Raw genomic sequence first — 55990 nt, forward strand, 5'->3', positions numbered from 1 at the left:
CCTGGATGGTGCCCGCCTATGCGGCCGCGTCGGCGCCGGTGGCGGCGCTGTTCGCCATCCTGACCAAGGTGGGGCTCTATGCCATGCTGCGGCTGCTCAGTTTGGTGCCGGACACCGGTTCGGGATCGGGCTTCGCGGGGTCCACGACCTGGCTGCTGACGGGGGCTGCGGTCCTGACCATCACCGCCGGCAGTCTGGGCGCCCTGGCCAGCACGCGACTCGGGACCATGATCGGCTATCTGGTCATGCTCTCGATGGGCACCCTGTTGGCCGGCATCGCGCCGGGCACGGCCCAAGGGCTGGCGGCGGCCCTCTATTACCTCGTCCATACCACGCTCATCACCGCCGGGCTGTTCATGCTCGCGGACCTGGTCGCCAATGGACGCGCTCAAGGCGATCGGTTGATCATCGGCGACCCGCCGCGCGACGCTCGGATCCTGGCGCCGCTCTTTCTGCTCGGGGCGATCGCCATCGCCGGGCTGCCGCCGCTGAGCGGTTTTCTCGGCAAGGCGTGGATCCTGATCGCGGTCCAGGACTTGGCTGCGACCGGTCCGGCAGTCTGGCCTTGGATCTGGGCGGCGGTGCTTGGCTCCAGCTTCGTGGTGCTGCTGGGGGTCTCCCGTGCCGGCGTGCTCTTGCTCTGGCGCCGCCGGGGTTCGGCCTCGCGGCAGGGCTCCGCGGCGAACGCGGTGGCGTGCCGATCCGGATTGGCGCGCCCCGCGCTCGTCGGCACATCGGCACTGCTCGCGGCTAGCCCGCTCCTGATGATGTTCGCCGGACCGCTGACCAGTTTCACGCTGGCGACCGCGCGCCAGACCCTGGACAACGGCGAGTATGTCGCTGCCGTCGCGGGGCTCGTACCCCGCACATCCGCCGTGAACGAGGAGGGCGCCCACCGATGATGACCTGGCTGCGTTTCCCACTGACCACGCTGGCGCTGCTTGCGCTGTGGCTGCTGCTGGTCGGTAGCGTTGCGCCGGGGCAGGTGCTGTTGGGTGCCCTGCTGGCGGCGCTCATCACCGGCGTCACGGCAGGGTTCTGGCCGAGGCACCGACGCCCCGGCCGACCATGGCTGATCGTCCGCTATCTGTGGCGGCTCGGCCTGGACATCCTGACGGCCAACGTTCGCGTTGCCGCGCTGGTGCTCGATCCGCGACGGCGTGCGCAGCCCTTCTTCGTCGAGTTGCCGCTCGCGCTCGAGGATCCCTTCGCGATCTATCTGTTCGCGAGCACTATCTCGCTGACACCGGGCACCGTCTCGGCGGATCTGCGCCGCCCGGCGGATGACGGCCGCACCCTCCTGCTGGTCCATTCACTCGACGGTGGCGATGCCGAGGGGGCCTCGGAGCGGCTGTGCCGGGACCTGAAGCAGCGTTATGAACAACCGCTGATGGAGATCTTCCGATGATTCTAGCGCTCGTGATGCCGGTCGCTCTGGCCATGATCACTCTGGCTCTATTGCTCAATCTCTGGGGGCTGTTGCGAGGACCGGACATGCCCGACCGCGTGCTGGCACTCGATACCCTCTACATCGACAGCATCGCGCTCCTGGTGCTGCTCGGTATCCAGTTCGACAGCCAGCTCTATTTCGAATCGGCCCTGGTGCTGGCGCTGCTTGGATTTCTCGCCACCGCCGCGTTCTGCCGCTATCTGGTGCGCGGCAGCATCATCGACTAGAGGAGGGGACAGCCATGCTCATCGATCTTCTGGTCTCGGCGCTGGTGCTGCTCGGGACCGCCTTCGCGCTCATCGGCTCCATCGGTCTTGCCCGGCTGCCGGACTTCTTCACCCGGCTGCACGGGCCGACCAAGGCGACCACCCTGGGCATCGGCGCCATGCTCGTCGCATCGAGCCTGCACTTCAGCTCCCAGAGCGAGAGGCTGGCGCTGCATGAGCTGCTGGTCACGGTCTTTCTTTTCATGACCGCCCCGGTCAGTGCCAACTTGCTCGCCAAGGCGGCGCTGCATCTGCGGGTTCGCTCGATCGCGGCGATCCCTCGGGCGTTTCGCGACAGCGCAAATTTATAAATCAATACGTTACGGGCAAGTTTTGTGTGGCTCTGTGGAAGGAACATGTGGTCATGGAACATGTCCTCAAAACCCGATAGGAGCGAGCCTGGTCTTCTTGCTTGATGACCCTCAGGCCATCTGTACCCTGGTGGAATCGAGCTGAAGTCAGACCGACGTCGAGCCAGCCGCGTTGGCTGAGCAACACGACTGGCACCGGGTTTGCGTAAGCCAGGTTACATTATCCACCCATGACCTGACCCAAGGAGCTGTGTCGATGCCTGATCCTTCCGTGCTGTTCCACCTAAGCGACATCCATTTCGGGTTCGAGGATCCTCGCGCGCTCGCCTGGGCGAGGCAGGAAATCGCCGATCAGCGTCCTGATGCAGTGGCGATCACCGGCGATCTGACCATGCGCGCCAGGCAGCACGAATTCGACGCGGCCTGTGCCTGGATCCGCGCGCTCGAGGCGCCGGTCACAGTCGAGGTGGGCAATCACGATCTGCCGTATTTCAACCCAATCCAGCGTTTTTTCGATCCCTACCAGCGGATACAGGCCATCGCAGACAAGGTGGAGGTGGAAATCAACTTGCCCGGGCTGATCCTGGTGCCGCTCAAGACAGTGGCTCGCTGGCAGCCACGTCTGAACTGGTCAAAAGGCTGGGTGACCGAAGCGGCGCTCGAGCGCTGTCTCGCTACGCTCGACGCCCTGCCCCAAGGGACACGCGCGCTGGTGATGGCCCACCATCCCCTGCGCGAAGTCGGCACCAAGGGTACCGCCCTGACCCGCCACGGTCAGAAGGCGCTGACGGAACTAGCCAAGCGCCCGGTGCTGGCGGTGCTTTCAGGCCATGTCCATGACGCTTTCGACCTCACCGAGAAGACCCCGGAGGGGCCGGTGCGCATGATTGGTGCCGGCACCCTGTCGCGGCGGCTACGTTCCACCCCGCCGAGTTTCAATGAACTGCGTTGGGATGGCGAAGAACTGCGCGTCACCGTGCGCAATCTTGAGGATCACGCCACGCCAGAGATGATGATCGGTGACGTGCCCGAGGATGCGACCCCGCCGCGCGGTCCGGGCGAGCCGGTCGCGCCTGTCGAGCAGGTTCCGCAGACCGATCCGCCTGTGCACTAATCAAGCGCATTGATCATGCTTGAACAAACCCTGGTGCAATGTCCCTATTGTGGCGAAACCATCACGACCGAAGTCGATGGCTGGGACAGCCATCATTTTATCGAGGATTGCCCGATCTGTTGCCGACCGATAGAATTCCATGCCGAGATGAATGGCTGGGGCAAGCTGGTGCAATTGAATGCCTACCGCGAGGATGACTAACCCATACCATTACCCATAACTATCCCCGACGCTGCGGTAAGCCTCCAGCGCCATGACAAAATCGGGGATGCGCTGCAACCCAATCCAGAGCGTCTTCGGTCCCGGGAACCCATCGGATTTGCGGTTGAGAAAGCCACCGAGGGTCGCGACCATACGCACCATGGTATCGAGCGAGGGTGGCTGCTCGGGTGGGGCTTGGCGCTGGGTGACCAGATAGACCGCCTTCCATTCCTCCTCGGCAAAGACCGCACCGCACGGCAGCTCCGGGCACTCGCGCCCGAGCATGGTCAGGTACAGCACCCGCCAGGCGATGATCATGTACAGAGCGAGCGCCGGCTCCAGGCGCTCGCGCGTCTCGAGTTGCAGCTCCTCGATGCGGCAGCCGCTTTTTAAGATCCGGAAAAAAATCTCCACTTGCCACCTGCAAAGATACCAGGAGAGCGTCTCGATGGCCTCCTCGGCGCTCTGCACCGCCAGATTGGTCAGCAACAGCCAGTTGAGTGGCTCCTCGCCGGCGGGTGGATTGACCTCGGTGGCGAGCAAGGCCGTGACCGTGACATCGGGCAAGGTGCGATCCGGGCGCCAGGGTGCCTTCAGGGTCACGCGCACCACCTTGATCTCCTGCTTGACCTGGCGTGCTTTGGCCCCCTTGGTGGCGGGACGCTCGAAGGTGATCTCGGTGAGCACCGCAGCGGCGTCCAGGGCCTCATTGAGCTTTCTGCCATCGGCCAAGCAGCGGTCGCGATGCTGCACCCGTACCAGCCAGTCAGCGCTATGTTCGGGAATAGGGGCTTCAACAAACAGGTCGTAGATGTCGCCCTCGCGATCGGCAACATAGGTCAAGCGCGTGTCGCTCAGTTGCTCGGCCAGCGCATTGACGCGCCCGTAGCCATCGACCCAGCGCACGCTTTCTTTCTCCTCCAGCGGGCGCCATGGGTCTTTGTCCTGGCCTAAGCTCCCGGGCTCGCGCGTGAAGGTGTGCAAGTCGAGCAGCCCCAGCGCGACGCGCTCGGGCGTGACCGCCAAGGTGGGATGGATGAACATCCCATAGCGGCTCTCAAAGTTCAGCGGCCCAAGACCGGCGATGCCTTTTTTGCTCGAGAAGTCCAGCTCGCTGGTATCTTGAATGCACAGCACCCGGGGATGTTCGCGCAGACGTGCTTCAGTGCAGGCGAAATGAGGGGCGAGCACCTGCTCGGCGGTGACCCTGGGATGATCGAAAAAGCGATAGGCGGCCCGGGTCTCATACCAGCCATTGCAGGCCCCGGGGATGCTCTGTGTCGGCTTGGCACCGAGGGTTTCAAGCACCTGTTGGGCGCGGTGATTCAGGCGCTGATCACCCAGGGAGATATTCTTCAGTTCCGCGGCCAGCTTGGATTCAGGCGCGCTCATGCCACCACCACCCCCAGGGCGGCGCGGAAATCGCCCGAGAGCGGATAGACATAGACGGCTTTGCGCGCCAGCGCGGCCTGATGGGTGCGGTCGGTCTTGCCCCGTCCGGTGGTCTCGCCCAGATACTGCCAGTTGGCGGCGCGGTAACAGGTACCGGCAAAGCGCGGGGTCTCGACGAAGGTCTCCAGCAGCACGACGCGCTCGCCGTAGCGGGCAGGAAAGTCGACAGCGACTTGTCGCGCGGCCAAGGACAGCACCTTGGAGGCGAGGTGTTTGACCTGCACCCAGGGCAGGATCAGGAAGCGGGCGTTGTTGAGCACGCGCCCCAAGTGCGCTTGGCGCTGCGCGGGCATCCAGCCAATCCAGCGGTCGCGGGCGGCGACTGTCCAGGCCGCCGCACCAAAGCCGATGGCGCCGAGCAGGCCGCCATCCCATTGGATCAGGTAGCGCAGCTGCGCTCCGGGCAGTGGGCTGTAGCCGAGGTAGTGGTAGCGCTCGATCAAGCTGTTCCATACGTGCGAGGCACGTCGGTCACCCACAGACGCCAAGTGCAAGCCGCTGAGCGCGCGCAGCGGGCCGGACACTGGGACCGGTTCGGGGCAGGTCTCGGGGCAGGTCTCGGGGCGCGGTACGAAGCGCCGCCCATTGCCATTGCCCCAGCTCGGTGGCGGCAGCGCGATGAGTCCGGCGCGATGCAGACGCAGCAGCCCCACGCGGGCACTCATGAGCTTCGGGCGGCCTTGGATATCGGTCCAGTCCAGCGCGCGACACACCCGCCGCGCAATCTCCGCGCGCAGCGGCGGCTGCGCCAGCGTGATCTCGTGGCGGATCCGCGCTAAGTCGGTCTCGTCGAAGGGGCGCCCACATAGGCGGCTTGGAATGGCTTGGTCCATGGTCTCCCGTCCCGTCGGTGATGAGGATGGGACGGCATCTCAGCAGATCTCGGTAGCTGTGTCCAGCCCCCGGCGACGCTGGGAGCGGGGAGATATGGGTAATGGTATGTGACTAACCCACTGCGTTCAGGCCCTTGTATTTTAACGGCATGAATACAAAGCAAACCGGCCAGGGTGCGCGCGGCCTTTGGGCAAATCCCCCGCGCCGCGGTGCATTTGCCCCGCCACCAGCACCAACATCTGGGCCGGCTCCCTGCCACATTCACCAAGCCGCCAAGGATAAATCCCGCCACGCAGAGCCGCGCGACGGTTTTTCATTCCTTTGGCCATCAACTTGGCACGTGGTCTGCAACCCCTGAGGGCGAGTGCCCCGGCAGATTGTTCAGCTGAACCCAAAGCCGGGGAGAACCGCGAAACCAACACAGGAGATGCCTGATGCCCAAGACAACCCTGAAATCACTCATCGCCGCCACATTGACCACTGGCACACTGACCTTTGGCCTGCTCGGCGCCGCAGGGACAGCCCAAGCGATGAATCCCTACGCCCAACCGGATGAGGCCTGGATCAGCCTAAGCGGCACGGTAGATTCGGTCTCGCCCGACACCTTCAAGCTGGATTACGGTGACGGCAGTATTTTCGTCGAAATGGACGATGGCGACCGCGATGGCGACGCCTACAAGCTGATCCCGGGCGATAAGGTCACAGTCACCGGGCGCATCGACGATGACCTGTTCGAGTCCACCTCCATTGAGGCGAGCAGTGTCTATCTCGAAAAGCTCGGCACGACCTTTTATTCCAGTGCGGCGGATGAGGAAGACCCGTACATCACGGTCATCACACCCATCGTGATTGCCCGAACGACGGTGGTCGGCACCGTCGAGAACGTCGGGGACAACATGTTCCGCGTCAATACCGGCCAGCAGGATGTCAATGTGATGACCGCTGGCATGAGCTATGACCCGCTTGATGATGAAGGCTATCAGAAGGTCGAGACCGGCGATCGCGTGCATGTCACTGGCAAGCTCGATAAGGATTTCTTCACCGCACCGGAACTGATGGCTGAGAGCATCGTGGTCCTCAAGGATTCCAGTCAGGACCAAGGCCAGCAGAACGCCAAAACTGCGGACACCGGCAGCGGCCAAAGCTGATCGGCTGCGGCTCGGGTCGGGGCGGCGCTCGCACGCTGCTGCCGCGACCACCGCAGCAATGGAAAACGGGGGCGGCGCCAGCCACGAGCGCCGCCCTCTGATGCTGACCGATGAATCCCTCCACCTTCTCCTTAACCGCCGCCCTGCTGTGGTTTGGCCTCGGCACCCTGACCATCGCGCTGCTCGGGGCCACGCTGACCCGGCTAGCGGATCGTCTGGCCGATCATACCGGCCTCGGCGAGGCAGTGTTCGGCAGCGGTGCTGCTGGGCGCGACGACCTCTCTGCCGGGCAGTGTCGCCTCGCTCACGGCGGCCCTGGCCGGACATCCGGAACTGGCCGTCAGTAATGCCGTCGGCGGCATTGCCGCCCAGACCGCTTTTCTGGTGGTGGCGGATGCTGTCTACCGCCGGGCCAATCTCGAGCAGGCCGCTGCCTCGGTGCCGAATCTGTTCAACGGTGCGCTCTGCTTGCCTTGCCGCTGCTGGCCGCCCTAGCCCCGGAGATGGCGGTTTGGGGCATGCACCCGGCCTCGGGTGTGATGCTCGCCATGTACCTGGTTGGTCTGCGCCTGGCGACCCAAGCCCGGGACGCACCGGCCTGGCAACCGGTGCGCACCAGCGACACGCGCGAGGATGCGCCGGATCCCGACGTCGCGGGCGCGAACATCGGGTGGATTTTCCGGTCGTCCTTCTCGTGTGGAGGTGCGTGGTCTCAAGCCCCCCGATGCGCAATGGCATCGGGCTCATCATCGTTGTCCTACATGGACATAAGCGCGTGTTTGGCGCCAGCAGGATTTCTGAGTGCTTTACGCAAGATCAAACCGATCCGCGTTCATTACCTTCGTCCAGGCGGCGACGAAGTCGCGCACGAACTTCTCCTGATTGTCATCCTGGGCATAGACCTCGGCATAGGCGCGCAGGATGGCATTGGAGCCAAACACCAGATCGACCCGCGTCGCCGTCCATTGGACCGCATCGGTCTGGCGATCACGGATCTCGTAGCGGTGATCGCCCGCAAGTTCCCAGCGGTAGGCCATGTCGGTCAGGTTGACGAAGAAGTCGTTGGTTAAGGCGCCCTCCCGCTCGGTGAAGACGCCATCCTTGGTACCGCCATGATTGGTCCCCAACACCCGCAGCCCGCCGACCAGCACGGTCATCTCCGGGGCTGTCAGTCCCATCAACTGGGTGCGGTCGAGCATGAGTTCTTCGGCGCTGACGGCATAGTCCTGTTTCAGCCAGTTGCGATAGCCGTCGTGGATGGGTTCGAGCGGCTCAAAGGACTCGGCATCGGTCATCTCCTCGGTGGCATCGCCGCGTCCGGGTGCAAAGGGGACCTTGATCGGGCAGCCCGCCGCTTGGGCGGCCTGCTCGATGCCAAGATTGCCGGCCAGCACAATGACATCGGCCAGGCTGGCGCCCGCCTCGGCGGCGATGGGTTCCAGCACGCCCAGCACCTTGACGAGACGGGCGGGTTCGTTGCCTTCCCAGTCCTTCTGCGGCGCCAGACGAATGCGCGCGCCATTGGCTCCGCCGCGCATGTCGGAGCCGCGGAACGTTCGGGCACTATCCCAAGCGGTGGCGACCCGCTCGCCAATGCTCAGTCCACTGGCGGCAATTCGGGCCTTGACGGCCTCGACATCATAGTCGCTGCGCCCCGCCGGGATGGGATCCTGCCAGATCAGGTCTTCCTTGGGCACCCAGGGGCCGAGATAGCGCGTCTTGGGGCCCATGTCGCGATGGGTCAGCTTGAACCAGGCGCGTGCGAAAACTTCCGAAAGGTACTCGGGGTCTTGGTGGAAGCGCTCGGCGATTTCCCGATAGACCGGGTCCATCTTCATGGCCATGTCGGCATCGGTCATGATCGGGTTGTATGAGCGTAATCACGATAATTGCGGGACCCATTTCCAAGCCATTTGAAGGACATGGAATGCGTGTGGGATCACGGGGGCCGTTACTGGCCGACAGCGGGAAGCCGGAATCGTGAACCACGCTTCCCCCCTGAGGGGGGAGAGACGCAGCGGGTTCAGTTGCCTCTAGCGCTCTGGCGAATGGCGCGAGCGAGGGTGTAGCGGGCATAGCGCTCGGCATCGGCTCCGCGACGCGGGGACGCGCGCTCGAGCAAGCGCTGGTAGACCGTGGTCGGTGCAAGGCCCGCCTCAAGAGCGCCGCAGACCCAGCCCCATTCGCGGGCGGATTCGGACGGATCCCCGGTGGATAAGCGCGCCCGTGGAGCGCAGTTGACGACTGGCGGCGGAGCCGGAGCCATCGTTGGCAAGGCCGGAGTTGGATCCCAGACGCGCTCCTGCGGGCTTGGTCGCCGAAGGACATTGACCCACTCCCCGCCACGCTTGGCATTCTTCATCCCGGCGAGCCGACCGAGGTGCTCACCGGAGACCGAGCCCGGATCGGCGCCAACGCGCGGGATCAGCCAACGCTGCACATCACAGCGCTGCGCCTCATCGAGCGCGCGGGTCAGCCGTAGCCACAGGTGGCAGCCCCCGAGCGTCGAAGTCTGCACCACCAGGGCCGCATAGTGCCGAGCGATGCGCTGCGCCATCGGCCGTGCGACATCATCGAGAAACACCATTGGCCAGGGATAGCCGCGGGCTGGACGGATATAAATATCGGCCTGTTGGACATTGCGCGCTCTGGCCAGCCCCAACGGAAGCTGATCCAAAGAGCGATCATGGAACCACAGCATCGTCGCCTTGGCGGTGCGCACCGCCAAATCGGCACGCACGATGCCAGCGTCGTGCCATGCCTCAAGCATCACGGCGGTGTGTCTTGCCGCTGTCATGGCCTGGTGCGGGCGCTCAGCGCTCAAGCGGCTCATCAGGCGCCCGCCCTGGCACTCGGGCGTTGGCGGGCGTTGCCCGCCGCTGAACCAAACACCTCAAGGTAGAGTTGTTCATCGAGCTGCGCGCGTTCGAGCCGAGCAGCCTGCGCCAGCAATTCTGCCGCCATGGTCGTGAGCACGCGATAATTGCCCAACGCATGCTCAGCGAGCGTCTTCATCAGCCCTGCGCTCATCAGACTCGCATTGCCGGCACTGTGTTGTAAATGCTCCAGGCAGGCGACCAGCGCCTCGCGACTGGCATACTCCATACTCAGGCGCGTACGGATACGACTGCCCAGCGGCAGCAACTCCTCACGGCGCAGCTTGGTCGCCAGGCGGCCATCGCCGGCCAGGATCACGCTCAACAACGTGCGCGAATCGAACTGCATGGAGGTCAGCAGACGCAGCTCATTGAGCACCGTCGGATGCATCTCCTGCGCCTCGTCGATGAGCAACACCGGGCGCAACAGCGTCGTCTCCAGATGCGCCAGCCAGCGCTCGCGCAGGATCTTGAAGCCACCCCAGCGGTTATGGGGCTTGAGGTCAACGGCGAACAGATCGCCCATCTCGCGGTAGAAGTCCGCCACCTTCGAGCTGGGATGCGTGAGCGCCCCAACGCTGATATCGGGCAGCTGGCGCAGACGCTCATCGAGCAGGCGCAGTACCGCACTCTTGCCGGTACCCGGATCACCTTGAATGAGCGCAAAACCGCCTTCGCGGATCAGGCTCTGCTCGATGCGCCAGCAAAACTGCTCCACCGGCGCGCTGCGATGCAGTGCCGCCGTCGGCAGCTCCGGGGAGAACGGATTGAACTTCAGTCCATAGAGGGCCAGCAGGGTCTTGTTCATCGACTGGATTCCAGGTCATCGTGTTTTGGCAGATAGGCCGGCGGCAGACCGGTGGCGGCATACTCGGCGAGCAAGTCGCGCAGCAACGGTGGCAGCGTCGTGGCGCGTTGTGATGGCGGTGGCGGTGCGCCGGCGGGCTCAAGGCGCCGACGCTGCCCGGAGGCATTGGCGGCTTTATCGAGGGGATAGAGGCGGCAGAGGATGGCGCCCGAGTGGGGATCAACCACGTCCACAGCACTCAGATCCCAGCGGGCATAAGCGATATGCAGTTGCTCAAGGTGACGCAAGCGCGCCGGCACCTCGAAGCGCTTGCCCGCCAGGCTGAGCGTCCCATCGCTGCGGCGCTGACGGCGTTGGACGCGACAACGAAAAGCGGCGCGGACCTGCTCGCTGTCCGGACAGGGGCGCCCCACGTTGGGCGCATCGAGAAGACGCGCAAGCGGCGTGGCGGCGGTCTCACTGTGGACCTTGCGGTGGTACTCCTGCTCCACCCACGCCTGAGTGAGGGTGTTGAGCCGCTGCAGGCTCAGCTCCTCCAGCCCCTTAAGCATCGCCATCAGGCGGCCTTCCAGCGTGGCCCAGAAGCGCTCCTGCTTGGCGTTCTGATACGGGCTGTACGGCAGGGTCGGCTCGTGGAGGATGCCCAGCGCATGCAATCCGGCGGTGAATTCCTCGGCCTGCATTGCCGCGCCGTTATCGCTCATCAGGGCGCGCGGCAGCCCGCGCTTGTGCAACGCCTGTCCCAGACCATGCACCAAGGTCTCGGTGGTCTCATCGAGGTACCACTGCAGATGGCAGATCAGGCGCGAGTGATCGTCGATGACCGCCAGCAGCAGGGGCTTGACCCAGACGCCACCCCGGGTGAGGACGTTGCGCGAGCCATGATGAAAGTCCAGATGCCACAAGGCATGGACATACTGGGCTTCATAGCTGCGCACCTCGCAGGCCTCCAGGCGCCGCGCGGCCTGCTCGGCCCCGGGTGTCTTGCGCGCCGGGACACGCCGGCGGTGCAGGCCCGCGCGCTTCATGAAGCGGCGCACGGTGGCATAGGAGGGCAGCGGCCCCAGGGTTTCATCGCCCGCGCACAAGGCGGCGAGGTTGTCGTAATGCAGCTGCACCGTCCAACCGGGGTAGTCGCGGTATTGCGCCTGTACGGCCTCCATCAGGCGCGGGCTCAGCGCGCGCTGCTCCCCGGCATCGCTGCGCCGGCGCGGGCGCAGTGCGGTCACCGGGTCTTGGGCATCGCGTGCGAGGTAATACCAACGCTCCAAGGTGCCAAAGCTAAAACTGACCGCCCGCCCAGTCACCGGATGGCGCCATGACTTGGCCGCTAGCGCCTTCAGCCGCGCGCCCAGCGCGTTCGCCGGCGCAGGATCAGCCAATAAAGGACCAATAATGGCAAAGCGCAACCGCGCCCAACCATCGGGATCACCGAGGCCGTTGTCATCGGACATTCGTCTTCACCTCCCAGTTGTTTCACACATCACCGGGAGTCTAGAAGGCGCCGCCCAGCGGCGCGATGAGGTCTTCTGCGGGTTGGCGTTGCCCTACAGCGAGCCTGTCGCTGTCGTGCTCGGGGCGATCAATATCAGCAGTTGCACGACGCGCTCGGACAACGCTTTTGCGCTCAATTTTTCCAGCAGGGATCCTGGCAGGTGCTCGGTGGCGATCGGCGGCATCAACAGACCAGCCAAGGATCGAAAGCAGCGGGTTTGCACAAACTGCTCACGCCACCAGTGCTGCCACCGCCGCAGGGTTTGGACGGTGACACCGAGCGTCTTGATCAAGCGCTGGCGACGCGATGCGCTCAGCCCGCAATGCAGGGCGGAAATCAGCACGACGATGACCCCGAGATAGACCTTGCGGCCCAGAAACCGAACGGAAGGCGGGGTGCTGCGCCGCCGGCACCCGTCCGCGGCACAGCAGAAACTCAGACGGCTCTGGTAGCTCTCATCCAAGACGCCACGCACACCTCGGGGCTTACGCGGATAACGGGCGCTGTGCAACGCACCACCGCAGTCACAGCCGCCCGCGCGGACTTCCTCGGCAATCGACTCGTCGATCCGGGTGAGCAGTTGGTAAAAGTTCGTGTCGGCAAGAAAGGCGTGACACACTGGGACTGTCTCCTGGTTTTTGGCGAAATTCGGAGACAGCCCTCTCGGACAACTTGCGTCAAGTTGTTTGAGGGGGTTTTTTGTTTTCCCTCACTGAATTTGCTCAGAATCGCGGCCGATTCCCGCAAATAGTCTGCTCAGGCTCAGTTGTAGCGGATTGAGGGGTCCTCGACATCCACCGGCTTGTCTTCTTCCTTGATGTCGACCGGCTCCCACTGCCAGGCGCCGGCCGGACTCTTTTTCAGCGCCCACTCGTGATTGAGTAGCATGGCGAAGTAGCCGTTATCCCACTGCGTGGGCCGGGTGGTCCAGGCGCCTTCGATGCCGCTGCCCATGGTATCGCGGCCGATGCCGCGCTGGGTCTTGTTGAGCCAGCCGAGGCCCTGATCCTCGACATCCGCCGCCTCCGGGTCCGGCCCGAGCAGTGCCTCCTGGCCGTTGCCATGGCACTTGCCGACGGTATGGCCACCGGCGGTCAGGGCGACGGTCTCCTCGTCATCCATCGCCATGCGCGCGAAGGTCTCGCGCACATCGATGGCGGTCTTGAGCGGATCGGGCTGGCCGTCGACACCCTCCGGGTTGACGTAGATGAGGCCCATCATCACCGCAGCCAGCGGATTCTCCAGCTCACGCTCACCGGAGTAGCGGCTGTTGGGATCATCGCTCGTCGCCAGCCATTCCTTCTCCGCCCCCCAGTAGGTATCCTTCTCCGGATGCCAGATGTCCTCGCGGCCAAAGCCGAAGCCGAAGGTCTTCAGCCCCATGGACTCATAGGCGACAGTGCCGGCAAGGATGATCAGGTCGGCCCAGCTAAGCCTGTTGCCGTATTTCTTCTTGATCGGCCACAGCAGCCGGCGCGCCTTGTCTAGGTTGACGTTATCCGGCCAGCTGTTGATGGGCGCGAAGCGCTGATTGCCGGTGCCACCGCCACCGCGCCCATCGGCGATCCGGTAGCTGCCAGCGGCGTGCCAGGCCATGCGGATCATCAGGCCGCCGTAGTGGCCCCAGTCCGCCGGCCACCAGTTCTGACTAGCGGTCATGAACGCGTGCAGGTCTTGTTTGAGTGCCTCGACATCGAGCTGCTTGACGGCGGCACGATAGTCGAAGTCCTCGCCCAGTGGGTCGGTTTTGCGATCATGCTGATGCAAAATATCGAGATTCAGCGCCTTAGGCCACCAGGCCATGTTGGTGTCACCGACGGACGTATGAGCCCCGTGGATGACCGGGCACTGACCTGCGCTGGTCTTTGCGGTGTTCTCCATTGATTTCTCCTCGCGTGGTTGGTGTTGTTTCACATCATCATCAAGCGCACGAGCAGGGTACGAGGCGCTGAACCAAGCAGCCAATCGTTTGGGCGAATCGCGCGTATCGCCGGGGCCGATGATGACCGACAACGCTCAGGTGGACGTGATGAGCCCGTACTTGCGCACCCGATAGCGCAGCGTCTCGCGGGTGGTGCCGAGCATGCGCGCGGCGGCGGTGACATTGCGGTTGCTGCGCTCCAGCGCGGTTTGAATGATGGTGCGGTCCATGTCCTCGAGCGCCAAGGAGCCGTCGAGCGGGATGATCAGCCGGTCGCCCTCGACGCCGGGGCCGGTGGTGTCCTGCGGGCTCGGTTGCGCCACGCCCTGGCCGAGTTGCATCCATTCCAGCGGGAAGACTTCGCCGGTCGCGAGCAGCACCGCGCGCTCGACCACATTGCCGAGTTCGCGCACATTGCCCGGCCATGAATAGGCGCGCATGCGGGCGTAGACTTCTTCGGGAATCTCGCGCACCTGACGCCCGGAGCGGGCGTTGTTCTCGGCCACCAGGGCGGGAACCAGATCAGGAAGGTCATCAAGGCGCTCGCGCAGTGGTGGCAGGTCGAGGCGAAAGACGCTCAGGCGATGGTAGAGGTCGCTGCGGAACGCCCCGTCCTGGACTTGCTGGGCCAAGTCGCGATTGCTGGCAGCGATCAATTGCAGATCGACCGGGAGACTCTTCTCGCTGCCGAGACGGCGCACTTGGCGGTCTTCGAGTACCGCGAGTAATTTGGCTTGCAAGTCGAGGTCCATCTCGCCAATTTCATCGAGAAACAGCGTCCCTTCGTGGGCTTGTTCCAGATAGCCGCGATGGCGCCCTTTGGCGCCGGTGAAGGCACCGGCCTCGTGGCCGAAGAGTTCGGATTCGAGCAGCTCGCGCGGCAGCGCGGCGCAGTTGACTTCGACCATGGGACCGGCGGCGCGCGGGCCGCCGTGATGCAGGATGCGCGCGACCAGGCCCTTGCCGGTGCCGGTCTCCCCACCCAGGATCAGGGCGCTGAAGGGCACCTCGGCCAGGCGTTCGATCAGCGCCCGGGTCTGGGCGGTGACGGTGCTGGAACCCAGGTAGCTGGCAGGACTGTACTTGCGCCGCTGGTTGCGCGCGTCCTGGTGCAAGCGCCGCTGGGCCAGGGCGGCGCGCTTGGCGCCGCCGAGCACCACCGCCAGGCGATCAAGCGGACAGGGTTTTTCCAGAAAATCGTAGGCGCCAAGGCGCAGGGCGCGCACCGAGTCGGTGACCCCGCCATCGCCGGTGAGAAAAATCCACTCACCCGGCACGCCCTGCCCGCGAACGGCTTCGAGCAGATCCAGCGCGTTGCCGTCGGGCAGGTTCATGTCAGCGAGGATGACCAGCGGCTCGAAGGTCTCACCGCTCAGAATGTCACGCGCCTCGGCCAGGGTCGCGGCGGTGCGCGTGTCCCAGTCCTGGCGGCCAAAATGGCGCGCCAGTTCATTCGCCAGCAGGGTCTCGTCTTCGAGGATCAGCAGTGGGTTGGACATAGACAGGGCCAGATCATGGCGCTTGAGGGGTTCGCGTGAGGCGTTCGCCTTTGTGAAGCGATCAGTTGGTAATGCGCGGCCCCTCGTCTTTCGTGGGGGCTGTGCGACAGCGCTGGGGTGCGTCGATGGAGACGGCATTGGGAAACATGTCGAGCCAGGTCAGGCGGAAGCCATAGCCGTTGATATTGACTTTCTCCTGCGGGCATTCACGGGTGACGCGACTGGCAACGGATTGTAGATCGGCAGAATCGAACTTGAAATACGGCGGGGTGAAGCCGGCGTCGGTGTTCTTAAAGATCAGGGTATTGGCAGTGCCGGCGCGCACCGTCTCGATGCGATACTGCACGTCGCGCCCGTCGCCGGTCACGCCGGTGATTTGCACCTCCCAGGAATCCGGCCCCCAGCGCAGCCACAGGAAGCCGAGGATCAGCACCGCGATGATCACCGCCGTGATGGTGAGTTTGCGTTTGATGGTCATGGTGTTGGTCTCAGTCATGGTTTTCTCCTTGATCGCGTGATTGCGGGGTTGAATGGCCGGGGACGGCGGGCGCCCGCCGACTGGGGTCGCGCCGATTCAGTTCAGCTTGAGCTTGGCGCGGGTGTTGCGGCCGGTTCAACGGCTGACTCCAAGGTTTTCACGCGCAGCAACAAGCGGCTTGGTTCAATCTGCACCACCCCGCCCTGTTCGGCGGCAAAGCGTCGCAGCCGCTTCAGCCGCAGATGGGCGAGTCCCTGGCCCAGGATTTTGCGCTCCAGACAGTGATCAAACGGCTCGCGCGGGGCCACGGGCGTGAAGGACACGTCTGCCATGGGCGCATTGCCAGTCGGGGTCGGGGCCGGGGTCGGGGTCGGGGTCTGGGCCAGCGTCAGACCAACCTGCCCATCGCGGCTGCACAGGCGCGCCAAGGCCAGGCCCTGCCACAAGGCCAATTCGCCGTCGTTGGGCGCGGCCGCGATCCAGATCGGCTCCGGGTCGAACGGGTCGCAAACCAGGCTCTCGGTCTGCGCCAAGCGCGCACAGGCGGCGTTCAGATCCATCCCCCGCGACCCCGGCCAGCGCGGCACCACATTGTTGAGGGTTTCCTCCAGTGCCTGTTTGAGCTTGGAACTGGCGCGCAAGGCGACCTGCAAGCGCTCGGCAACCTCTGAGCCGGACTGCTCCATCGCCAGGCTCTCGCATACCAACTCGATGGCGCCGAGCGGACTGCGCAGGCGGTGGGCTAAGTCCCGTGCCTGCTCGGCCACCAGGAACTGGCATTCGAGATCGACCCGGCAGCCGTCGGGCTGGCGGAGGTCGTCGCCCCGCGTGGCTTCCGCGCCCTGATGCGTTGGCGCTGACTTGGCCTCTTGGCCGTGGTGGCTGTGACTGTTCTTCATGGGTTTTGACTCTGGCTCAAACGCCATCGGCGGCGTTGCCGGTCTTTCCTGCTGGTGCAAGTGGCTTGTTGCAAGGATCTATGCAAAGCCGATGCCAGAACTGAGAGCGGCGCATCCCTGGTGGCAAAGAGTCCGCATTGTCAGGACTTCCAGCCAGCCGCCTGTCGCGAATGACTAGGCGAAAACGGTCAATGAACCCATCATATCGGTTTAAATGAACCAGATGCGGTTCAATTGCACCAGCGCCGGCGAAATCGCCAGTCGGCTCGGTTCAATCTGCACCGAGGAATTTCAGAACAATGAAACTGCCGTGGCGCGGCGTACTCGGACTGCTTGGCCTGGCCGGGCTCTAAACCAGGCCAATCCGCCATCGGTCTTCCTCCGCTGGATGGCCTGAATACCCAGCCTCATCGGCGTGTTCCTGCGATCTGGCCGCCGGGGGTTGTCCCCGCCGGACAACCAGATGCATGTGGCTGCGGTACAGCTACGTTCTACCACACCGCCGGTTCAAAGCCAGGCGGGGTGCGCAGGTCCATCTGTTCGCCATTCTGGCAGAGCACATACAACCCGCAGGCGACGGCGTATTGGGTGACTTTTTCTTCCACCACCATCCCCGCCACGGCGCCCATGACCTGATGGTCTTTGTAAATGGGCAGGACGCGCTTGAGTTTACCCAGGCGCTCCAGATGGGCATCAATGTGTGCTTCCACCAGCTTGCTTTTGCATTCAACGCCGACGAGCGCTCCATCGTTGACGACTAACAGGTCAATCTCCAGCGCCACGCCGTTGCGTTTGGCGCTGATGTTTGGATAGACGGCATGGACATCGATGCCTTGGTCACGAAGCAAGCGCACCACAGCAGGCGTGACCAGGTGTTCGACAAACTCGCCGAGGCGATTGCCAATGTCGCCCAGATTCTTTGAGAGTTGTTTGACCAGGCGGTCGGTCTCCTGAAACTTGCGATCAGTGTCCTGAAACTTACGGTCGGTCTCCTGAAACTTGCGATCGGTGTCCTGAAACTTGCGGTCGGTCTCCTGAAACTTGCGATCGGTGTCCTGAAACAGCCGCCAGACATCATCGAAGGTGGGGTTAGCGTGGGTCATCGGCTTGGCTCCTTGTTTGCTTCCAGCGGCTGGCTGGAATGCGCTGATAATAATCCAAAATCCGTGCGCTTTGCGGGTTTGAGCAGCAGATGATCGAAGAGCGCGGCGGCGTCGGGCGTCTCGTGTGCCAAGCACTCCAGGTTGCTGTGCACCGGCACCAGGATAACTCAGGGTCTGTCACGGAATTCCCCCTGCTGAGTTCACCCAGGGATTTGCAGGCAGGCTGAGCGCCGGTGCGTGATTATGGGCCGCCGAACAGCAGTCCCAGATCGATTTCAAGCGCCTCGAACGGCGGGATGCGGACCTTGGCCGCCGTTTCTTCCAGGCCCTCGGCGGTGAAGATGGCGCGGTAGCATCCCGCGTCCAGGGCATAGGCGATCAGCGCCCGATCCTCAGGTGACACAATCCAATAGAAGGGCACGCCGGCGCGCTGCAAGCGCAGGAAATGCATGACGGTGTCCTTGCGTTCATGGCCCGGCGAGAGAATTTCGCACACCCAATCCGGCGCCAGGGACATGACGCCGGACGGGCGCTGCGGCAGCCGTTCCTTGCGCCACCCGGCCAGGTCGTGGCTGGGGCAATGGTGCTCGCTGTAACGGACGCTGATTTCGGGAACGATCCACCAGCCGCCCGGACCACCAAGCCGCTTCAAGGGGATTGTCTCTTCCACCAATCCCGACTGCGCCAGCCCATGCTCGAAACGACTCATCGCGCGCTCGACGATCTCGCCGTCGATCAGCTCGACGCGCGCGTCGCTGGGCCAGGCCATGAGGTCGTCGATGGTGTGAAGGCGTTGTGCTTCCATCAGCTGTTACTCGCAAGGTTAGCGGGTGGATCAGATCGCCGCTTCCAGCCGGGCAATGTCATCCTCGTGCAGCTCAAACAGCTGATCGAGACGGAGTGGCTCCGACTTCCAACAACCACCGCCGACGTTCTCCTCGCCATCATCAAGGGTGGAATTAGCGTGGGTCATCGGCTTGGCTCCTTGTTTGCTTCCAACGCGTCGCCTGGAACGCCCTGATGATAAACCAAACCCCCGCGCCAAATCACTGCGAGGCGGGTTTTAGCAGCAGATGATCAAAGAGCGCGGCAGCGGCTAAAGAATCCTCCCCGCAATCCGCTTGCTTCGTCATGGCGCTTTTTCCTTCTTGCGTCCACTCACGCATGGTGCGCCCGCTGGCAGCCCATGTGAAAACGCGAACCAGAAGTGGTGCTTTTCCACCGGCTACGGGGCCTTTGCACCAGGCCAATGGACATGATCGGGGCGCCTGTGCTGCCGCGCAGGCGACGCTGCGCCATCGCGTGCTTGTTGGCGCGACTTTTGCGTGACCTTAGCGCAAAACCGCAAAGCTCCAGGCAACATTGAGTTATGTCCACCTGCGCCTCTCGCGCATTGCTACTCCGCAAAAGGTGTTATACGATCAAGCCACAAGTCACGCCACGTAATCTGGCGCAGCATCACGGGAAACCTTCAGGTCACTGTTTTTTCACCATAACCTACGTCAATTGCCGGAAATAACCTCTGTTGATCATGTGGCTTTATTGTCGCGATGCCTCGGGCTTTGAACGCGATGCCTCGGGCTTTGAAATGGAGTAGTACAATGGAGATGTACACATGACAAACCAGAATCCAAAACAGACCAAAGCGCGCATCCTGGCGGTTGATGATGACCCCGTCACCAGGCTGCTCATCAGCAATGTGCTCGAAAAACACTTTGACGTGAGCACCGCCAGCAGCGGCAAGGAAGCCCTGTCGTTGTTTGAGCAGTCCACTCCGGATATGGTTCTGCTCGATGTCATCATGGAGGGCATGGACGGCTTCGCAGTCTGCACCGCATTGCGTGCGCACCCCAAGGGGCAACGCCTGCCTGTGGTCATGCTTACCTCCCAGGACGATCTCGCCTCCATCGCCCGCGCCTATGAGGTCGGCGCCACTGACTTCATCGCCAAGCCCATCAACACCGCGCTCATCGCCTATCGCGTGAGCTATTTGCTGCGCGCTTACGACACTCTGAAAGCGCTTGGCCTGCGCGAACGCCAACTGGCTGCGGCACAACGCATCGCCCAGCTCGGACACTGGGAGTTCCGTCGCACGCAGGGCTGCTTCTTGTTCTCCGAGTCCGCGCGGGAGTTACTGAAGCTGCCCGCCCAGCCTCAAGGTCATCGTCTTCCGCGCTTGCTTGATGCGGTGCATCCGGAGGACCGCGGCCAGGTGGCCCAATGCCTGCTTGGCCTGCCCAGTCTGCGCAACACCGCCGGGCTGCCGATCCAGTTCGAGCATCGCCTCAGCGCTGACGCGCGGGTGGTGCGACAAACGGCTGAATACTCCAGCGATGCCGAAGGCTGGCTGGGGACTGTGCAAGATGTCACCGCCGAGCACCACGCGGCGCAGCGCATCATCAAGCTAGCCTATTACGACGACACCACCGGCCTGCCTAACCGGGACTTCTTTGTCGAATGTCTTCAACACCGGCTCGACCACAGCAGCGACCTTGACCGGCTGCATATCCTGGTCATCGAGATGGATGCCATGAAACGGGTCGGCGTGGGCTGGGGCCAGGCCGTGACGGCCCCCTTGGTGCGCCACCTCACCCAGCGGCTGCTGGGCGAACTCGACCTGCAGCCACCCCGGGCGCCGCTGAAAGCCCCCCGAGGCCAGAGCGATCACCAACCGTTAATGCTGGCACGCATCAGCGATTCGGCCTTCGGGCTTTTGGTCGGCGGCAGCGCTGAGGAAACCCCCGCGCTCGCACGGCGGCTGCTCGATGAGCTAAGCCAACCGCTGGAGGTCGCCGGCATTGGCCTGTCGATCAAGGCCAAAGCCGGGATGGCCGATGCGCGCACATCGGACCTGGATGCCGACACCCTGCTCAACCATGCGCTGGCCGCAGCCGCCACCTACCAGGAATCCGCCGGCACGCGGCTGTACCAGCCCGACATCGGCAGCAATGAACGCAGCCGGCTCACCCTGGAGGCGCGCCTGCGCCGTGGCATTGATCACCAGGAACTCGAACTCTGGTATCAGCCGAAAGTCGATGGTCGCAGCGGCGCTCTGGTGGGCGCCGAGGCACTGGTGCGCTGGCGCGATCCCAGCGAGGGACTGATTCAACCAGGGCGCTTCATCCCGCTGGCCGAGGACAGCGGCCTGATCGTGCCTCTGACCAACCGGGTGCTGGACATTGCCTGCGCCGACCTGGCGCTGATGCACGCTCCGGGCCTGAACCCGGTCACAATCTCCGTCAACATCAGCGCCGCCCAGCTCGATGACGTGCGCCTACCGCAAGAAATCGCCGCGCGCCTGGCCCGCGCCGGTTTGACGCCTGGGGATCTGGAACTCGAGATCACCGAGCGCGCCCTGATGTCTCGCGTCGACAGCGTGCTCGGCACCCTGTCCGCATTGCATGAACAGGGCATCGGTTTGTCGCTCGATGATTTCGGTACCGGCTACTCCTCCCTGGGCTACCTCGGGCGCTTTCCGCTCGACATCCTGAAAATTGATCGCTCCTTTGTGATGGAGCTTGGCACCGGTGGCGCGAGCGAGACAGTCGCGCGCGCCATTGTCTCCCTGGCCGAGGGGTTGGGGCTGAAGGTCATCGCCGAGGGCATCGAAACGCAGGAACAGGCCCTTTGGCTGTGCGGAAACGGCTGCGACTGGCACCAGGGCTATTTCTACGCGCGACCGCTGGAACGCGAGGTCTTTTTGCGTCTGCTCGACACCACTTCACCGCCAAATTGGAGCGCGCTGCCATGTCCCCCGAAATCCCCATCGCCTACCGCTTGCTGATTGTTGAAGATGACCCGGTGGATACCGCGATCATCCGCGAATTTCTCCACGACACCCCCTACCAACTCGAATTTGCCGGCAACGGCGAGGCCGCCTGGGTGCTGCTCGACGCTGAACCCGAGCGCTTCGACGCCATCATCCTTGATCGCGTCATGCCTGGACTCGGCGGCATCGATCTGCTGGCGCGCTTGGTCAAGGATGGGCGCTTTTTTACCCTGCCGGCGATCATGCAAACCGCCGCCACCACCCCGGAACAGGTCGCCGAAGGACTGGCTGCGGGCGCCTGGTATTACCTGGCCAAGCCCTACAGCGCCAACGCCCTGTGCCAAGTCATTCATGGCGCATTGAATGATCGGCAGCACCGGCTCGAATTGCACCGACTGGAACAAGAGCTGGACGACACCTGGCAGCTGTTGCGCGAAGGCCAATTTGAGTTTCGCACCCCACAACAGGCGCGGGTTCTCTCCGCCCGTCTGGGCGCCTTTTGCCCCGAGAACCCGCAATTGGCCATGGGTCTGTCGGAGCTGATGCTCAACGCCGTCGAACACGGCAACCTCGGCATTGGTTATGCCACCAAGGGCGCGCTGATTGCCGAGGACCGGCTCGGCGAGGAAATCGACCGCCGACTCGGCACGGCGGAGCAACAGGAGCGCTGGGCGCGTTTGGATTTTCGTCGCGACCGCGAGGCCATCCATGTGCGCATCCAGGACTGTGGCGCGGGCTTTGACTGGCAGCGCTATCTGGAGTTCGAGCCCGAGCGCATGTTCGACGCCCATGGTCGCGGCATCGCCATGGCGCGTCAGATGACCTTCAGCCGCCTGGAGTATCAAGGCAAGGGCAACTGTGTTGAAGCCAGCGCGCCCATTGTCCGCAGTTAGGACGCGCCCTTTGTAACGCCTAGTTCACCTGGAGGCACCCCCATGGATATCAGCGTCGATGGCTCGCAACTCACCAACGCCTTGCTGGCCGAAAAAGACCAATTGTTTCTGGCACTGGTCGAGCAGGCGCCCGATGGCATGGCCTTGATTGACCCCGATACCCGAGAATTCGTCCAATTCAATCGGGCCGCGCACGAGAAACTCGGCTACACCAAAGAGGAATTCTCCGGGTTTTGCCTTGGCGATGTTGAAGCGGGGCAAAGCTCGGATGAGCAAATCGCCAAAATCCAGACCATCCAGCAACAGGGTTCGATTGCCTTCGACACCCAGCACCGTCACAAGGACGGCAGCCTGCGCGATATGCGCGTTAGCGCGCGCTGTGTCATCCAACAGGACCGCCCCTTCATTGCCACCGTCTTCAAGGATGTGACCGACTTGCGCCTGGCCGAGCGCGCGCGCCTGCTCAGCCAACAGGACTTTGAGGCCACCTTTGATCAAGCCGCCGTCGGCATGGCCCACATCGCCCCCGATGGGCGCTATCTGCGCGTCAACACCAAGCTGACCAAGATGCTTGGCTACACCGCAGAGGAACTGCGGCAACAGCGCTTTCAATCCATCACTCATCCGCAGGATCTGCCCAACAACCAGGATCTTTTCGCCCGCCTGCGCAACGATGACATCCCCAGCTACCAGATTGAAAAACGTTACCTGTGCAAGGATGCCCAGGTGCTCTGGGTGCTAGTGACCATGGCGCCGGTACACATCAACAATGACACCCCGGTCTATTTCATCGCGGTGATTGAGGACATCAGCGAGCGCAAGCAAGCCGAGGAACAACTGCATGTTGCCGCGCAGATGCTTGATCGGGCGGCCTTCGCCATTATCGCCACTGACATGGACGGGGTGATTTGCCAGTTCAATCCAGCCGCCGAGCGCCTGCTCGGTTACAGCGCTGAGGACATGGTTAGTCAGCGCACGCCGCTGTGCTTTCATCGCGCCAGCGAGATCCAGACGCGGGCCGCCGAGTTATCCGCCGAACTTGGCAAGGACGTCGAACCGGGTTTTCGCGTTTTCACGCTGTCACTTCTTCAGCATGGCGAGGAAACGCGCGAATGGACACTGATCACGCGCACTGGCCAATGGCTTTCCGCCCTAGTCTCGCTGACGCTGCTGCGCGACAGCACCGGACAGCCCCAGGGCGTGCTTGGCAGCCTCGCCGACGTTTCCCCGCTGCGCCAGGCCACCGAGGCCCTGCGCCTGGAGCGCGACCGCGCCCAGCGCTATCTCGACACAGTCCAATCCATCATCATTTCGCTTGATGCCGACGGGCGAGTCCGGCTCGCCAATCGCTATGCCTGCGAGTTGCTCGGACGCAGCGAAGACGACTTACTGGGTCAGGACTGGTTCGAGGCCTGCGTGCCCGCCGAGGAACGCTCCCAGTTGCGCCAATCTTTTACTAATCTGCTGCACTGCACGACCCCGCCGAGCGAAGAGGACGTCGAGACGCTGATCGTCTGCGCCAAAGATTCACAACGTCTGATCGCCTGGCGTAACAGCCCGCTGTTCGATGAAACGGGGCGCGTCACCGGCGTGCTCGCCGCTGGCAATGACATCACTGAGCGCAAAGCCATGGAAAGCGCGCGGATGCGGGCACTCGCCGCTGCCGAGCACCTTGCGGAACTCAAAAACGCCTTCCTTGCCAACATGAGTCATGAGATTCGCACACCCCTCAACGGCATTCTTGGCTTGGCGGAAATCGGGCGGCGCGATCACGACACGCAAGCGGCGGGGCGGGTGTTTCGGCACATTCAGCGCGCCGGTCAGCATTTGCAGAGCTTGCTCAACGACATTCTGGATTTCGCGAAAATCCAGGCCGGCAAACTCAGAATCCGTCCCGCAGCTTTTTGCCTGGCTGAGTGTCTCGCGGAGATCGAGTCGCTGTTGACGCCCCAGGCCAATGACAAAGGCTTGGGCTTGCACATCGCCGCGACGGCTGACCTGCCCGCCTGGCTGCTCGGTGACCACATGCGGCTGCGCCAGATTCTGCTCAATCTGCTCGGCAACGCGATTAAATTTACTCACACCGGTGAGGTACACCTCGAGGTGTCGCGCGCCGATGACCAACTCCTGTTCCAAGTCACCGACACCGGCATCGGCATGAACGTCGAGCAACTCGCGCGCATCTTCGAACCCTTCGAGCAGGCCGATTCCGGCCCCACGCGCATGCCAGGCGGCACCGGCCTGGGTCTGCCGATCAGCCAGCTCTTGGCGACCGCCATGGGCGGCTCGCTGAGAGCGCACAGCGAACCGGACGCTGGGAGTCGTTTTGAATTGCGCCTGCCCATGCAAGCGACCGAGGCGCCGCCCGATTCCATATCAACGGATCTAACGCCCGCGGATACCTCGCTCTTGGCCGGACTGCACATTCTGGCGGTCGATGATGTGGAACTGAACCTGCTGGTGCTCGAAGACCTGCTCGCCCACCAAGGCGCGCAGGTCACCACGGCCAGCAATGGCGTGGACGCCCTGGCGCGGCTCAATGACCCCGGCACGGAGGCCGTCGACCTGGTACTGATGGATGTGCAAATGCCTGTGATGGATGGCTACGAGGCCACCCGCCGCATCCTCGCGCAACGCCCGGACCTCCCTGTGATTGGTCTCACAGCCCATGCGATGCATGCCGAACGTGAACGCTGCCTGAACGCCGGCATGGTGACGCGCCTGACCAAACCCATCGACACCAAAGTCCTGATCGCGGCCATTCAGCGTTGGCGGCGGGACACCGCGCCGGCCCTGGCGCCCGAACCCAGCCGCGCGAGCGAAAGCCCGGCCCCGAACGGACCCCAGTCAACCCTGATCGACTGGGCGGCACTGCATCAGCGCTTTGAGCGCACCCCGGGCTTTGTGCAGCGCCTGATCCAAACCGCGCTCAATAGCCAGCGTGACACGCCGGATCAACTGCGCGCGCTGACCAAGGGTGATGATCTCGATGCATGCTTCCGCCTCGCACACTCCCTGAAGGGTTTCGCCGGGAACCTCTTCTGCGAGTCCCTGCACCAGCAAGCCGACCAACTGTGCGAACAAGCCCGCACCGGCGACAGCGCTGCCCTCGCAGGCGCGGAACCACTCGCGCGAACGCTTGAAAGCCTGCTGCAAGAGCTGGCCGCGCATGCGCAAGAGTGACGCCCTTGCTCTGCCAAGCGCGCAGCGCCAGCGGGTGCTTCCTGCTGCAGCTAATGGAACAGCGACGCTTGGGGCTGTTTGACATGGTGATGTTCTTTCGCATCCCAAGCGGCCTTGATGTCGAGGATCTGCGGCAAAATCGCCTCGAACCGCTCAACGATTCGTGGCTCAAAGTGACCGCCACTTTTTGCGTACACCTTCTCGAGCGCCTGCTCGACCGGCCAGGCTTCCTTGTAGGGGCGGCGCATGGTCAGCGCATCAAAAACATCCGCCACCGCCACGATGCGAGCGGATTCGGGAATCGCCGTACCCACGAGGCCATCGGGGTAGCCGCTGCCATCCCAGCGTTCGTGGTGACGCAGCGCGACCTCGGCCGCGAGACGAAACACCGGCGCCCGGCTTTGGGCTAGGATTTTATGGCCGATGCGGGTATGGGACTGCATAATCGTCCACTCTTCGGCCGTCAGCTTCACCGGCTTGCGCAGAATATTGCCGGGAATGCCGATTTTGCCCGTGTCGTGCATGGAAGCCGCATGTTCCAGGCGCTCGCAGTCCACCGGCGCCCAACCACAGGCCGCTGCGAGCGCATTGGCGTATTGAGACATGCGCCAGACGTGCACGCCGGTCTCGACGTCATTGTAGTGACCGGCGATGCCGAGCATGGAGACCCCATCGCGATAGCTCTGGTTCAACATCGAGGATTTCACCAGCGACAAATGGTTTTTCACCCGTGCCCGCACGATGGCCGGTGAGAGCGGCTTGACGATGTAATCCACGGCGCCTGCGGCAAAGCCCTCCTCTTCGTTACCCACTTCGGACTTTCCGGTGACGAAAATCACTGGAATTGATTCGGTTGCCGGATCACGCGCCAAGCGTTGGCACACGCTATAACCATCAAGATCGGGCATCTGGATATCCAGCAGGATCAGTGCGGGATGGCAACGCTCGGTCGCTGCCAGCGCCTCGTGGCCGCTGCGCGCGAACAGCAGCCGATGCTGATCACCGAGGATCTGACGCATGGCGGCGAGATTGTGGGGTTCGTCGTCGACAACCAGAATGGGTGCTCTGTGGGTCATGTCGCATCCTCCAAGTCGATGTGAAGATGATTGGCCAGTGTCCGCACGGCGGCATCGCCGGCAGCGGCATCGAGCGCTTCAATGGCATCCTGGATGGCGGCGAGCCGTTGGGCCGGCAGATGGTGTGCGAGCTCACTCAGTGGCTCCTCGGCGCCAATCGGGTCAAAATCGCGAAAAGCACTGTAGGCAGCGCGGATCAAGGGGGCGAGATCGGGCTGATCGTGAGCACGGGTGGTCGCTTCCGGCGCAACGGCAACCGGCTCGGCGGTGTAAGCCGCGATCGAGGCCAAGGCGGTGTCGAGTGCGTTCTGCAAGTCCGTTATCGCTGTGGTCTGTTGCTCGGTTGCATCAGCCGTGGCGCCAAGCTGTTCGAGCCTGGCGGCACAGCGGGCGACCTCATCCAGGCCGAGATTGCCCGCCGCGCCCTTGAGCTTATGCGCGACTCGCCGGGCTTGCTCGGGGGTGGCGGCTCGAATCCGCGTCACGGCATCCCGGTACTCCTGACTGAACTTGCGCAGATAGCGACGATAGACGGCGGCGTCTTTCCAGATCCCCAGGGCTCGCTCAAGCGTCAGTCCGGGAAAATTCGCATCGCTCGCGCCCACGTCAGCGGGGGCTGGAACCGAAGCGGGGGTTTTGGCAACAGGGTGTTGGGTTCGCCCGTGCGTCAGATGCAAAATCATCGTGATCGCTTCTTCAACATCGAACGGCTTGGACAAGTAAGCGTTCATCCCCGCCTGCTCGGCGGCAACCTCTTGGGTGCGCATGGCGCCAGCGGTGAGCGCAATCACCGGCAGGTGCGCAAGTTGCGCATTCTGGCGCATCCGGCGGGTTGCCTCGTGTCCATCCATGACCGGCATTTGGACATCCATCAACACCAAATCAATCCCCTGCGGATGGGCTAACAGCCAGTCAAGCGCCTGCTGGCCATCGTTCGCCAGGTTCACCCGCGCCCCTTCGTCGGCCAGGATGCGGTAAGCGACCTCGCGATTGATCTCGCTGTCATCGACCACCAGGAGACGCAATCCGACCAGCCGCCGCGTCTGCCGCACCAGGGATTCTTCGGCGACCGGCTTGCCGAGGCGGCGGCTACGCGCGCGGACGACCGCGTTGTAGAGAGGGGATGGCGTCAAGGGCTTGCTGAGCACCGCCTCGATCCGACTGGTGTTCAAATCGTCCTCAATTTGGTCGACCGGCGCGGCGGTCATGGCCATCAGCAGCGGCCATCGCGTGGCGGGCAGGGCCGCGTGAATGGCCTGTGCGGTGGCATGCGCATCGGCTTGCAACAACTGCCAGTCGAGCAGCACGACCGCTTCCGGCCCTTGCAAGGTCTCGTCCTGTAACAGTTGCGCAAGCATCGCCTCGCCCGAATCCGTTGCACGTCCTGACCAGCCCAGGGCCGCGACGGTCGCCAGCAGCCCTTCGCGCACGCTCGGCTCAGCCTCGACCACCAGAACGTGAATTGGCACCGATGGGCGCACCGTCAGCGCATCCTGGCTCAGCCGCTCGAACGGCAGATCGAACCAAAAGGTGCTGCCCTCGCCCACGCGGCTGATCAGGTCGATGCTCCCGCCCATCAACTCAATCAGTCGCCGTGAGATGGTCAACCCCAACCCGGAACCACCAAAGTGGCGCGTGGTCGAGGCATCCGCTTGGGTAAATGGCTCAAACAGCCGCGCCTTGGTCGCCTCGGCAATGCCAATGCCCGTGTCCTTGACCGCAAACCGCAACCAGACCTCGGTGGCGCTGGTCTGCCTCGGTTCAATGCGCACTTCGACCAGACCGGACTCGGTAAACTTGATCGCATTGCTGGTCAGGTTGATCAAAATCTGGCCGAGCCGCAGCGGATCACCCAGCAGCGGCCAGTCGCTGCACGGCGGCGGAACGATGACCAGTTCCAGCGCCTTGCTTGCGGCGGTGGCGGACATGATGGTCGCCAGATTGTCCAGCACGGTTGTGATTTGGAAGGGCACCTGCTCAAGGTCAATTTTGCCCGACTCGATCTTGGACAGATCCAGGATGTCGTTGATAATCGCCAGCAGACTCTGACCGGAGCGATGGATCTTGCGCGCCAGATCCTGCGCCTCCTTGGGCAGGTGTTGGCGCTCCAGCAGATACGCCAGCCCCATGATCGCGTTCATCGGGGTGCGAATCTCGTGGCTCATGTTGGCGAGAAAGCGGCTTTTATCAAGCACCGCTTGCTCCGCCTGTTCCTTGGCCTGAATCAGCGCCTGCTCCACATCTTTTAACGGCGTGATGTCGATGTGGGTGCCGGCGATCCACAGGGGTTGATTGTTGGCATCGCGGCAGACCAGCTTGCCGCGCACCAGCACCCAAACCCAGTGGCCATCACGGTGGCGCATCCGCGCCTCGCACTCGTAGTAGTCGAGTGTGCGTTCTAGGTGGCGCTCCAACAGTGTCTTGGCCTGTCGCCAGTCGTCAGGATGCACATGGCGCAGCCAGGTGTTGAAATCCACCGGCGCGAGTTCCTCCAGGCGGTAACCGATGATTTCTGCCCAGCGCTCGTTGATGCGGACTTGTCCACTCTGAATATTCCATTCCCAGGTGCCAGCACGGGTGCCTTCGAGAATATTGGCAAGGCGCTGACGTTCAGTGGTCAGTGCATGGGTGCGTGCCTCGACCAGATCCTGTAAATGATTGCGGTGTTGTTCAAGCTCCCGCCCGGCCTGCTTGGACGCGGTGATGTCGCGGTTAATGCCGACGAAGCGAACCGGAGCGCCGGAGGCGTCCCGTTCAATGATGGCGGCGGCCTGAAGATGCCGAATGGAGCCATCGGGTCGCAAAATGCGGAAATGGCTCGAGTAATCGTGTTCACCACGCGTGGCGGCAGCGAGTTCTTGTTCGGCACGCGCCCGATCTTCCGGATGGCACCGCGAGCGCCACAGGGCGTAAGAGAGGCTGGCGCCGCTGTCATCGACAGGCGCCTGATATAGTTCACGCATCCGTTGATCCCACTGGAGCGCGTTGTTGCTGAGATCCCACACCCAGATGCCGATTTCCGCGGCCTCAGTCGCCAGTTCCAGTCGCCGTAGAAGCGAGTTTTTTGCTTCTTCGGCCTGCTTCAACTCGGTAATGTCGCGCGCGATTCCGAGCACACCGATCATCTGCCCCTGGGCGTCATACACGGGCGTTTTAATGGTCTGTAACAGCGCCCGATGGCCATCCTTGGCGAACACGACCGAATCCTCATTCGTACTTGCCTGCCCGCTGGTGATGACCGCCCGGTCATGCGCACGATAAACGTCCGCCACCTGATGCTCGACAAAATCGTAGTCGGTCTTGCCGATGATCTCAGCCGCTGGCGCCCCGTAAGCCTCCTCGACCCGGCGATTACAGAGCAGAAAACGACCGCCAGGATCCTTCAGCCAGACCGGATCGGGGAGCGCTTGCAACAGAATGCGCAAGCGGCTTTCGCTCTCGCGCCGAGCCACATTGGCGTGCTCAAGCGCCTGAGTGCAGGTGGCAAGCTGGCGGCGCAGGCGAACCGCACCGAGCACCCCGAACGCGACTGCCAGCAGCGCGGCGCTGACCATGGCAACAAACCAGGCATCAAACGCAACACTGAACTGGGCGGACTCGTCTGCAGCGAGCACGACGGCAGACGGGGCCAAGCAGAGCAACCCGAGAAGTGCTGAACGGAGCTGGGGGGGGCATCGGAGCCGACCCATGGCGCTTTACCTTGTTACTTTAACCACGTAACGCAGTAGACTACAGTTCGTCGCACAGGTCAACAATCCTGCAAAGGGGTGCATCTGTTCACCCCTTAGGGTGAAGCGCTCATCTAACCCCCTCAATTTTGTGTTCGATTGCAAGGCGGATGAGTTCAACCTTGTTACGCAATCCGAGCCTGCGCATCAGGTTACGGCGATGGCTTGGAACCCTTTCTAGGGAGATAAACAAAGGGTTTGCGATCTCGAGCGCCGTAAGTCCCTCGGCAAGCAATCCCGAGAACCTAACATTAGTCCCGCAATCAGTGGCATCGCCGCCGGGATAGACTGGCGCCAAGCACTGGACAACAACAGGTCAGGCTCTTGGCGGAGCGCAAATTCGGCGCTGCGCCTTGCCCTGCATTCTGCCGTGTCACACTTGTCGCCTTTAGTCCCGGTCTTTAAGGAGCATTACCAGATCATTAAATTGGGCCTCAAAATCGAGCCCGCGATCGAAGAGCTCCAGCATTTTGTCGATTTCCGAATCGAACAACTCTTCGATTTGTTGTTCTTGAAGTTCCGACAATCCCATCAAAAAGATTTGATGCACCATGCGCTGGTTTAAGCCCTGCGTAATTGATAGGGTTTGCTGTTTTTGTTGATGGTATTGTTCGCGCAAGGAATGAATCGCCCGTTCGACGGCAAGCGCCGTTGCCTGAAGCTTGCGCGTGCGTTGTTCGATTTGTGCTGTGCGAATCAGTGCTTGCGCGCCTTCTTCACACCCTTCGCCGATCATCGCCAAATAATCCCGCAAGCGCCCGCAGCGATCACTGTCTTCGATGGGCATGTTCCGCACCAGAATGGAAACATGGGGGAAATTAATGATCAACTGACGGCGAAACTGAAAAATCCGTTCGAGATTTTTCACATGCGCGAACACCGACTCCTCTAGCGGTGTGACGCGGCCCTCATTGACAAAGGTTAAACATTCGCCCGGCGGGCGCAATTGCACGTGTGCCGTTAAACCGTAATTACCTAAAACCTCGATGATGAGCGCGGCAAGTTCCGGCATGGATTGACAGGCTAAACTGCTGCGCAACGCATGGATCACCAGGCCATGCTCGCCAAGATCGGTGAGCACGTCCATTAGTGCGTTATAGGTCGATTGCTTTTCCGCCTGCAAACGTTTTTGATGGCTCAACACCTTCACAATGGCTTGCACTTTGCGCAGCACTTCATCGGGCATGGCGGGTTTGTTAATAAAATCGTCGCCGCCCGAATCATAGGCTTGCAGGCGCTCTTCCAGGGTGTCGTGCGAGGAGATAAAAATCACCGCCGGCTGCTCATCTGCGCCGATACTCTCATTCGCACGCAGACGGCGACAGGTTTCGTAGCCATTCAAGCCCGGCATGTCGATATCGAGCAACATGACATCGGGGCGAAAGGCGTCAAACTGCGCCAAAGCTTCTTCACCCGACTCAACACAGAGCGTCGCGAAAGTTTGCTCTAGCAACTGATTGACGGGCGCCGTTGAGAACTCGTCGTCGTCCACCAGCATGACGCGGATTTCTGCTTTATCTTCCACAGTGTTCTCCAACAATTGGTTTCAGGTTTGAAGAAGCAAAAATCTTACCAGATCAGGTCGAGCCACCCGACTTAGATTGCCAGCCGCGACGGTTCCAAGCGACCAATACAACGACCAATCGCCAAATTAGCGATACGGCGCATAACCGCTTGTCACCAGAATCATCTCCAGATGGCGTGGATCATGGACAATGTGCTCTGCTGGCACCTCACAAGTGCATCGAAATGGGAGTTAGTCCTCCAACAATCCCTGATTCACTCGGCGCACGTCCTCAAGCTGCCGCTGGATCAGCCGGATGCTGTCGTCGCGAACGCCGAGCCCTTTGGCGATCTCGCCAAAGCCGCTGATGCTCTCAACCACCTCGGCAATCACCGCGCGCGCCTGTCGCCACTGAGCGAAATTGGCCTGAGCCGCGAGCCGCTGCATCGCTTTGCGCGGCGGCGCCTTGCCAAAACCAGCAAAGGCGGAGGCGTGCTCGCCATAGGGACCGGGGCTGAAGGTGGCATCGTAGAAGGGGCTCAAACGCCAATGTCCTTGATCGTCTTGAAGAAACGCCCAGTTCTTGCTGTGATCATCCTGATTCAGCGCAAAAAGGTTGAACACCGCCCGGCGGAACTGCGCCTGCCCGACGGCTGGGCTTTGACAGAGCAGACTGCTGGCCTTGATCAGATCCGCGTAATCGAGACTGGGCAGGCGAAAGTCCGCGTCGAGCAAGCCGCAAGCGCTGTGCAGATGCAAGCGTCCGTCAGGCCCGTTGGTGTCGAAACGCTCCACGGCCAGCCATTGCTTTGCCCCCGACTCAGCCGGCGCATCCAGCAGTCGCCAATTGGCCACCTCAATACCGGCCTGCCCGGCCATCGTCAGGTAGGCGGCTTCGCACAGGCCTTCTTCATGGCCAAGCGGCAGACTGGCGGACGTAAACTTGACCAGATAGGCCGCACGATCAGGGCCAGGTGTGGTCGCGCAGTTGTGATTATCTGTGTCTGATAAATACAACTGCGCCTTGGGTCTGGCGCCGCCCGAACTGCCGACCCGGACCAGTTCCGCCAGCACCTCGGTGGTCTGTCCGTCGTAAAGGGCCTGCGCCTGTAATCCGAGCTGCCCGAGGTCGATGCGCCCATCCGTGGCCGCAAGTTGCAGCGACGAGGGCGGCTCGTAGGATAAGGCTCCCAGTGCGCGATTGGCCACGAACGCCAGGCGATCCAATGCGGTGACCTGGGCCGGTGCAATCTCCGCCTGCCGGAACACCCGGTCCATCAGCAACAAACCCCAGCCATCGGGTAAGGAATCGGCGAACACCCCATGCAACCCGGCATGCGGGCTGCGCGGGGCGGTCTGCAGCGAGGCATCGAACCTCAGGCCAAAGGGCGATAGATTCGCAAACCGCGCCAGGTAATCGCCTGCATACTGAAAAAAGACCCCCTGCCGGTTCTGCGCTAGGACACCAACGCGGCAGCGGCTGCCATCACTGAAGGTGCGCCAAACGTCCAACCGATTGACGTGCTCGGCGCTCATTGCGCTAACACCTCCTCAATGCTGGCGGGCATCTTGGGCGGCGGATCGGTCAGGCCCTGCAAGCGACTGAGGTCATCCACGCATTGCCATAAGAGCAGGAATTGGCGCAGCGAGATCTGGCCTGTGGTTTCAAATTTCTTGATGGTCGGTGCCGGGACGGTACTGCGCGCCGCGAGCGCAAGGCGCGAGAGCTTCAGCGTCTTGCGTCGCGTCTTTATCCAAGCGGACAAGGCAAGCTGGACATCGGCAGCCGAGTATAGGGAGAGTTCGCCCATGCTGATAAAGGATACAGTGATATCTTAAATGACGCGATCATCATGCAATTGGATATCATGATATCCACACTTTTGCTGCCGATCCACTGTTGGATATTTTTCACCTTGGCAGGCACTCGGAATGAAGCGCCTTGCCATGACCGATACCCAGGCGGGGACGGGTGGCACCTTAGCGCGGAGGGCTCGCAGGCGTTTTCCGCTATCCGATCAAGCTGAGCGATGGCGCGTGGAACCTTCTCAGTGGTCATGGTGCTTTTCCACTGGTTGCGGGGCTTTTGCACCCGCTCAGGTGGAAAATTATCCACCGGCATCTTCTATCGAGAAGTCTGCTGAACGGAATAAGGGCTATTGAGGCCAGCACCGGTTCACAATCCTCGCTGTTGAGCCTGGCGGCATTGAGCAGCAGCTGATCGAAAATAGATTCTTAGGGACATCTTTGATTGCATCAATCTCTCCGGGTCGTCGGCTCGTCTTGGTCGGATTCAGGCTTCACAGAGATGGCTTGGCGGCGAAGGCTTGCCGCATCAGGATGCCTCGTCGTTGCCTGTGCGATCCGTGACCTCCGGCGTCTTCTCGCGCGAAGGCGCCTTTTGCACGGGGTCTTTCTGGTGGGTTTCCAGGATCAACTGGTGCAACGACTGGAGCCCCTCCTCAATCGAGGAGGCCATGACCACCAGGGGACCCTGACTGGCAATGATTCCCGCCAGCTGCGGCAATGGTGACTCCGAGGTCGTCTGCAGAAAGATTCCTTGGATGTAGGTCAGAACACCCTCGACCGGCACCGCGATCAGACGGCCGCGGGTCGCCTTCAAGCCTTGCTGATTCCACAGCGTCAGCTCCTGAGAAAGGTGCGGGTCCTGCTTGATGAAGGCATTCACCTGCTCGGGCCCATAGACCAGGGTGCCTTTCGGAAAGTTGTAGACGATGATCCGCCCGTAGCTTTCACCATCGTTTCCCGCGACCGCGAGTGCGCGCATGCTCGGTTGCCCCTGCGGGGTCATGGGCGCGAACAGACTGTACTCAAAGTGATCGGAATCGATCAGATTGAGCGTCAGATAATAGGAGCGCATGCGTTCGATGCTCTCGCGCGACTGATTGGGCGGCAAATCCCAGGCGTCCTCCTGGTTGTAGAAGGTCTCCGGGTCGGTCTGGTGATAGCGCGTGTAGATGTCCATTTGCACATCGAACAGGCTCTTGGGATAGCGCACATGCTCCTTGAGCGCTTGCGGCATCTCCTCGAACGGCTTGAACAGTCCGGGGTAGATCCGCGCGTGCGCGGCGGCAATCGGGTCTTTCCGGTCGGCCAGATAGTAGTCGACACTGCCGTTGTAGGCGTCCACCACAACCTTGATGGAGTCACGAATATAATTGAAGGGCCGCTCGAAGTGCTCGACATGGCCCGCATACGGCTTCGAGTAGGGATACCACTTCGAAGTCGTCATGGCATCCTGTATCCAGTACAGGCGACCGTTGGCGAGCACGAGATAGGGGGACGGGCCCAGCATCAGGTCCGGCGTCAGCGTCTTGATGCGCTCGCGGATGTCGCGCCGAAACAGCAACCGGCTGTCGTCGGTCATCTGGGTGGTATAGAAGATATTGCGTTCCCCGAAGTAGAGCGCGAAAACCAACTTACGGAAGAGGCTGCTGATCGGCACCCCGCCGGTTCCGGCGTAGTCGGTCAGCTCGACCTCATCGCGCGAGGCGTAGTCGAGTTCATGACTCGCATTTGGCGCGATGACCGGATGCGGATCGCCAGTGCCGTAATAGATCGCGGCCTCATCGATGGGCAGACCTGCGGTGGAGCTTGGGGGAATGCCCTGGATTAACCACTCAATCGGGTTATCGGCCGCCTGCGCGGCCGGAGTCATCACCAGACCATAGCCATGGGTATAGCGAAGCCAGCGGTTGACCCAAGTCCTGCGTCCCTCCTCAAGTTTGTCGAGGTGGATCTGGCGCCCGGCAAGGAAGACCTGTTGATAGACGTCCTCGATCTCATAGCGACCCACATTCACCTTGCCAAATGCGTAATAAGGACGAATTTCCTGCAACTCCCGGTAGACGGACAGGAGCTTTTCCTCGTCCCAGATGGGAATGCTTTGCAGGCTTAGCTTGATGTCTGGAGTGATTTTCTCCCATCCCTTCTCATTAATGGGGTAATCGCGCGTCTCGACATCTTGCAGGCGATAGCCAGCCAATGTGGCCTGAATGTTGTTTTCGATATAGGGCGCTTCACGCGTCATCTCGGCGGGCTCCACCAGATAACGCCCCACCGAATCGGTCAGGAAAGGCGTATGGCGCAACCCGATGACCGCGAGCAACAAAACCGCCATGCCCGCAAGTACACGCGCGCCTTTGCCGGTGTTGAGCAGGTACAGCAAAACGGCGCCGGTCGCGAGCACCAGCACTGCCGATGTCGCGATCAGCGGCAGGGTGACCGTTATTTCCTCGTAGCCCGGTCCGTGAAACAGCGGCAGATGGTTGTCCGTGTAGAGGAGCATGTAGGCATCGCCGAGGCAATAGAGGGCCCCCATCAGAATCAGCAGCGCCAGGATCAGGCTCAGGTGCAAGCGCGCGCCGCGCCGCCAGTGCCCTCGCCCCCGTGGCATCGCCCGATGCTCGCGCCAGTAGAGCAAACCAAGACCCAGCAACACCAGGATGAACGCCACCAAAAGCTCGCCGTAGAGCAGCCGGTAGAGAGGCAGCGCGAACAGGTAGAAACTGATGTCGTGGCCCAGAACCGGATCGCTGATGCCGGCCTCGGGCGCGGACAGGAACAACAAAGCATCTTCCCAATTTAGAAGCAGCGGCAGCGCAACCACCACCGCCAGCATCAGCGCCAACGGCAGATAGAGTGCCAGCGAGCGCGCATGAAAGCGCTGTTGAACCTGGCGCAATGAGCGCCCATCCTTGGCCTCGGCGGCGGCGCCGTCCCCACGGCCCGGCGCCCCGAGATACTTGCCGCCAATCCAGAAATTGGCGAAAAACAGGATGAAAAAGAATCCCGCCGCGACCGTGAAAACCAGATAGCGATACAGCTGGCGCTGCCAGAAATAGCCTTCATACCCGAGCGACTCGAACCACCAGAGGTCGACCAGGAAGTCCCTGGCCGCCAGCCCCAGTAGCGCCAGCACGATGATGACGCCGAGCGAAAGGCCAATCACAAAAAAGGATTTCAACAAACGCATATTGATACCTCAGACAGCTATTGCAGTCCGCTCGCGGAACTCCGCGCCCGACCAGCGGCTTAGGCATTTCAGAGCAAAGCCGATGCCAGAACCCCTCCCATCCGACGCTTCCGGCGCGCGCGGGCCATTTCGCCAAGGCTTGCCAAGGGCGAGGTGATCGTCCGCCTGCCTCATCGACCGGGTGCAAGCGGCTCAAATACACCGCCAATGGTGCATATAACCCGCAATCAGCGGAGCCTTGCGGCGGCCTGAAGAGCTTGGAAACCATCCTATGGTGTTTCCGCCCCCTCTTGCTCCGCGCCCTTGCGCTCGGCGCCGGCAATGCGGCGTTGCTGGTCGACCGCCTCGGCGTGGCTGCGGTCGTCACCGGCACGCCGCTCCTCCAGCTCGCGAATCGTCTCCGTGCGACCGTCAGCGATCAGTCGGTCCCCGCTCTGCGCGCAGGGCTATGATTGAACTCTGAGCGATTGGCATTGGGTTTGCATAACCCTGTTCGAGATGAAGCGCATCAAGGCATAGCGACCATCTTAAAGGGCCAATGCCCATGTTAGCGAAACATCACCATTGCTGATCACTTCAACACAACCAAGAGGAACGCCCTATGAAACTGACTCCCCGCATGAACGCTACACTTTTCCTCGCGCTCTTCACGCTGCCCGCGATGGGCCAGGCCGCAACCACCGATGAGGCAACGACGTCTGACACCCAGACCCCATCGGCCGAGGAGATCAAGCAGCACACCCAAGAATTACTCACACAGCTCAAGGCGTACGGCGCCGATCAGCGCGACGAGGCCGTCGCGGCCAGCAAGGATGCGCTCGATGCGGCCGACGAGCGCATCGATGCCATGCAGACTCGCCTTGACGACAATTGGGACAGCATGAGCGAGGCCGCCCGTGAAAAGACCCAGGCCAGCATGAAGGCCCTGCGCCAGCAGCGCACCCAGGTCGCCGAATGGTACGGCAGCATGAAAACCAGTTCCGACAGCGCCTGGGACGAGATCAAGGAAGGCTTCTCAAAGGCCTACCAGGCGCTGGCCAATGCTTGGGACGACACCGTTGATGCGTTCGATTCCGAGCAATAACCCTTCGCCATACACATTCGAAGTCACATACATGTGCATACCAAAAGACCGGTCGTAACTGGTCGGGAGAAAACGATGAACTGGGAACAGATCCGCGGAAATTGGGACCAAGCCAAGGGCGAGCTGAAGGTGCGCTGGGCCAAGCTCACAGACGATGACCTCGCCCGGATCGCTGGTGAGCGCGACAAGCTCGTCGGCAGCCTGCAAGAGGCCTACGGCATCACCAAGGAAGAAGCCACGAAGCAAGTCGACGACATGAGCTGATCGGCGTCGCTTGCGCCAGGGATGGCTCGGGAAACTCTCCAACCGCGCTTGGGGTTGGCCGCAAAGCCGGCCCCAAGCGCCCCAAAGAACCAATCACGCCGGTCGAGCAGATTCCGGAGACCGATCCGCCGGTGCATTGATCATGCTTGAACAAACCCTCGTCCAATGTCCGTATTGCGGCGAAACCATTGCCACCGAGGTCGATGGCCTGGACAGTCATCGCTACATCGAGGATTGCCCGGTCTGTTGCCGCCCGATAGAATTTCATGCCGAGATGAGTGCTTGGGGCGAGCTGGTCGAATTAAATCCCCAGCGCGATGATGACTGAGCGATTGCGTTCAGGGGCTTGCATTTCAACGACATGAACACACAGCAAATCCGGATATGGCTGGCCGTCGCTTGTTTCATCGCAACGGTGGTGTCCGTCAGTCTCTTTGAGTTGGCTCGCTCCTACCGCACCGCCTTTGACGTGGCCTTTACCGAGGCCGAGATGTCGGGCTACCTGGTTTCCGAGTGGATCTCCGAATCCTTCTCCGGGATCGAAGCGGTTTTAAAAATCGCACTCTACGGGTTCGATGGGCACAACATTCTCTCCGCCGCACGCACCGCCGATGAGAATGCGCGCATCAATGACAGACTGATTCAGATGGCCTCGCATCATGAGGATATCATTTTTCTTGGGCTATTTGACACTGACTGTGTAATCCAGTATGGATCAATTCAAGACATTATTGGCGACAGCAGCGCGGAGCTTCAGCGTGCCTATTGCGGCGCGGTGATGGAAACCCCGATCAAACAGCTGAAGCTCAGCGAATTTTTCATCTCCAGCACCGGGGAGATGAATGTCTCGTCGACCTACCCTCTTGTGGTCGATGACAATGAAGTCGCTGGCTTTGCCTTGGCCGCGCTGAATCTCTCCTTTTTTCAGCGCTGGCTGAATAACCTAAGCAATCCCGCCATCACCATCAGCATCATGGATGCAAATCGGATCTTATTAGCGCGAAAACCGCAGTCCAATAAGATCGGTGAGCGCGTCGAGGATGACAGGCTGGCCAGGTTTTTGCACAGCGGCGGCGACTCCGTGTTGTTCAGGCGGGTTTCACCGGTCGACAAGATTGAGCGCTTATGGAGCATTCAGCGAACGCGCAACCTTCCATTCGTGGTCGCCGTTGGCTACGCCTTGGATGATGTTCTGGCCGCATGGCGGACAAAGATCCTCGCCTATCTCATCGGCAACATCTTGGTCGCCACGATTTCCCTGTTTCTCGCGTTGGCCTACCACCGCAACCGCGAGAGCGCGCAAAACATGGAACGCTTGGCCATGACTGACCCGCTGACCGGCCTAATGAATCGACGCAGCTTCACGGCCGTCGTCAAGGCCAAGCTAAAAGAGGCTGTCTGCAAAGATCGCCATGCCTCCTTCATCATGATCGATGTGGACCACTTCAAGACCATCAATGACACCCTTGGCCATGATGCCGGCGACAGTACCCTGAGGCAGCTCGCGGATGAACTGACGTCCAACTTCCGCTCGTCCGACCTGATCTGCCGATGGGGTGGAGAAGAGTTTCTTGCCTTCGTGGTCGACGCCGATCTAGAGACGGCCAAAACCCTCGCGGCGCGCCTCCAGGCATGCCTGGCGCAGCGGCGTTTTCTGGATCGCTTAACCATCAGCGTCAGCCAGGGTATCGCCGCCCTCGAACCGCAAGACACCTTCGAATCAGCCATCAAGCGCGCGGATGACAGGCTCTATCAGGCAAAGGCAAGCGGTCGAAACTGCTTTCGGTTCGCCTAAGGGTAACCACACGAATGGTCTCTATCTGCCATTCGCACCGCGTTCCCTGCTCTATCGAAACACTTCCCAGGAGATCACCATGACAAGACTCACACCGAAAATCCTCACCATCGCAACCCTAATCAGCTTGTCCCACTTGGCTCCGGCCAGCTCATTGCCCCAGTTCGACCCAAACTATTTCACCCAGGGGCAATACCAGGGGCATGCCTGGGTGAGCGGTGGCATTGGCACCCATGAGCGAGAGCAGCTGAGCAAACATTTCGGTCAGGAGTACAACCTCAAGCTGGAGTTTGCCCGCGTCAATGGGCATTACCTGGGCGATGTGGCGGTGACCATCACCGATCCGGGCGGTGACCCGGTGCTTTCGGCGCCTTCGCCAGGGCCCTGGTTCCTGGCAAAATTGCCCGCCGGCGAGTATCGGGTGATCGCCAGCGCCGATGAGCGCACCTTCGAGCGTCCCGTCTCCATTCCGGAGCAGGGCTCACGCACCCTGGTTTTCAACGCCTGGCGTCGCGGCGAATAATCCCGCGACTGTGATCGCCGCCGAATGGCGGTGGCCCGGCCCGACCCGGCCCACGCGCCAACCAATGCATGGCGTCAAGGCGCGACCCGGCGGTTGCCAGGTTAGTTGCGTGAGGCGCGCGGCATCCCGGGCAGCTGTCCGCCGTCGACGAGGTCTTTGGCTGGACGCTCAGCGAGGCCGATCTGGCCGAGATCGAGCGGATACTCGCAACTCGCATTCAAGACCCAGTTGGTCCGGAGTTCATGGCCCCGCCGGCACGCGCCAGCGTGTGATTCGCGGTCACTCAAGACCCAAGCCACCACCCAGGAGACCGCGCCATGCAAGCAAAGAGCGTCCGACAGGCCTGGCAACTGCTTGAATCCTCGGTGGTGACCTTCCAGAGCCAAGCCGTGGGGACCGTGGCGGCCCAGGATGCGGAGACGGCCGCCTTGAATTACGATCAGGTGTTCACCCGTGACTTCGCCATCTCGGCTTTCGCGTTTCTGCTCGATGGCCGCCCGGAGATCGTGCGCCGGTTTCTGGAAGTGACCTTGTGCCTGCAAAGCCAGCAGCGCCAGCTCGACTGCTTCAAACCCGGCGAGGGGCTGATGCCGGCAAGCTTCAAGGTGACCTGCGATGGATCCGGCGAGCAGTTGCTCGCGGATTTTGGCGAGTCCTCGATCGCCCAGGTGGCCCCGGTGGATTCCGGCTTCTGGTGGCTGTTGATTCTGCAAGCCTATGTGCGCACGACTGACGACCGTGCTTTCGTCAGCCAACAAAAAGTGCAACAAGCAATCCGTCTGATCCTGGACCTATGCCTGATCAGCCGCTTTGACATGTTTCCGACCATGCTGGTGCCCGACGGATCCTTCATGATCGATCGGCGCATGGGCGTTTACGGCTATCCGCTCGACATCCAGGCGCAGTTTTTCGCCGCCCTGCGCGCCGCGAGCGAGCTGCTTGAGGCGAACGACCCGGCCAACGAATCCTATCGAACAGTGCTCGATCAGCGCCTGTCCAACCTTGCCCATCATGTGCGCACCTACTACTGGCTCGATCTGCCGCAGCTGAATGAAATCTACCGCTACGGAGTCGAGGAATACGGAACAAGCTCGATCAATAAATTCAACATCTACCCCGATACCATTCCGGAGTGGCTGATGGACTGGCTGCCGGTGCGCGGCGGTTATCTGGCCGGCAATCTCGGGCCTGGGCGCCTGGACTATCGCTGGTTTGGGCAAGGCAATCTGCTCGCCTGCGCCGGCGGATTGGCCAGCCCGGATCAGATCGACGCCATCCTGCAGTTATTGACCGAGCGCGCCGATGATCTGATCGGAGAGGTACCGCTCAAGCTGTGCTTCCCGGCTCTGGCCGATCACGACTGGCGCGTTCTGACCGGCTGCGACCGCAAAAACCGCCCCTGGTCTTATCACAACGGCGGCCATTGGCCGGTGCTGCTGTGGCTGCTGACCCTGGTCAGCCTGCAATCCGGTGCGCGAGACCTGGCTGAACGTGCGCTCGAAGCCGCCGAGCGTCGCCTGAGCCGCGACGACTGGCCGGAGTATTATGACGGCCGTCGCGGGCGCCTAGTGGGCCAGCAGGCCCGCCGGCAGCAAACCTGGAGCGCGGCGGGCTATCTTGTGGCTTGTCAGTTATTGGAAGACCCTGACCGCGCCAGGCAACTGCCCTTCAGTCGATCGATGGCGTGATCAAGGCGCCCGTGTGGCTTCAAGGATGGCGCGTCAGACCTGCGGCTCGCGCGCCAACACCCGTTCGAAATCCTGACGCCCGGCGGGCTTGATCAGCTGGTCATCAAACAGTCGGGCGGCCTCGGGTTGCTCGACCAGGCTGTAGCCGGACAGGGCCACCAGCTGGAGCTGGGCGCGCCGCGGCGAGTCGGCAAGCTGCCGGGCCAGGTCGAGTCCGTCCATGTCGGGCAGGCCGACATCGAGAAAGACGATCTCGGGTTCATGCTCGCCAATGCACGCCAGGGCTTGGGCAGCGGTGGCGGCGGTGAGGACCTGATGGCCGAGCGCCCGCAGCAAGCTGGCGGTGGCGTCAAGGATCTCCGGCTCGTCATCGACCAGCAGTACGCGACGGGACGGCGTCGTCCGGGTCTCGGATGCGGGCGCACGCGCCTGAGGCTGGCTCGGAGAGCAGTTAGCGGTGTGGGTCTGACAGCCGTTATCGTCGGGGCCGGACGCAGCTCCTGAGTCCGCAGGCCCATCGGCGAGCGGCAGCCAGACGCGGAAGGTGGCGCCCTGCCCTACCCCGGCGCTGTGCGCTTCGACGCGGCCCTGGTGCAGTTCCACCAGTTGCCGCACCAGCCCGAGACCAATACCGAGACCGCTTTCGCGGCCGACACGGTCTTCGGCAACACGGCTGAAGGCATCGAATAGCCAGGGTTGGTCCTCGGCGGCGATGCCCTGGCCGCTGTCACTGAGGCTGAGACAGGCCTTGCCGGCCTCCTGGGTCACCTCAAGACGAATCCGGCCGCCAGGCTCGGTGTATTTGATGGCGTTGTCGAGCAGGTTGGTGATGACTTGCACCAGACGGGTGGCGTCGCCCTGAACCCAGAGCGGTTGCTCAGGCAGCTCGATCTCCAGGCGATGGGCGCGCTCGGTCAGGGCCGGGGTCAGGGCTTCAATGGCTTCGCGCGTCAGGGCGCCGAGGTCTTCGCGCTGCGGACGCAAGACAATAGCGCCGCGGCTGATGCGCGCGGCATCAAGCAGATCTTGCACCAGGCGCTCGAGATGGCGCGTCTGGCGGTCGATACGGGCGATGCCTTGCAGGTAGCTGGACAGGTCGTCGGGTTGGGGGGTCAGGGCCAGAGCGTCCAGGGTGCTGCGCACCGGCGCGAGCGGGTTGCGCAATTCATGGCCGAGCAGGGCGAGAAAGGCGTTCTTGCGCTGATCGGCTTCGGCCAGGCGGGCGGTGGTCGCACGCAGGTTGTCTTCCAGCACTTGGCGCTCGGTCACGTCCACCACTAGCGAGAGCACGGAGACCAGTTGGCGATCGCTGTCTTGATCTTGGGCGCTCATAAGGGCGGAGTTGTACCACTCGCACCAGATCATCTGCCCGTCGGCGCGGAGGTTGCGCACCGGCACGCGGTTGTGCTCGAACTCGCCACGAAAGAGCGCCTCGCTGACGCGGTGCATGTGATCCCGGTCGGCGTGGTGAATCAGGCCGAGCTCCTCGAAGGTCTGCCCCAGCACGTGCTGTTCACTCCAACCAAAGATGCGCTCGGCGGCTGGGGACCAGCCGAGCAGTCGGCCTTTGTGGTTCCATTCCATGGAGGCCACGGGGCTGTTGTCCATGTGGCGCTTGAGGCGGCCGAGGGTTTCGCGGTAGCGCTGCTCGGCCAGGCGCGAGGCGGTGCAGTCGGTGAAGCTGGCCACCACGCCGGCGATGGCCTCGGTGGCGGTGCGGTAGGGGCGCAGGTGCAGGGAGAACCAATGTCCGTTGTCGGCAGCGATCTCGCGCGCGGCGGGAGAACGGCCGGCCAGCACGGCGTGGGCGTCGGCGAGCAGTCCGGCGCTGTCGAAGTGCGTTTGGAGTGCGGTGATGGGTTGCCCCATGGCCGTTGGGCCAAGCTCGAAAAGCGCCGCGCTGGCGGGCGTGAAGCGGCGCAGGCGCAGCTCGGGGTCGAGCAACAGGGTGGCGACATCGCTGCTGAACAGCAGGTTGTTCAGGTCGTTGTTGACGGACTCGAGGTCACGGACTTTGTCCTGCAGCGCTTGGTTGAGGCGGTTCAGCGCGCGGCTGTCGGCGGCCAGGGTCTTGGGCTTGGCGTGTTTGGTCATTTCCTTATTGACGAATCGCATCCTCCAGGCGCGAATTGCACCGATCATGCCGCGCCGTTAGATTCCGCTCGACGGGATGATTCCCTTGGCACTCGATGGCCGGGAATTATCTTCTTTCGCCCAGACCGACGCAACCTCGACGGTGCGGTGCAGCGCGGCACGCCTCACAGGATTCTTGGCTGAGTATCGGCGAGCGTTATGTCTTCGACTCAGGCTGCCTTCGCTGCCATGGGGAACTCGAAGACGTCCGGGGCAACCAGCCGGCATTCGTTGCCCATCGCCCGCATTTTTTTGGCGAGATCGATCGCAAGTGCGTCAGCTGCCACGAACATGTCGGACACCATGACCTGACCGGAAACCTGGCGCGATCCAACGATTCAGGAGCCACCCAATGAAGCCATCCGTCAACCTTTCCCGTCTCCCGACACTGCTCATGCTACTGGCATTGGCCTCGATCGGCGCGGCCTTTGGCCAAGACAACAGTGAGCCGGGAGAACCGGCGGAGCCAAGCAGCCCTGCGGAGACCCGAGCACCTTCATCAGGCTCTGCCTCGCCCGGCGAGCAAAGCGCATCCTATTCTCTTGGCGACATCAATCAGCTTCAGTCGATCGTCATCGACCGCGGTCTGACCGCACTCGGTAAGTCGTGCGTCGACTGCCACCTCGGCGACAAAATGCCCGCAGCCGTGCAATTCCCGGGTGGTGCTCTTGGCGAACGCCGCCTGCCAAACCCGCAGCTGATCGCGGCGAAAGGCAAGGTCTTTGCGTCCCCACAACAGCAGGGCGGGCTTTGTCGCGAAAGCGCCGCGCTGATTCCAGATCTCGGCCAACCAGTCGCGGACCCCAGTGATTTGACCTGGCAATGCGGCACTGGCCAGCACCAGCTGTTTAGCACGACAAAACCGCAGACGCGATCCGGCATCAGGCGCGCCGCGCTGAGCGCGATGGGTCCGCCCCAATCCGAAAAGATAAGCACCATGCCATCGAGCGCCAAATGATCCAGCAACGCGGCGAAGTTCCGCGCATGCACGCGAGGATGGTCGCCGCCCGGGTCGGCGCCGCGCTGCGAAAGCCCAAAGCCGAGGTGGTCCAAGGCGATGCAGCGGTAGCGGTCGCGCAATGCGAGGATCGGCCCGCGATACTCGAACGACCAAGACGGGTTGCCATGCACGAAGACCAGAGGCGTGCCCTGCCCTTCATCGATGTAGTGAATCCACCCGCGCGGGGTCTCGAACCAGCGAGACGCAAAAGGATACAGCCGGTCAGAGACCCAGGCGGGCCGGTCTGTCCGCGCGATAACGTGCGACGAAGACATACCGCGTGCGGTCCGAGAGATGGCCATGCTCAATCAGTAAAGATCCTGTCATGTTAAATCCGCTGATGAAGACCAACATCAAGCACTTCAAACACGCGGAGTTGGAGGTCGCGCGGATCTGGCTGGCCGACGCGTCCTAGGGGCGACCTAATGAGCCTGTTGCGCTCGCGGCCGCGGCCGCGGCCGCAGTGATCGCCGCCTCCATAGCCATCTCGAGACTCGCATGCTATATCACCTTCTGAAAACCATCCATCTTCTCGGCGTTGTGCTCTTGGTCGCGATCTGATTGATGATTGCGAAGCCAGCCGGGCGGGCGACCTCGGACGTCAGCACTGCAGACTGATTCAGTTCACGGCGGTCAATTCAACTGTTCGATCACACCGCAGGCAATGCGCGGTCCGGCCGCGCCGGCGGGTTGGGACTGGTAATCATCCGGGCCCTGGTGAACGACCACCGCCGCGCCGTCGTCATCAAAGATTTGCGTGTCCATGTCCGAGACACGGGTCATCACCTCGAGATTCAACCGGCCGTTGTCCGGCACGTGAATATTGGGCATATCGCCAAGGTGCGGTCCGGCTTCGCGAAGATAGCCGTGTGCATTCAGTGTCTCGCTGGTGAGATGACCACCAGCGGATTTGAACGGCGGCTCACACACACCCGTTTCATGAAGATGAAAGGCATGCACGCCGCTCGGCAGGCCGTCAAGCTTTGCGTAAAGCAGTACCCCATTCGGAGTCTCGGCCATGGTGATTTCTCCGACCTTGCTGCCGTCGCGATCTTGCAGTTGGGTTTCGCCCAAGGTGGCTGCGGCGCCGGCCGGAAGGCTGAGCATCAGTCCAAGGCAGGTCGCGGGAAAGACAAGCCATGCATAGCGACGAAAAGATGTGGAATGTGTGTGAGGCATGAGTGAGTCTCCTTAATGCTGGGTTGATGGACTTGCAGGAATCTCTGAAAGAAACATGCTCTGCGAGTCGCGCCCGTGCAGCCCTCGCGCGCATGTCGTCTGGCCAAGCAAACAGGATGCCGATCCCGATGATGCTGCGGTGCGTTCCAAGCTTCTCCTGCGCGAAGACGCATTCCGCGCTGCGACGGCCGGCGGTGTCGCCGATCTGGCCGAGCTCGCGCAGGTGCGGGCGCCCGCCGAACGGGCGCCCGCCGAATGTTAAAGCAAACAGGATGCCAAGCATCGTTACCCGCATTTTCGCGCGCATCGCAGCGACCTACATCCATTCCCATGCGGCCTCCCCGCGCCTTACTGGTGTTCTTCCGGGTGTTTTGGACCATGACTGGGGTATTTGCACCCAAGCCCCTGGGGGGGGGCAGCGTCTCCGGCCTGCGCAGCCGGTGGAAACAACGCTTGCCAATCGGCGAGACCCGCATAACGTCCAAGCAGCACGCAACGTTGGACTGCGAACCTCTAGCCAAACCCGATAGACCCGGCAAAGTGAATAACTCTTTTGGAATTGGCATGGACCTGGCATCCGCATTGCTTTAGTCAAGCGAGCGTTGCAGCGGACGACTTTCGAAACCCGGTCTTCCCAAACAGCTGCTGCGCTTATTGAAAAGACTTCATTCACACCAGGAGAAACACCGATGTTGCACCCAATCATCCAACCCCTGATCGCCCTGATCGCCGGCATCTTGATTCTGGTCCGGCCCGCGCTGCTTAATTTCATTGTTGCGATCTATTTGATCGCCGTCGGCGTCCTTGGCTTGCTGGGCCTGGCCGGGCTCTGAACAGGGCAGGCGGCATTTGGCTCAGCGCGCGGCGGCGAGCGCATGCCACGCGCTGAGTTGCGCGGGCCCGGCACATCACGCCCCGGCGCCGCGCACCCGTTTGGCGTAGTCCGGCTCCGGTCCATGGGGTTGCTGGGCGGGCGGGCGCAACAGTGCCGCCATCTCCACCACGCCGAGAATGCTGGCGTCGCCCGGGTCTTGGACCACCAGGCCCGGTTGATCGATGGTGGCCAGGTGTTTGGCGACCTCATCAATCGGCGTCTGCGGTTCGCAGCGATGCGGGCGGCTCATCACGTCAGCGACCGTCAGCCGGTCGAGATCGCGCTCGGCCACCACGGCATTGACGACAATGTCGCGCGCGCTCAGCATGCCGACCAGCTGGCCGCCGTCGATGACTGGCACCAAGGCGGTGGCCCCCTGACCGAGACAGCGCGCCCCGTCGAGCAGCGGCGCGTCAGCCGCGACCGGCGTCACGTCCGAGCGCAGGGTTTGAATCACACTCATGGCCTCACCCCTGTTTGGTTGGTGTCGGATGGGCTTCGGCGCCAGATCCCAGGCGCTCGAGCGCCTGCAACACGGCGGCGAGCTGCTCGCTGGCCTGGCAGGGATCATCCGCCGCCAGGTCACTGGTCATGGATTCTTCATCCGCCACCAGTTTTTCGCGCAGGTCGAGCTCCCATTGATGCAGATGGGTGATCTTGTCTTCCCGGCTCAAATCCTCGCGCGCCAAGAGCACGTCGGGATTCGGGCAGGGCACCGCATTTGTATCGCTTTGGGTGGCGTTCATCGGCGTCATAAGTCCTCCGTTGCGTTCTGGTTGAATCGAATCTGTTGCCACGGCCACGCTCAGGCCGCCATCGCCAGCGCTGCGCGCTCGATGGCTTTGCCGGACAGGCGGTGGCGCTGACGCAATTGCGCCGGGGTGCCGGAGTGCGGCTCGCCGGTGACACCGAGGCGAAACACCCGTGTCTCGCGCCCGACCCGGGCGGCCACGGCATCACCGAGCCCGCCATTGAGATGATGATCTTCCACCACCAGCAGGCCACCGGTTTCGCGCCCGGCGCGCAGCAGGGTCTCCACATCCAGGGGCTCGATCGAATAGGCGTCGATCACCCGGGTGGGCACTCCGCTCTCCAGCAGTTGCACATGCGCATCCAGGGCCTCGGAGACAGCCACGCCCGCGGCCACCAGAGTCAGGCGATCCTGATCGGAGGCGATCAAGGTCTTGCTGCCACCGATGGGAAAAGCCTCCTCGGACTCATAGAGCACCGGGGTCTTGCCGCGGGTGGTGCGCAGGTAGGTCAGGCCGGGTTGCTCCAGGGCTTGCTCGGTGAGCCGCTCGGCGCTGACGGCATCACTCGGATAGAGCACTGTTGCACCGTCGAGGGCGCGGAACATGGCGATGTCCTCCAGTCCCATCTGCGAGGCGCCGTCCTCGCCGATACTCACGCCGGCATGGCTGCCGACCACCAGCAGATGCGGCGGGCGCGAATGCGCGGCCATGCGCAGAAAATCATAGCCGCGACTGAGAAAGGCGGCGAAGCTCGACACGCAGGGCCGCTTGCCACTAACAGCCAAGCCCAGGGCGGTGCCGATCATGTTCTGTTCGGCGATGCCGGCGTCGATGAACCGGTCTGGATGCTGCGCGGCGAATGCCTGGGTCTTGGTCGAATGGCGCACGTCGCCATCCAGTACGATCAGGTCTTCGCGCCGCGCACCGGCGCGCGCTAGTGCGCTGCCGAATCCGCTGCGCGTCGCCGCCAGCTCGCCACGTCGTTCGGGCTGTGGTGATGCCGGCTGCACAGGGGGCATAACCGCGGCCGGAGCCAGCGCAGGTGGTGGCGACACCGGCACCCGCCGCGGCGTGATCTGAATGCCCTGGGCAGGCGCCTGGATTTCGTTGAGCGCGGCCTCGCATTCCTCGGCCGATAGCGCCTTGCCGTGCCAACCATCGGCACCGGCGAGGAATGACACCCCCTGGCCTTTGACGGTGCGGGCGATCAAGGCCCGTGGCTGTTCCTCATCCACAGGACTCAAGGTCCGCACAATGGCATCAAGGTCATGACCGTCGATGACCTCGGCTGACCAGCCGAAGGCGCGAAACCGCTCGGCCAGCCGATCCGGTTCATTGGCCGTTGGTGAGGGGCCGCTTTGTTGCAGCCCGTTGGCATCGACCAGGGCGGTGATGGCGCCCAGGCGCTGGGCGGCGGCGAACTGGGCGCTTTCCCACACCGAACCTTCGCTGCATTCGCCGTCGCCCAGCAGGCAATAGAGCCTGGCGTCGATGCCGTCGAAGCGGTTGGCCAGGGCCATGCCATTGATGATGGACAGTCCCTGGCCGAGGGATCCCGTGAGAGCAGGCACCCAGGGATTACGCGGAGATGGGTGCCCCTCGAGCGTGCTGTCGAGCTGGCGCAAGGTTTCCGGGGACTCATCGAGGGCGCCGGCTTCGTGCAAGGCGGCCCAGAGAATCGGCGCCGCATGCCCCTTGGAGAGCAGAAAGCGGTCCTGATCACGTCCGCCGGGGTCGCTGGGGTCCCAGCGCATGCGCTGGAAGAAGAGCGCGCTGACCAATTCCGCCGCCGAGAGCGCGGAAGTGGGATGGCCGGAACCCGCCGTTGTCGTCATGCGCAGCACATGGGCGCGCAAGCGCGCGGCGGTGGCGGAAAGCGCCGGATCGACGACCGCGTCGGGCCGCGCGGACGCGGTCTCCGGCGCAGCATCTCGACCGGGATCGTTGGAAGCGTGCGGGTCTGTCATAACTCCTCCGTCTTGCGATGGCGCCGATTGACGCCCTCGTTGAAACCCTCCACCTAAGGCAGGTCTACCTCAGGCAGGTCTGCGGCAATCACGAGCTCGCCGTTCGCCAGCGCATCGTGACCGTGGGACTGGGGCACTGGACTGAGTGGGCCATCCGCTCAGCGGGCGACACCAAAACCCTCATCCTGGGTGTAGGGCGGAATCGGCAGGCCGGCGATCTGAAGCCCCTGGAGGACTGGGCCTTGGGGGAACAATCGGCGCAGATGACGACGCCCGCCCTGCTCGGCGAATTCGACGTCGAGGTGATCGGAGAGGTCACGACCGCTGCCTGGCATACCATGTTCGAGATAATGGTCGCGCAATATCGCGATCACCTGCCAGTGCGCATCGCTCATCCCGATACCCAGTGACTCGGCAATGCGATGACCCTCCTCGGGGGTCCAGTCTTCGAGTTCAATCTGCCGGTCGGGGCGGCGGGGGCTTGAAGTATCAGGGTTGTCGATGATCTTTCCCGTGTCTGACATGATCCATTTCCTCTTTTTGCTTCATAAACGGGGTTGAGGAAGCAACCGCTGTGCCGATCCCGATGCGCTAGGGGCGAACCCCCGCCATCTCGCGCGCGAACAGGCGCTCCGCGCCGCCTCGGTCGGCGCGTCGCCGAGCCATCACAGGGGGATTTCCACCGCCGCCGGTGGAAATCCCCCGGACGCTTCACCCCGAACAATCCGCCCGTCTGTCATCGGGCAGCTTGTCCGCCACCTCGGCGCCGCGGTCGCCGCGCGGGCGCGACGGGCCGATGGTGCTGTCGCGCGCGGTTTGACGCTCGGTTTCGGCATTGATGCAGGCGCCCAGAATCACCGCCAGCGCCGAAAGGTACAGCCACAGAATCAACACGATGACGGCGCCCAATGAGCCGTAGGTCGCGCTGTAGGAACCGAAATTGGCGACATAGAAGGAAAATAGCCCGGATGCGCTCAGCCAGAGCACGCCGGCAACCAGGGAACCGACCGGCAGCCAGCGCCAGCGCGCGGCCCGGCGCGAGGGCCCAAAGCGATACAACATGGCCAGCGCGAATAGCCCCACTGCGGCCAGCAGCGGCCAGCGCAGCCAAGCGGCCAGCACCTCGGATACGGCGCCGAAGCTGAGCAGATTGATCAACACCGGCACGGCAACCGTTGCGACAATCGCCACGGCGAAGACCAGCACCAAAAAGAAGGTGAGCCCAAAGGCTTGCAGGTTGAGCAGAAAAAATCCCCGGCGCTCCTCCTCGTCGTAGGCGGCATTGAGCGCGATGATCAGCGCCCGGGTGCCGCGGGTCGCGCCCCACACCGAGAGGGCCACGGCCCCGGCCAGTCCCAGCCCAAGGGCTTGTTTAGGGCCGTCCACGGCACTGTCGAGCCGCGCCGCGATTAGGTCATGCACCTGCTGCGGGAAGAGCGCCCTCATGGCATCGAACTGCGAGCGGATCTGCGCCGCGTCGAACATCAGGTCGTAAGTGGTCACCAGCGCGGCGATCGCCGGAAACAGCCCCAGCAAACCATAGAAGCCAACGCCTGCGGCGATCAGGCTCAAATCCTCGCCGAAGAACCGTCGTGTCACCCGTTGCCCGATCCGCCACCATCCAAGCAGTGGGATCTGCACGGGTGTTGCGGCCTCTTCACCGGGAAAACCTGGGGCTTGAGGGTCATGGTCTGTGGTAGTGGTTGATGTGCTTTGCATTGATGGGGTTCTCCAGCATGTGATCTATCACTCGGGTACCGCCGAGACGTCATCACCAGAGTCCGGCCTGTCCGAGAGTCAGCAGCAATGCGTTTAGCAAGAACCGGTCCGATTGGATGAGCCAGTCGCGCTCCTCGAGCAGGTCCTAGCGTGCGTGCTGCCAGTAACTGCGCATGCGCCGCTCAAGGTGCTTGGGTTTCTCCGCGTATAGGCGCACGCCAAGCGCATGCGCCTGTTGGCGCAACTGCGCGCGACGCTGTGCCGCCAACGCCAAGAGGGTCTTTTCATTGTCACCGCTTGGGCTCAAGTCCTCGGCATCGGCGAGTGTTTGCTCGAGCACTGCGATGTCGTGCGCGTCGCCAAGCCAGTCGCCAAGACGCTTGACCTCGCGATGCGTCGCCTTGAGCAGCTTCGGCCAAGCCGGGCGCAGCAGCCGAATGTGATAGCGCAGGTATTTGGCGCGCTTGCGCCAGTCGTGAAAGGTTTCAACGCTTGGCTCGGCATCGGCCTTGGCCATTGCCCGGCGCCCGCGTTTGTAGGTTTTTGCCAGTCCGGGACCGATCAGCGGCCAACCCGCGTCCTCGTCGCTCACGCCCGGAAGCGACCAGGCCAGAACCCGCTCGCGCGCCTCGGCTAGAACGGCCCCTGTCGCTTGGAGCTGATCACCCAGGGGCTGGATGTTTGCCGCGAGTCGCTCGTGATGGGATTCCAGCGCGCGGCGAATGGGCAGCAGGGATTCCGGCGCGAGGTTGGCGCGAAAGTGCGCAATCAAGGCGTCGAAGGTCTCGATCGCCGCCTCGGCGTCACGCAGCCGCGACAGTTCCGCCGCGACATCGCGGAATGCGGCGTTCTCCTGCTTGTAGAGTTCCGGCACCGCCGGTCGCACCAGCCGCAACAAACCGCGCAGCTTCTTGCAGTCCTTGCGAATTTCATGAACCCGTTCGGGGTCGCTGACCCCCGCGGTGTCAATCTGCCCGAGCGCATGATCGACGCGCTCCAGGGCAATGCGGCGAAGCTCGTCGTCGAGCGGTCGGGTCAGGTCAAATTCATAAGCCATGGTGGCGCTCCCGTCTAATGTGCAGGCCGCAAGGATCGAGGGACGGATCAAGACGCGGCATAGGGACGGCCAACCGTGTCGTAGCGCACCACTTCCAGACGCGCATTGATCGGGACATTGGGATCGAACGGCGGCGCCTTGTCGATGAAATCGGCGGGCAGGTCCGCGCACACCTGGCGCGAGACCCAGTCGATGTCCGTGATGGTATCGACCGCAATTAGCACCTTTTTCGACAGCGGCAGCCGCGAGCTGTCCACTACCAGGGCGTAAAGCGCCCAGCTACTGTCATCGACGATGAAGTCAACCACACGGCCAATCTTCTCGGGCTCCTCACCCTCGTCTTGCGCTTCACCGGCAAGCAGGCTGTAGCCGATCACCTCCCGCACCGAGCGCAGATGGACATCTTCCGTCTCTTTGGAAGGGTCAGAGTCTGATTCGCTGTCGTCAGCCACGGCTGCGCTCTCACCCACTACCGGCTCCAAGCGCGCATCCTGCGTACTGGTCAAGCTTGTGGGCACCGGAAAATCGCCCCACAGTCCGCTGCCCAGCCAATAATCCGGCAGCGCGTGGAAACTGTTGTAAGCTTGCTCGTAGCGGCGCGAAATCGGGGCATCGTCCTCCAGCGGCGGGCTTTGTTCGATCTGGTTCTGGGTGAGCTTCACCGGTAGACGCTGAAGTTGCCAGTCCGGGCTGTCGAGGTGTGCCGGTGAGATCAGCACCTGGCGCCCGGACAGCCAGCCACCGGTATCGGCCACCATGTAACGCAGCGTCCAGCGCTCGTCGTCGAACAGGAAATCCTTGCACCGCCCGATCGCACCATCAAGCGCTTCAAGACGATAGCCCTCGGGCTCGGACAAACTTCTGAGCATAGCAACCTCCGTTGATCTGACGCGGATGACCGTGGCACCCGTCGCCGCGCTCCATTGATGACAGGTGCTCCACTGCTGTGCAGCAATCAGGTGGTTTGCAGCAATCGGGCCAACCGGGCAAGAACGTCTCTATCGGAAGCCTTACGATGCTCAAGTCGCTCCCGTGGGCGTAGCGATCCGACCAGCATCGGTTCATCTGCCCCAGGGCTCGGTGCATCTGCACCAGCAAAGGTAAAATGGAGGGGGAGGCGCGGGATGCCCGGCGTGCCGTCGCCATCAAAGATTTGCGTGCCCATATCCGAGACGCGGGTCATCACCTCGAGATTCAACCGGCCGTTGTCCGGCACGTGAATATTGGGCATATCGCCAAGGTGCGGTCCGGCTTCGCGAAGATAGCCGTGTGCATTCAGTGTCTCGCTGGTGAGATGACCACGAGCGGATTAGAACGGCGGTTCACACACACCCGTTCCATGAAGATGAAAGGCATGCACGCCGCTCGGCAGGCCGTCAAGCTTTGCGTAAAGCAGTACCCCATTCGGAGTCTCGGCCATGGTGATTTCTCCGACCTTGCTGCCGTCGCGATCTTGCAGTTGGGTTTCGCCCAAGGTGGCTGCGGCGCCGGCCGGAAGGCTGAGTATCATTCCGAGGCAGGTCGCGCCCGCGAAGACTTTGCGACCCCATCAAGGGTTCCTATCCACCACCTCCGGTGGAAATGCCCCGGCGCTGGTGCAAGCCGATCTGGGGATCGCGATTGGCGCCGGCACGGATGTCGCGGTCGAGTCCGCTGACGTCGTGCTAGTCGAATCCGACCCCAGGCGCGTTGCCGATGTGATCGAGCTGTCCCGCGCCACCTACGCCAAGATGATCCAGAATCTGTTCTGGGCCAGCGGCTACAACGCCGCCGCCATCCCGCTCGCCGCCGGTGTCGGCTACGGCGCCGGCATTGTGCTGAGCCCAGCGCTCGGCGCGGCGCTGATGTCGCTGTCCACCGTGATCGTTGCCATCAATGCGAAGCTGCTCGGGCGCTTCAAGCCCTCGGTCGCCTGAAATTGTCACCGATTGCGTTGTCATATTTGACGACGGACAGCGTCGCCCTCCGCCTCTTAGCCGCGTTACATGCTGACCGGTAGGCAACAAGAAGTGACCACACCCTGGTGGTTTTTGCCTGTGTCTCTGGTTTAACGGAAAGACGATCGTCCAGAAATGACTTGAAACAATTTGATCGGCTGAGAGACAATGTATCTCAGCAAGGCACACTGTTAGGAAGGAGGTCATGATGGCTACCACGTCGATGGTTCATGTGCGTATTGACGAGCAGATCAAGGTGCAGGCCACGGAAACATTGGCGGCCATGGGATTATCGGTCTCCGATGCGGTTCGGGTTTTTCTAACCCGCGTAGTGGCTGATCAACAGCTCCCGTTTGCGCTGAAGGTACCGAACGCAGAAACGCGCGCGGCCATGAGCGAGGCTGATGCCATCGCCAAGGCGCATCGTGCTCGTTTCGAGAGTGCTGAAGACCTGTTCGATGACCTCGAGAAAAACAGCGTCAAATAAGCGCGCGTGGCTCCCGCGTGCCTCTGATTATTCGAGGAGTTTTCTTAAGGATTGGGTACGTCTTACCAGGTCCGGGCGATTCGACATGAATCGCCTCAAGGAGGCGATGTTGCTGCTTATCGCTAACGACGCGCCGCTAGCGCCAGAATGGAAGGATCATCCTTTAGAAGGCGAGTGGTCAGGGCACCGAGAGTGCCATATCGGTGGAGACTTTTTGCTGGCATACCGAATCGATGATGTTGGTAAACATGATCAAGTGATTTTTGTGCGCACAGGAACACATGCAGAATTGTTTAAGTAAGCAGTGGTCGTTATGTTCGTTGGCCGAGCACCTAACCGCGACCTAGCCTGCGCGCTGGGCCTGGGGATCACGATCATCGCCGCGGCGCCAGATGTACAGCGCCGGGATCGCCAGCGTGGTCAGCAGCGTGGAGGAGATCAGGCCGAAAAACAGCGATGTCGCCAGCCCCTTGAAGATCGGGTCGAGGATGATGAAGAGCGCGCCGATCATCGCCGTGACCGCCGTG

Annotated in this window: 56 protein-coding genes and 3 pseudogenes (2 of these 59 running past the window's edge); 23 read left to right on the forward strand and 36 right to left on the reverse strand. The window is 62.4% G+C overall.

The genetic code is table 11. From position 1 onward, the window contains the following. The 6 genes from Thiosp_RS15530 to Thiosp_RS15555 form a co-directional block, all read left to right on the forward strand. On the forward strand, nt 1-902 hold the 3' portion of the coding sequence (locus Thiosp_RS15530) for a monovalent cation/H+ antiporter subunit D (protein WP_201067147.1). The gene continues 685 nt to the left of window position 1, outside the view; 902 of the gene's 1587 nt are visible here — the last part of the coding sequence; its start codon lies off the left edge, out of view; its stop codon occupies nt 900-902. Further along, nucleotides 899-1408: a Na+/H+ antiporter subunit E gene (locus Thiosp_RS15535; protein ID WP_201067146.1), complete on the forward strand. Its 510-nt coding sequence runs from the start codon at nt 899-901 to the stop codon at nt 1406-1408. The genes Thiosp_RS15530 and Thiosp_RS15535 overlap by 4 nt, the downstream gene beginning before the upstream one ends. Next, complete coding sequence (locus Thiosp_RS15540; RefSeq protein ID WP_201067144.1) at nt 1405-1677, forward strand: K+/H+ antiporter subunit F; 273 nt, start codon at nt 1405-1407, stop codon at nt 1675-1677. The genes Thiosp_RS15535 and Thiosp_RS15540 overlap by 4 nt, the downstream gene beginning before the upstream one ends. A 14-nt stretch (nt 1678-1691) precedes the next feature. Next, nucleotides 1692-2027: a Na+/H+ antiporter subunit G gene (locus Thiosp_RS15545; RefSeq protein ID WP_201067142.1), complete on the forward strand. Its 336-nt coding sequence runs from the start codon at nt 1692-1694 to the stop codon at nt 2025-2027. A gap of 256 nt (nt 2028-2283) precedes the next feature. Then, nucleotides 2284-3141, forward strand: a complete 858-nt coding sequence (locus Thiosp_RS15550) for a metallophosphoesterase family protein (protein ID WP_201067140.1) — start codon at nt 2284-2286, stop codon at nt 3139-3141. Nucleotides 3142-3156: 15 nt separating this feature from the next. After that, nucleotides 3157-3342 (forward strand): CPXCG motif-containing cysteine-rich protein, encoded by a 186-nt coding sequence (locus Thiosp_RS15555; protein ID WP_201067138.1) that lies wholly within the window; start codon nt 3157-3159, stop codon nt 3340-3342. Between the two features lie 9 nt (nt 3343-3351). Here the strand turns inward: Thiosp_RS15555 and Thiosp_RS15560 are convergent, their stop codons facing one another. Continuing rightward, entirely contained in the window at nt 3352-4734 is a 1383-nt protein-coding gene (locus Thiosp_RS15560) for an IS4 family transposase (RefSeq protein WP_323696528.1), read from the reverse strand. Further along, nucleotides 4731-5627, reverse strand: a complete 897-nt coding sequence (locus Thiosp_RS15565) for a DUF4338 domain-containing protein (RefSeq protein ID WP_201067135.1) — start codon at nt 5625-5627, stop codon at nt 4731-4733. Before Thiosp_RS15565 ends, Thiosp_RS15560 begins: the two co-directional genes overlap by 4 nt. Before the next feature lie 435 nt (nt 5628-6062). Between Thiosp_RS15565 and Thiosp_RS15570 the strand changes: the two genes are divergently transcribed. The 3 genes from Thiosp_RS15570 (at nt 6063) to Thiosp_RS15580 (ending at nt 7271) form a co-directional block, all read left to right on the forward strand. Continuing rightward, entirely contained in the window at nt 6063-6776 is a 714-nt protein-coding gene (locus Thiosp_RS15570; RefSeq protein WP_201067133.1) for a DUF5666 domain-containing protein, read from the forward strand. Between the two features lie 110 nt (nt 6777-6886). Further along, nucleotides 6887-7123: a hypothetical protein gene (locus Thiosp_RS15575; RefSeq protein WP_201067131.1), complete on the forward strand. Its 237-nt coding sequence runs from the start codon at nt 6887-6889 to the stop codon at nt 7121-7123. Beyond that, nucleotides 7035-7271, forward strand: a complete 237-nt coding sequence (locus Thiosp_RS15580) for a hypothetical protein (RefSeq protein ID WP_323696529.1) — start codon at nt 7035-7037, stop codon at nt 7269-7271. The genes Thiosp_RS15575 and Thiosp_RS15580 overlap by 89 nt, the downstream gene beginning before the upstream one ends. 311 nt (nt 7272-7582) lie before the next feature. Here Thiosp_RS15580 and Thiosp_RS15585 read toward each other — a convergent pair. From Thiosp_RS15585 to Thiosp_RS15640, 12 genes and pseudogenes are all read right to left on the reverse strand, one after another. Beyond that, a pseudogene (locus Thiosp_RS15585) lies at nt 7583-8641 on the reverse strand (peroxidase family protein); the annotation flags it as partial. A 158-nt stretch (nt 8642-8799) separates the two neighbouring features. Beyond that, nucleotides 8800-9609 carry a DNA-primase RepB domain-containing protein gene (locus Thiosp_RS15590; protein WP_323696455.1) on the reverse strand — a complete coding sequence of 270 codons (810 nt, stop codon included), beginning with the start codon at nt 9607-9609 and terminating at the stop codon, nt 8800-8802. After that, the gene (locus Thiosp_RS15595; RefSeq protein ID WP_323696456.1) at nt 9609-10460 is read right to left on the reverse strand and encodes an ExeA family protein; all 852 of its coding nucleotides are present in this window, start codon (nt 10458-10460) and stop codon (nt 9609-9611) included. The genes Thiosp_RS15590 and Thiosp_RS15595 overlap by 1 nt, the downstream gene beginning before the upstream one ends. Next, on the reverse strand, nt 10457-11914 hold the full coding sequence (locus Thiosp_RS15600; protein WP_323696457.1) for a DDE-type integrase/transposase/recombinase: 1458 nt from the start codon (nt 11912-11914) through the stop codon (nt 10457-10459). Before Thiosp_RS15600 ends, Thiosp_RS15595 begins: the two co-directional genes overlap by 4 nt. A gap of 93 nt (nt 11915-12007) precedes the next feature. Continuing rightward, the gene (locus Thiosp_RS15605; RefSeq protein ID WP_323696530.1) at nt 12008-12574 is read right to left on the reverse strand and encodes a hypothetical protein; all 567 of its coding nucleotides are present in this window, start codon (nt 12572-12574) and stop codon (nt 12008-12010) included. A 146-nt stretch (nt 12575-12720) separates the two neighbouring features. After that, nucleotides 12721-13836 (reverse strand): annotated as a pseudogene (locus tag Thiosp_RS15610) (peroxidase family protein); the annotation flags it as partial. 135 nt (nt 13837-13971) lie between these two features. Then, a complete protein-coding gene (locus Thiosp_RS15615) occupies nt 13972-15375 on the reverse strand; it encodes a sigma-54-dependent transcriptional regulator (RefSeq protein WP_201066821.1) in 1404 nt (467 codons plus the stop codon). Nucleotides 15376-15436: 61 nt separating this feature from the next. Beyond that, entirely contained in the window at nt 15437-15871 is a 435-nt protein-coding gene (locus Thiosp_RS15620) for a DUF1523 family protein (RefSeq protein WP_242518567.1), read from the reverse strand. A gap of 83 nt (nt 15872-15954) precedes the next feature. After that, nucleotides 15955-16752, reverse strand: coding sequence for a histidine kinase dimerization/phospho-acceptor domain-containing protein (locus Thiosp_RS15625; RefSeq protein WP_201066819.1), 798 nt, complete (start codon nt 16750-16752; stop codon nt 15955-15957). A gap of 491 nt (nt 16753-17243) precedes the next feature. Then, a complete protein-coding gene (locus tag Thiosp_RS15630; protein ID WP_201066817.1) occupies nt 17244-17855 on the reverse strand; it encodes a DUF3782 domain-containing protein in 612 nt (203 codons plus the stop codon). A 241-nt stretch (nt 17856-18096) separates the two neighbouring features. Beyond that, nucleotides 18097-18660, reverse strand: coding sequence for a Uma2 family endonuclease (locus tag Thiosp_RS15635; RefSeq protein ID WP_201066815.1), 564 nt, complete (start codon nt 18658-18660; stop codon nt 18097-18099). A gap of 30 nt (nt 18661-18690) precedes the next feature. Continuing rightward, on the reverse strand, nt 18691-18828 hold the full coding sequence (locus Thiosp_RS15640) for a hypothetical protein (protein ID WP_201066813.1): 138 nt from the start codon (nt 18826-18828) through the stop codon (nt 18691-18693). A gap of 642 nt (nt 18829-19470) precedes the next feature. Between Thiosp_RS15640 and Thiosp_RS15645 the strand changes: the two genes are divergently transcribed. The 3 genes from Thiosp_RS15645 to Thiosp_RS15655 are packed head-to-tail and all read left to right on the forward strand — an operon-like array spanning nt 19471 to nt 25700. Next, entirely contained in the window at nt 19471-21639 is a 2169-nt protein-coding gene (locus Thiosp_RS15645; protein ID WP_201066811.1) for a putative bifunctional diguanylate cyclase/phosphodiesterase, read from the forward strand. Next, nucleotides 21603-22517 carry a response regulator gene (locus Thiosp_RS15650; RefSeq protein ID WP_201066809.1) on the forward strand — a complete coding sequence of 305 codons (915 nt, stop codon included), beginning with the start codon at nt 21603-21605 and terminating at the stop codon, nt 22515-22517. The genes Thiosp_RS15645 and Thiosp_RS15650 overlap by 37 nt, the downstream gene beginning before the upstream one ends. 42 nt (nt 22518-22559) lie before the next feature. Further along, nucleotides 22560-25700 carry a PAS domain-containing hybrid sensor histidine kinase/response regulator gene (locus tag Thiosp_RS15655; RefSeq protein WP_201066807.1) on the forward strand — a complete coding sequence of 1047 codons (3141 nt, stop codon included), beginning with the start codon at nt 22560-22562 and terminating at the stop codon, nt 25698-25700. A gap of 50 nt (nt 25701-25750) precedes the next feature. Here the strand turns inward: Thiosp_RS15655 and Thiosp_RS15660 are convergent, their stop codons facing one another. The 7 genes from Thiosp_RS15660 to Thiosp_RS15685 all read right to left on the reverse strand — a co-directional run bounded on the left by Thiosp_RS15660 (nt 25751) and on the right by Thiosp_RS15685 (nt 37004). Next, nucleotides 25751-26776, reverse strand: a complete 1026-nt coding sequence (locus Thiosp_RS15660) for a response regulator (RefSeq protein WP_201066805.1) — start codon at nt 26774-26776, stop codon at nt 25751-25753. Next, complete coding sequence (locus Thiosp_RS15665) at nt 26773-30408, reverse strand: PAS domain-containing protein (protein ID WP_201066804.1); 3636 nt, start codon at nt 30406-30408, stop codon at nt 26773-26775. Before Thiosp_RS15665 ends, Thiosp_RS15660 begins: the two co-directional genes overlap by 4 nt. A gap of 166 nt (nt 30409-30574) precedes the next feature. Further along, nucleotides 30575-30802 carry a response regulator transcription factor gene (locus Thiosp_RS24740; RefSeq protein WP_407702723.1) on the reverse strand — a complete coding sequence of 76 codons (228 nt, stop codon included), beginning with the start codon at nt 30800-30802 and terminating at the stop codon, nt 30575-30577. Between the two features lie 90 nt (nt 30803-30892). After that, the gene (locus Thiosp_RS15670; RefSeq protein ID WP_323696531.1) at nt 30893-32029 is read right to left on the reverse strand and encodes a response regulator; all 1137 of its coding nucleotides are present in this window, start codon (nt 32027-32029) and stop codon (nt 30893-30895) included. Between the two features lie 231 nt (nt 32030-32260). Then, nucleotides 32261-33544, reverse strand: coding sequence for a type II toxin-antitoxin system HipA family toxin (locus tag Thiosp_RS15675; RefSeq protein WP_201066802.1), 1284 nt, complete (start codon nt 33542-33544; stop codon nt 32261-32263). Further along, nucleotides 33541-33819 carry a transcriptional regulator gene (locus tag Thiosp_RS15680; RefSeq protein WP_201066801.1) on the reverse strand — a complete coding sequence of 93 codons (279 nt, stop codon included), beginning with the start codon at nt 33817-33819 and terminating at the stop codon, nt 33541-33543. The genes Thiosp_RS15675 and Thiosp_RS15680 overlap by 4 nt, the downstream gene beginning before the upstream one ends. Before the next feature lie 524 nt (nt 33820-34343). Continuing rightward, the gene (locus Thiosp_RS15685) at nt 34344-37004 is read right to left on the reverse strand and encodes a UPF0182 family protein (protein WP_201066800.1); all 2661 of its coding nucleotides are present in this window, start codon (nt 37002-37004) and stop codon (nt 34344-34346) included. Nucleotides 37005-37605: 601 nt separating this feature from the next. Between Thiosp_RS15685 and Thiosp_RS15690 the strand changes: the two genes are divergently transcribed. The 6 genes from Thiosp_RS15690 to Thiosp_RS15715 all read left to right on the forward strand — a co-directional run bounded on the left by Thiosp_RS15690 (nt 37606) and on the right by Thiosp_RS15715 (nt 42358). Beyond that, a complete protein-coding gene (locus Thiosp_RS15690) occupies nt 37606-38088 on the forward strand; it encodes a sll1863 family stress response protein (protein ID WP_201066799.1) in 483 nt (160 codons plus the stop codon). Between the two features lie 75 nt (nt 38089-38163). Further along, nucleotides 38164-38352 carry a CsbD family protein gene (locus tag Thiosp_RS15695; protein WP_201066797.1) on the forward strand — a complete coding sequence of 63 codons (189 nt, stop codon included), beginning with the start codon at nt 38164-38166 and terminating at the stop codon, nt 38350-38352. Nucleotides 38353-38494: 142 nt separating this feature from the next. Next, nucleotides 38495-38680, forward strand: a complete 186-nt coding sequence (locus tag Thiosp_RS15700) for a CPXCG motif-containing cysteine-rich protein (RefSeq protein ID WP_201066796.1) — start codon at nt 38495-38497, stop codon at nt 38678-38680. Nucleotides 38681-38713: 33 nt separating this feature from the next. Next, nucleotides 38714-40147 (forward strand): sensor domain-containing diguanylate cyclase, encoded by a 1434-nt coding sequence (locus Thiosp_RS15705; protein ID WP_201066794.1) that lies wholly within the window; start codon nt 38714-38716, stop codon nt 40145-40147. Between the two features lie 79 nt (nt 40148-40226). Further along, on the forward strand, nt 40227-40670 hold the full coding sequence (locus Thiosp_RS15710) for a hypothetical protein (RefSeq protein ID WP_201066792.1): 444 nt from the start codon (nt 40227-40229) through the stop codon (nt 40668-40670). A 317-nt stretch (nt 40671-40987) separates the two neighbouring features. Further along, nucleotides 40988-42358 carry a glycoside hydrolase 100 family protein gene (locus tag Thiosp_RS15715; RefSeq protein ID WP_201066790.1) on the forward strand — a complete coding sequence of 457 codons (1371 nt, stop codon included), beginning with the start codon at nt 40988-40990 and terminating at the stop codon, nt 42356-42358. Between the two features lie 33 nt (nt 42359-42391). Here the strand turns inward: Thiosp_RS15715 and Thiosp_RS15720 are convergent, their stop codons facing one another. From Thiosp_RS15720 to Thiosp_RS15735, 5 genes and pseudogenes are all read right to left on the reverse strand, one after another. Continuing rightward, nucleotides 42392-44473 carry a hybrid sensor histidine kinase/response regulator gene (locus Thiosp_RS15720; protein WP_201066788.1) on the reverse strand — a complete coding sequence of 694 codons (2082 nt, stop codon included), beginning with the start codon at nt 44471-44473 and terminating at the stop codon, nt 42392-42394. A 188-nt stretch (nt 44474-44661) separates the two neighbouring features. Continuing rightward, entirely contained in the window at nt 44662-44796 is a 135-nt protein-coding gene (locus tag Thiosp_RS15725) for a hypothetical protein (RefSeq protein ID WP_274607931.1), read from the reverse strand. 194 nt (nt 44797-44990) lie between these two features. Further along, on the reverse strand, nt 44991-45332 hold the full coding sequence (locus Thiosp_RS24745; RefSeq protein ID WP_407702724.1) for an alpha/beta fold hydrolase: 342 nt from the start codon (nt 45330-45332) through the stop codon (nt 44991-44993). Between the two features lie 38 nt (nt 45333-45370). Further along, nucleotides 45371-45793, reverse strand: a pseudogene (locus tag Thiosp_RS24750) (alpha/beta fold hydrolase); the annotation flags it as partial. A gap of 331 nt (nt 45794-46124) precedes the next feature. Beyond that, the gene (locus tag Thiosp_RS15735; protein ID WP_323696532.1) at nt 46125-46565 is read right to left on the reverse strand and encodes a superoxide dismutase family protein; all 441 of its coding nucleotides are present in this window, start codon (nt 46563-46565) and stop codon (nt 46125-46127) included. A 160-nt stretch (nt 46566-46725) separates the two neighbouring features. Here Thiosp_RS15735 and Thiosp_RS15740 point away from each other — a divergent pair, with 160 nt between their 5' ends. Both Thiosp_RS15740 and Thiosp_RS15745 read left to right on the forward strand, forming a co-directional pair. Beyond that, nucleotides 46726-46932 carry a hypothetical protein gene (locus Thiosp_RS15740; RefSeq protein ID WP_201066782.1) on the forward strand — a complete coding sequence of 69 codons (207 nt, stop codon included), beginning with the start codon at nt 46726-46728 and terminating at the stop codon, nt 46930-46932. Between the two features lie 427 nt (nt 46933-47359). Further along, complete coding sequence (locus tag Thiosp_RS15745) at nt 47360-47503, forward strand: DUF3096 domain-containing protein (protein WP_201066781.1); 144 nt, start codon at nt 47360-47362, stop codon at nt 47501-47503. A gap of 75 nt (nt 47504-47578) precedes the next feature. Here Thiosp_RS15745 and Thiosp_RS15750 read toward each other — a convergent pair whose 3' ends face one another. The 9 genes from Thiosp_RS15750 to Thiosp_RS15790 all read right to left on the reverse strand — a co-directional run bounded on the left by Thiosp_RS15750 (nt 47579) and on the right by Thiosp_RS15790 (nt 54513). Next, nucleotides 47579-48007 (reverse strand): CBS domain-containing protein, encoded by a 429-nt coding sequence (locus Thiosp_RS15750; protein WP_201066780.1) that lies wholly within the window; start codon nt 48005-48007, stop codon nt 47579-47581. Between the two features lie 4 nt (nt 48008-48011). Further along, nucleotides 48012-48290, reverse strand: a complete 279-nt coding sequence (locus tag Thiosp_RS15755) for a hypothetical protein (RefSeq protein ID WP_201066778.1) — start codon at nt 48288-48290, stop codon at nt 48012-48014. Between the two features lie 59 nt (nt 48291-48349). Beyond that, complete coding sequence (locus Thiosp_RS15760; protein ID WP_201066776.1) at nt 48350-50263, reverse strand: transketolase; 1914 nt, start codon at nt 50261-50263, stop codon at nt 48350-48352. A gap of 158 nt (nt 50264-50421) precedes the next feature. Next, on the reverse strand, nt 50422-50787 hold the full coding sequence (locus tag Thiosp_RS15765; RefSeq protein ID WP_201066774.1) for a TusE/DsrC/DsvC family sulfur relay protein: 366 nt from the start codon (nt 50785-50787) through the stop codon (nt 50422-50424). Between the two features lie 187 nt (nt 50788-50974). Beyond that, nucleotides 50975-51862, reverse strand: a complete 888-nt coding sequence (locus Thiosp_RS15770) for a YihY/virulence factor BrkB family protein (protein ID WP_323696533.1) — start codon at nt 51860-51862, stop codon at nt 50975-50977. Nucleotides 51863-52127: 265 nt separating this feature from the next. Further along, nucleotides 52128-53039 (reverse strand): CHAD domain-containing protein, encoded by a 912-nt coding sequence (locus Thiosp_RS15775; protein ID WP_201066771.1) that lies wholly within the window; start codon nt 53037-53039, stop codon nt 52128-52130. 47 nt (nt 53040-53086) lie between these two features. After that, nucleotides 53087-53908, reverse strand: a complete 822-nt coding sequence (locus Thiosp_RS15780; protein WP_201066770.1) for a hypothetical protein — start codon at nt 53906-53908, stop codon at nt 53087-53089. An 86-nt stretch (nt 53909-53994) separates the two neighbouring features. Then, complete coding sequence (locus Thiosp_RS15785) at nt 53995-54270, reverse strand: hypothetical protein (protein ID WP_201066769.1); 276 nt, start codon at nt 54268-54270, stop codon at nt 53995-53997. Between the two features lie 78 nt (nt 54271-54348). Continuing rightward, entirely contained in the window at nt 54349-54513 is a 165-nt protein-coding gene (locus Thiosp_RS15790; protein ID WP_323696534.1) for a hypothetical protein, read from the reverse strand. A gap of 64 nt (nt 54514-54577) precedes the next feature. Here Thiosp_RS15790 and Thiosp_RS15795 point away from each other — a divergent pair, with 64 nt between their 5' ends. The 3 genes from Thiosp_RS15795 (at nt 54578) to Thiosp_RS15805 (ending at nt 55764) form a co-directional block, all read left to right on the forward strand. Continuing rightward, nucleotides 54578-54955 (forward strand): hypothetical protein, encoded by a 378-nt coding sequence (locus tag Thiosp_RS15795; RefSeq protein ID WP_323696535.1) that lies wholly within the window; start codon nt 54578-54580, stop codon nt 54953-54955. 226 nt (nt 54956-55181) lie between these two features. Next, on the forward strand, nt 55182-55463 hold the full coding sequence (locus Thiosp_RS15800) for a type II toxin-antitoxin system RelB/DinJ family antitoxin (RefSeq protein WP_242518565.1): 282 nt from the start codon (nt 55182-55184) through the stop codon (nt 55461-55463). After that, the gene (locus Thiosp_RS15805) at nt 55435-55764 is read left to right on the forward strand and encodes a type II toxin-antitoxin system YafQ family toxin (RefSeq protein ID WP_201066767.1); all 330 of its coding nucleotides are present in this window, start codon (nt 55435-55437) and stop codon (nt 55762-55764) included. The genes Thiosp_RS15800 and Thiosp_RS15805 overlap by 29 nt, the downstream gene beginning before the upstream one ends. A gap of 42 nt (nt 55765-55806) precedes the next feature. Here Thiosp_RS15805 and Thiosp_RS15810 read toward each other — a convergent pair whose 3' ends face one another. Then, nucleotides 55807-55990 carry the end of an efflux RND transporter permease subunit gene (locus tag Thiosp_RS15810; protein ID WP_201066766.1) on the reverse strand. 3083 nt of this gene lie beyond the right edge of the window, so the window shows 184 of its 3267 coding nt (coding positions 3084-3267); its start codon lies off the right edge, out of view; the stop codon is at nt 55807-55809.

The sequence above is a fragment of the Thiorhodovibrio litoralis genome, from assembly GCF_033954455.1.
Taxonomy (GTDB): domain Bacteria; phylum Pseudomonadota; class Gammaproteobacteria; order Chromatiales; family Chromatiaceae; genus Thiorhodovibrio; species Thiorhodovibrio litoralis.

Bases quoted from the DNA above. Each gene is read 5' to 3' on its own strand.
- Thiosp_RS15645 (WP_201066811.1), top strand. From the start codon at position 19,471: ATGACAAACCAGAATCCAAAACAGACCAAAGCGCGCATCCTGGCGGTT.
- Thiosp_RS15715 (WP_201066790.1), top strand. From the start codon at position 40,988: ATGCAAGCAAAGAGCGTCCGACAGGCCTGGCAACTGCTTGAATCCTCG.
- Thiosp_RS15675 (WP_201066802.1), bottom strand. From the start codon at position 33,544: ATGAGCGCCGAGCACGTCAATCGGTTGGACGTTTGGCGCACCTTCAGT.
- Thiosp_RS15565 (WP_201067135.1), bottom strand. From the start codon at position 5,627: ATGGACCAAGCCATTCCAAGCCGCCTATGTGGGCGCCCCTTCGACGAG.
- Thiosp_RS15700 (WP_201066796.1), top strand. From the start codon at position 38,495: ATGCTTGAACAAACCCTCGTCCAATGTCCGTATTGCGGCGAAACCATT.
- Thiosp_RS15740 (WP_201066782.1), top strand. From the start codon at position 46,726: ATGCTCTGCGAGTCGCGCCCGTGCAGCCCTCGCGCGCATGTCGTCTGG.
- Thiosp_RS15755 (WP_201066778.1), bottom strand. From the start codon at position 48,290: ATGAACGCCACCCAAAGCGATACAAATGCGGTGCCCTGCCCGAATCCC.
- Thiosp_RS15625 (WP_201066819.1), bottom strand. From the start codon at position 16,752: ATGAAGAACAGTCACAGCCACCACGGCCAAGAGGCCAAGTCAGCGCCA.
- Thiosp_RS15650 (WP_201066809.1), top strand. From the start codon at position 21,603: ATGTCCCCCGAAATCCCCATCGCCTACCGCTTGCTGATTGTTGAAGAT.
- Thiosp_RS15680 (WP_201066801.1), bottom strand. From the start codon at position 33,819: ATGGGCGAACTCTCCCTATACTCGGCTGCCGATGTCCAGCTTGCCTTG.
- Thiosp_RS15635 (WP_201066815.1), bottom strand. From the start codon at position 18,660: ATGGAAGCACAACGCCTTCACACCATCGACGACCTCATGGCCTGGCCC.
- Thiosp_RS15595 (WP_323696456.1), bottom strand. From the start codon at position 10,460: ATGAACAAGACCCTGCTGGCCCTCTATGGACTGAAGTTCAATCCGTTC.
- Thiosp_RS15685 (WP_201066800.1), bottom strand. From the start codon at position 37,004: ATGCGTTTGTTGAAATCCTTTTTTGTGATTGGCCTTTCGCTCGGCGTC.
- Thiosp_RS15760 (WP_201066776.1), bottom strand. From the start codon at position 50,263: ATGACAGACCCGCACGCTTCCAACGATCCCGGTCGAGATGCTGCGCCG.
- Thiosp_RS15640 (WP_201066813.1), bottom strand. From the start codon at position 18,828: ATGACCCACGCTAATTCCACCCTTGATGATGGCGAGGAGAACGTCGGC.
- Thiosp_RS15660 (WP_201066805.1), bottom strand. From the start codon at position 26,776: ATGACCCACAGAGCACCCATTCTGGTTGTCGACGACGAACCCCACAAT.
- Thiosp_RS15555 (WP_201067138.1), top strand. From the start codon at position 3,157: ATGCTTGAACAAACCCTGGTGCAATGTCCCTATTGTGGCGAAACCATC.
- Thiosp_RS15630 (WP_201066817.1), bottom strand. From the start codon at position 17,855: ATGACCCACGCTAACCCCACCTTCGATGATGTCTGGCGGCTGTTTCAG.
- Thiosp_RS15745 (WP_201066781.1), top strand. From the start codon at position 47,360: ATGTTGCACCCAATCATCCAACCCCTGATCGCCCTGATCGCCGGCATC.
- Thiosp_RS15690 (WP_201066799.1), top strand. From the start codon at position 37,606: ATGAAACTGACTCCCCGCATGAACGCTACACTTTTCCTCGCGCTCTTC.
- Thiosp_RS15725 (WP_274607931.1), bottom strand. From the start codon at position 44,796: ATGGTGTCCGACATGTTCGTGGCAGCTGACGCACTTGCGATCGATCTC.
- Thiosp_RS15750 (WP_201066780.1), bottom strand. From the start codon at position 48,007: ATGAGTGTGATTCAAACCCTGCGCTCGGACGTGACGCCGGTCGCGGCT.
- Thiosp_RS15655 (WP_201066807.1), top strand. From the start codon at position 22,560: ATGGATATCAGCGTCGATGGCTCGCAACTCACCAACGCCTTGCTGGCC.
- Thiosp_RS15575 (WP_201067131.1), top strand. From the start codon at position 6,887: ATGAATCCCTCCACCTTCTCCTTAACCGCCGCCCTGCTGTGGTTTGGC.
- Thiosp_RS15775 (WP_201066771.1), bottom strand. From the start codon at position 53,039: ATGGCTTATGAATTTGACCTGACCCGACCGCTCGACGACGAGCTTCGC.
- Thiosp_RS15615 (WP_201066821.1), bottom strand. From the start codon at position 15,375: ATGTCCAACCCACTGCTGATCCTCGAAGACGAGACCCTGCTGGCGAAT.
- Thiosp_RS15535 (WP_201067146.1), top strand. From the start codon at position 899: ATGATGACCTGGCTGCGTTTCCCACTGACCACGCTGGCGCTGCTTGCG.
- Thiosp_RS15590 (WP_323696455.1), bottom strand. From the start codon at position 9,609: ATGAGCCGCTTGAGCGCTGAGCGCCCGCACCAGGCCATGACAGCGGCA.
- Thiosp_RS15545 (WP_201067142.1), top strand. From the start codon at position 1,692: ATGCTCATCGATCTTCTGGTCTCGGCGCTGGTGCTGCTCGGGACCGCC.
- Thiosp_RS15550 (WP_201067140.1), top strand. From the start codon at position 2,284: ATGCCTGATCCTTCCGTGCTGTTCCACCTAAGCGACATCCATTTCGGG.
- Thiosp_RS15800 (WP_242518565.1), top strand. From the start codon at position 55,182: ATGATGGCTACCACGTCGATGGTTCATGTGCGTATTGACGAGCAGATC.
- Thiosp_RS15720 (WP_201066788.1), bottom strand. From the start codon at position 44,473: ATGCGATTCGTCAATAAGGAAATGACCAAACACGCCAAGCCCAAGACC.
- Thiosp_RS15600 (WP_323696457.1), bottom strand. From the start codon at position 11,914: ATGTCCGATGACAACGGCCTCGGTGATCCCGATGGTTGGGCGCGGTTG.
- Thiosp_RS15570 (WP_201067133.1), top strand. From the start codon at position 6,063: ATGCCCAAGACAACCCTGAAATCACTCATCGCCGCCACATTGACCACT.
- Thiosp_RS15695 (WP_201066797.1), top strand. From the start codon at position 38,164: ATGAACTGGGAACAGATCCGCGGAAATTGGGACCAAGCCAAGGGCGAG.
- Thiosp_RS15620 (WP_242518567.1), bottom strand. From the start codon at position 15,871: ATGACTGAGACCAACACCATGACCATCAAACGCAAACTCACCATCACG.
- Thiosp_RS15780 (WP_201066770.1), bottom strand. From the start codon at position 53,908: ATGCTCAGAAGTTTGTCCGAGCCCGAGGGCTATCGTCTTGAAGCGCTT.
- Thiosp_RS15805 (WP_201066767.1), top strand. From the start codon at position 55,435: ATGACCTCGAGAAAAACAGCGTCAAATAAGCGCGCGTGGCTCCCGCGT.
- Thiosp_RS15710 (WP_201066792.1), top strand. From the start codon at position 40,227: ATGACAAGACTCACACCGAAAATCCTCACCATCGCAACCCTAATCAGC.
- Thiosp_RS15560 (WP_323696528.1), bottom strand. From the start codon at position 4,734: ATGAGCGCGCCTGAATCCAAGCTGGCCGCGGAACTGAAGAATATCTCC.
- Thiosp_RS15765 (WP_201066774.1), bottom strand. From the start codon at position 50,787: ATGTCAGACACGGGAAAGATCATCGACAACCCTGATACTTCAAGCCCC.
- Thiosp_RS15705 (WP_201066794.1), top strand. From the start codon at position 38,714: ATGAACACACAGCAAATCCGGATATGGCTGGCCGTCGCTTGTTTCATC.
- Thiosp_RS15540 (WP_201067144.1), top strand. From the start codon at position 1,405: ATGATTCTAGCGCTCGTGATGCCGGTCGCTCTGGCCATGATCACTCTG.
- Thiosp_RS15785 (WP_201066769.1), bottom strand. From the start codon at position 54,270: ATGCCCAATATTCACGTGCCGGACAACGGCCGGTTGAATCTCGAGGTG.